Annotated in this window: 52 protein-coding genes, 1 pseudogene and 1 riboswitch (1 of these 54 cut by a window edge); of the genes and pseudogenes, 11 read left to right on the top strand and 42 right to left on the bottom strand. The window is 35.1% G+C overall.

Going from position 1 to position 57,197, the window contains the following annotated elements; all coding sequences use genetic code 11:
• The 15 genes from CKJ95_RS24075 to CKJ95_RS18255 all read right to left on the bottom strand — a co-directional run.
• On the bottom strand, positions 1-173 hold a 173-nt coding region (locus CKJ95_RS24075; RefSeq protein WP_445079850.1), incomplete at its 3' end, for a flagellin N-terminal helical domain-containing protein.
• A gap of 195 nt (positions 174-368) precedes the next feature.
• A complete protein-coding gene (csrA, locus tag CKJ95_RS18320; protein WP_099354877.1) occupies positions 369-602 on the bottom strand; it encodes a carbon storage regulator CsrA in 234 nt (77 codons plus the stop codon).
• 11 nt (positions 603-613) lie between these two features.
• Positions 614-1,057 carry a flagellar assembly protein FliW gene (gene fliW, locus CKJ95_RS18315; RefSeq protein ID WP_099354876.1) on the bottom strand — a complete coding sequence of 148 codons (444 nt, stop codon included), beginning with the start codon at positions 1,055-1,057 and terminating at the stop codon, positions 614-616.
• Positions 1,058-1,073: 16 nt separating this feature from the next.
• Positions 1,074-1,664 (bottom strand): DUF6470 family protein, encoded by a 591-nt coding sequence (locus CKJ95_RS18310; protein ID WP_099354875.1) that lies wholly within the window; start codon positions 1,662-1,664, stop codon positions 1,074-1,076.
• 42 nt (positions 1,665-1,706) lie between these two features.
• The gene (gene flgL / locus CKJ95_RS18305) at positions 1,707-2,588 is read right to left on the bottom strand and encodes a flagellar hook-associated protein FlgL (protein WP_099354874.1); all 882 of its coding nucleotides are present in this window, start codon (positions 2,586-2,588) and stop codon (positions 1,707-1,709) included.
• A gap of 12 nt (positions 2,589-2,600) precedes the next feature.
• Positions 2,601-4,151: a flagellar hook-associated protein FlgK gene (gene flgK, locus CKJ95_RS18300; protein WP_099354873.1), complete on the bottom strand. Its 1,551-nt coding sequence runs from the start codon at positions 4,149-4,151 to the stop codon at positions 2,601-2,603.
• A gap of 15 nt (positions 4,152-4,166) precedes the next feature.
• Entirely contained in the window at positions 4,167-4,649 is a 483-nt protein-coding gene (locus CKJ95_RS18295) for a flagellar protein FlgN (protein ID WP_099354872.1), read from the bottom strand.
• Positions 4,650-4,669: 20 nt separating this feature from the next.
• Positions 4,670-4,930 (bottom strand): flagellar biosynthesis anti-sigma factor FlgM, encoded by a 261-nt coding sequence (gene flgM / locus CKJ95_RS18290; protein ID WP_099354871.1) that lies wholly within the window; start codon positions 4,928-4,930, stop codon positions 4,670-4,672.
• A gap of 72 nt (positions 4,931-5,002) precedes the next feature.
• Complete coding sequence (locus CKJ95_RS18285; RefSeq protein WP_099354870.1) at positions 5,003-5,410, bottom strand: TIGR03826 family flagellar region protein; 408 nt, start codon at positions 5,408-5,410, stop codon at positions 5,003-5,005.
• Between the two features lie 142 nt (positions 5,411-5,552).
• Positions 5,553-5,858 (bottom strand): hypothetical protein, encoded by a 306-nt coding sequence (locus CKJ95_RS18280; RefSeq protein ID WP_099354869.1) that lies wholly within the window; start codon positions 5,856-5,858, stop codon positions 5,553-5,555.
• Positions 5,858-6,091, bottom strand: a complete 234-nt coding sequence (locus CKJ95_RS18275; RefSeq protein WP_099354868.1) for a hypothetical protein — start codon at positions 6,089-6,091, stop codon at positions 5,858-5,860. The genes CKJ95_RS18280 and CKJ95_RS18275 overlap by 1 nt, the downstream gene beginning before the upstream one ends.
• A gap of 35 nt (positions 6,092-6,126) precedes the next feature.
• The gene (locus CKJ95_RS18270) at positions 6,127-6,831 is read right to left on the bottom strand and encodes a ComF family protein (protein ID WP_099354867.1); all 705 of its coding nucleotides are present in this window, start codon (positions 6,829-6,831) and stop codon (positions 6,127-6,129) included.
• 3 nt (positions 6,832-6,834) lie between these two features.
• Complete coding sequence (locus CKJ95_RS18265; RefSeq protein WP_099354866.1) at positions 6,835-7,116, bottom strand: late competence development ComFB family protein; 282 nt, start codon at positions 7,114-7,116, stop codon at positions 6,835-6,837.
• A 185-nt stretch (positions 7,117-7,301) separates the two neighbouring features.
• A complete protein-coding gene (locus tag CKJ95_RS18260; protein ID WP_099354865.1) occupies positions 7,302-7,889 on the bottom strand; it encodes a class D sortase in 588 nt (195 codons plus the stop codon).
• Positions 7,890-7,955: 66 nt separating this feature from the next.
• The gene (locus tag CKJ95_RS18255) at positions 7,956-9,446 is read right to left on the bottom strand and encodes a DEAD/DEAH box helicase (protein ID WP_099354864.1); all 1,491 of its coding nucleotides are present in this window, start codon (positions 9,444-9,446) and stop codon (positions 7,956-7,958) included.
• Positions 9,447-9,648: 202 nt separating this feature from the next.
• Between CKJ95_RS18255 and CKJ95_RS18250 the strand changes: the two genes are divergently transcribed.
• A complete protein-coding gene (locus CKJ95_RS18250) occupies positions 9,649-9,885 on the top strand; it encodes a hypothetical protein (protein WP_099354863.1) in 237 nt (78 codons plus the stop codon).
• Between the two features lie 64 nt (positions 9,886-9,949).
• Here CKJ95_RS18250 and CKJ95_RS18245 read toward each other — a convergent pair whose 3' ends face one another.
• The 3 genes from CKJ95_RS18245 to CKJ95_RS18235 form a co-directional block, all read right to left on the bottom strand.
• On the bottom strand, positions 9,950-10,792 hold the full coding sequence (locus CKJ95_RS18245; protein WP_099354862.1) for a DegV family protein: 843 nt from the start codon (positions 10,790-10,792) through the stop codon (positions 9,950-9,952).
• A gap of 197 nt (positions 10,793-10,989) precedes the next feature.
• Complete coding sequence (locus CKJ95_RS18240) at positions 10,990-11,679, bottom strand: response regulator (RefSeq protein ID WP_099354861.1); 690 nt, start codon at positions 11,677-11,679, stop codon at positions 10,990-10,992.
• A 190-nt stretch (positions 11,680-11,869) separates the two neighbouring features.
• The gene (locus CKJ95_RS18235; protein ID WP_099354860.1) at positions 11,870-13,009 is read right to left on the bottom strand and encodes a sensor histidine kinase; all 1,140 of its coding nucleotides are present in this window, start codon (positions 13,007-13,009) and stop codon (positions 11,870-11,872) included.
• Between the two features lie 239 nt (positions 13,010-13,248).
• Between CKJ95_RS18235 and CKJ95_RS18230 the strand changes: the two genes are divergently transcribed.
• Positions 13,249-13,881: a YigZ family protein gene (locus tag CKJ95_RS18230; RefSeq protein WP_099354859.1), complete on the top strand. Its 633-nt coding sequence runs from the start codon at positions 13,249-13,251 to the stop codon at positions 13,879-13,881.
• Between the two features lie 25 nt (positions 13,882-13,906).
• Complete coding sequence (locus tag CKJ95_RS18225; RefSeq protein WP_099354858.1) at positions 13,907-14,911, top strand: LCP family protein; 1,005 nt, start codon at positions 13,907-13,909, stop codon at positions 14,909-14,911.
• A 101-nt stretch (positions 14,912-15,012) separates the two neighbouring features.
• On the opposite strand, the gene CKJ95_RS18220 is transcribed toward CKJ95_RS18225, so the two are convergent.
• From CKJ95_RS18220 to CKJ95_RS18190, 7 genes and pseudogenes are all read right to left on the bottom strand, one after another.
• Complete coding sequence (locus CKJ95_RS18220; RefSeq protein WP_099354857.1) at positions 15,013-16,071, bottom strand: glycosyltransferase family 4 protein; 1,059 nt, start codon at positions 16,069-16,071, stop codon at positions 15,013-15,015.
• Between the two features lie 378 nt (positions 16,072-16,449).
• The gene (locus CKJ95_RS18215) at positions 16,450-17,550 is read right to left on the bottom strand and encodes a glycosyltransferase family 4 protein (RefSeq protein ID WP_099354856.1); all 1,101 of its coding nucleotides are present in this window, start codon (positions 17,548-17,550) and stop codon (positions 16,450-16,452) included.
• A gap of 16 nt (positions 17,551-17,566) precedes the next feature.
• Entirely contained in the window at positions 17,567-18,304 is a 738-nt protein-coding gene (locus CKJ95_RS18210; protein WP_099354855.1) for a WecB/TagA/CpsF family glycosyltransferase, read from the bottom strand.
• A gap of 155 nt (positions 18,305-18,459) precedes the next feature.
• On the bottom strand, positions 18,460-20,583 hold the full coding sequence (locus tag CKJ95_RS18205) for an LTA synthase family protein (RefSeq protein ID WP_099354854.1): 2,124 nt from the start codon (positions 20,581-20,583) through the stop codon (positions 18,460-18,462).
• Positions 20,584-20,795: 212 nt separating this feature from the next.
• Positions 20,796-24,242 (bottom strand): SH3 domain-containing protein, encoded by a 3,447-nt coding sequence (locus CKJ95_RS18200; protein WP_099354853.1) that lies wholly within the window; start codon positions 24,240-24,242, stop codon positions 20,796-20,798.
• Positions 24,243-25,138: 896 nt separating this feature from the next.
• A pseudogene (locus tag CKJ95_RS23905) lies at positions 25,139-25,657 on the bottom strand (peptidoglycan recognition protein family protein); the annotation flags it as partial.
• 784 nt (positions 25,658-26,441) lie between these two features.
• The gene (locus CKJ95_RS18190) at positions 26,442-27,623 is read right to left on the bottom strand and encodes a glycosyltransferase family 4 protein (protein WP_099354851.1); all 1,182 of its coding nucleotides are present in this window, start codon (positions 27,621-27,623) and stop codon (positions 26,442-26,444) included.
• A gap of 276 nt (positions 27,624-27,899) precedes the next feature.
• Here CKJ95_RS18190 and CKJ95_RS18185 point away from each other — a divergent pair, with 276 nt between their 5' ends.
• The 3 genes from CKJ95_RS18185 to CKJ95_RS18175 all read left to right on the top strand — a co-directional run bounded on the left by CKJ95_RS18185 (position 27,900) and on the right by CKJ95_RS18175 (position 32,107).
• Positions 27,900-29,315: an O-antigen ligase family protein gene (locus CKJ95_RS18185; protein WP_099354850.1), complete on the top strand. Its 1,416-nt coding sequence runs from the start codon at positions 27,900-27,902 to the stop codon at positions 29,313-29,315.
• A gap of 134 nt (positions 29,316-29,449) precedes the next feature.
• The gene (locus tag CKJ95_RS18180; protein ID WP_218962758.1) at positions 29,450-30,631 is read left to right on the top strand and encodes a glycosyltransferase family 2 protein; all 1,182 of its coding nucleotides are present in this window, start codon (positions 29,450-29,452) and stop codon (positions 30,629-30,631) included.
• A 3-nt stretch (positions 30,632-30,634) separates the two neighbouring features.
• Positions 30,635-32,107 (top strand): lipid II flippase MurJ, encoded by a 1,473-nt coding sequence (locus CKJ95_RS18175; RefSeq protein WP_099354848.1) that lies wholly within the window; start codon positions 30,635-30,637, stop codon positions 32,105-32,107.
• A gap of 116 nt (positions 32,108-32,223) precedes the next feature.
• Here the strand turns inward: CKJ95_RS18175 and wecB are convergent, their stop codons facing one another.
• Both wecB and galU read right to left on the bottom strand, forming a co-directional pair.
• Positions 32,224-33,381 carry a non-hydrolyzing UDP-N-acetylglucosamine 2-epimerase gene (gene wecB, locus CKJ95_RS18170; RefSeq protein WP_099354847.1) on the bottom strand — a complete coding sequence of 386 codons (1,158 nt, stop codon included), beginning with the start codon at positions 33,379-33,381 and terminating at the stop codon, positions 32,224-32,226.
• A 24-nt stretch (positions 33,382-33,405) separates the two neighbouring features.
• Entirely contained in the window at positions 33,406-34,284 is an 879-nt protein-coding gene (galU, locus tag CKJ95_RS18165) for a UTP--glucose-1-phosphate uridylyltransferase GalU (protein ID WP_099354846.1), read from the bottom strand.
• Between the two features lie 381 nt (positions 34,285-34,665).
• Here galU and CKJ95_RS18160 point away from each other — a divergent pair, with 381 nt between their 5' ends.
• Positions 34,666-35,694, top strand: coding sequence for an acyltransferase (locus tag CKJ95_RS18160; RefSeq protein ID WP_099354845.1), 1,029 nt, complete (start codon positions 34,666-34,668; stop codon positions 35,692-35,694).
• Between the two features lie 88 nt (positions 35,695-35,782).
• On the opposite strand, the gene CKJ95_RS18155 is transcribed toward CKJ95_RS18160, so the two are convergent.
• Both CKJ95_RS18155 and CKJ95_RS18150 read right to left on the bottom strand, forming a co-directional pair.
• Entirely contained in the window at positions 35,783-36,589 is an 807-nt protein-coding gene (locus tag CKJ95_RS18155) for an SGNH/GDSL hydrolase family protein (protein WP_099354844.1), read from the bottom strand.
• 146 nt (positions 36,590-36,735) lie between these two features.
• Entirely contained in the window at positions 36,736-38,754 is a 2,019-nt protein-coding gene (locus tag CKJ95_RS18150) for a penicillin-binding transpeptidase domain-containing protein (protein ID WP_099354843.1), read from the bottom strand.
• Positions 38,755-39,064: 310 nt separating this feature from the next.
• On the opposite strand from CKJ95_RS18150, the gene CKJ95_RS18145 reads away from it, so the two are divergent.
• On the top strand, positions 39,065-39,475 hold the full coding sequence (locus CKJ95_RS18145) for a hypothetical protein (protein ID WP_099354842.1): 411 nt from the start codon (positions 39,065-39,067) through the stop codon (positions 39,473-39,475).
• A gap of 85 nt (positions 39,476-39,560) precedes the next feature.
• Here CKJ95_RS18145 and CKJ95_RS18140 read toward each other — a convergent pair whose 3' ends face one another.
• The 3 genes from CKJ95_RS18140 to CKJ95_RS18130 form a co-directional block, all read right to left on the bottom strand.
• Entirely contained in the window at positions 39,561-40,181 is a 621-nt protein-coding gene (locus CKJ95_RS18140; RefSeq protein ID WP_099354841.1) for a class D sortase, read from the bottom strand.
• Positions 40,182-40,186: 5 nt separating this feature from the next.
• On the bottom strand, positions 40,187-40,882 hold the full coding sequence (locus tag CKJ95_RS18135; protein WP_099354840.1) for a cell wall anchor protein: 696 nt from the start codon (positions 40,880-40,882) through the stop codon (positions 40,187-40,189).
• 116 nt (positions 40,883-40,998) lie between these two features.
• Complete coding sequence (locus CKJ95_RS18130; RefSeq protein ID WP_099354839.1) at positions 40,999-41,469, bottom strand: VanZ family protein; 471 nt, start codon at positions 41,467-41,469, stop codon at positions 40,999-41,001.
• Positions 41,470-41,776: 307 nt separating this feature from the next.
• A riboswitch (cyclic di-GMP riboswitch) is annotated at positions 41,777-41,862 on the top strand.
• A gap of 17 nt (positions 41,863-41,879) precedes the next feature.
• On the opposite strand from CKJ95_RS18130, the gene CKJ95_RS23900 reads away from it, so the two are divergent.
• Positions 41,880-42,011, top strand: a complete 132-nt coding sequence (locus tag CKJ95_RS23900) for a hypothetical protein (protein ID WP_257215848.1) — start codon at positions 41,880-41,882, stop codon at positions 42,009-42,011.
• 305 nt (positions 42,012-42,316) lie between these two features.
• Here CKJ95_RS23900 and CKJ95_RS18125 read toward each other — a convergent pair whose 3' ends face one another.
• The 5 genes from CKJ95_RS18125 to CKJ95_RS18105 form a co-directional block, all read right to left on the bottom strand.
• Complete coding sequence (locus tag CKJ95_RS18125; protein WP_099354838.1) at positions 42,317-42,481, bottom strand: LytR family transcriptional regulator; 165 nt, start codon at positions 42,479-42,481, stop codon at positions 42,317-42,319.
• 786 nt (positions 42,482-43,267) lie between these two features.
• Positions 43,268-43,489, bottom strand: a complete 222-nt coding sequence (locus CKJ95_RS18120; protein WP_142353960.1) for a hypothetical protein — start codon at positions 43,487-43,489, stop codon at positions 43,268-43,270.
• A gap of 192 nt (positions 43,490-43,681) precedes the next feature.
• Entirely contained in the window at positions 43,682-44,572 is an 891-nt protein-coding gene (locus CKJ95_RS18115) for a hypothetical protein (protein ID WP_099354836.1), read from the bottom strand.
• Positions 44,562-46,424 carry a hypothetical protein gene (locus CKJ95_RS18110; protein WP_099354835.1) on the bottom strand — a complete coding sequence of 621 codons (1,863 nt, stop codon included), beginning with the start codon at positions 46,422-46,424 and terminating at the stop codon, positions 44,562-44,564. The genes CKJ95_RS18115 and CKJ95_RS18110 overlap by 11 nt, the downstream gene beginning before the upstream one ends.
• A complete protein-coding gene (locus CKJ95_RS18105; RefSeq protein WP_099354834.1) occupies positions 46,399-48,588 on the bottom strand; it encodes a hypothetical protein in 2,190 nt (729 codons plus the stop codon). Before CKJ95_RS18105 ends, CKJ95_RS18110 begins: the two co-directional genes overlap by 26 nt.
• A 334-nt stretch (positions 48,589-48,922) precedes the next feature.
• Here CKJ95_RS18105 and CKJ95_RS18100 point away from each other — a divergent pair, with 334 nt between their 5' ends.
• Entirely contained in the window at positions 48,923-49,381 is a 459-nt protein-coding gene (locus tag CKJ95_RS18100; RefSeq protein ID WP_099354833.1) for a VanZ family protein, read from the top strand.
• A 657-nt stretch (positions 49,382-50,038) separates the two neighbouring features.
• Positions 50,039-52,702: a GTP-binding protein gene (locus tag CKJ95_RS18095; RefSeq protein ID WP_099354832.1), complete on the top strand. Its 2,664-nt coding sequence runs from the start codon at positions 50,039-50,041 to the stop codon at positions 52,700-52,702.
• A 106-nt stretch (positions 52,703-52,808) separates the two neighbouring features.
• On the opposite strand, the gene CKJ95_RS18090 is transcribed toward CKJ95_RS18095, so the two are convergent.
• The 5 genes from CKJ95_RS18090 to CKJ95_RS18070 form a co-directional block, all read right to left on the bottom strand.
• Positions 52,809-53,483, bottom strand: coding sequence for a CBS domain-containing protein (locus CKJ95_RS18090; protein WP_099354831.1), 675 nt, complete (start codon positions 53,481-53,483; stop codon positions 52,809-52,811).
• A gap of 372 nt (positions 53,484-53,855) precedes the next feature.
• Entirely contained in the window at positions 53,856-54,710 is an 855-nt protein-coding gene (locus tag CKJ95_RS18085; RefSeq protein WP_099354830.1) for a MurR/RpiR family transcriptional regulator, read from the bottom strand.
• 26 nt (positions 54,711-54,736) lie between these two features.
• Positions 54,737-55,615, bottom strand: a complete 879-nt coding sequence (locus tag CKJ95_RS18080; RefSeq protein WP_099354829.1) for an ROK family protein — start codon at positions 55,613-55,615, stop codon at positions 54,737-54,739.
• 35 nt (positions 55,616-55,650) lie between these two features.
• A complete protein-coding gene (locus CKJ95_RS18075) occupies positions 55,651-56,340 on the bottom strand; it encodes an N-acetylmannosamine-6-phosphate 2-epimerase (RefSeq protein WP_099354828.1) in 690 nt (229 codons plus the stop codon).
• A 194-nt stretch (positions 56,341-56,534) separates the two neighbouring features.
• Positions 56,535-57,197, bottom strand: partial view of a carbohydrate ABC transporter permease gene (locus tag CKJ95_RS18070; RefSeq protein ID WP_099354827.1) — the 3' portion only. The gene runs 180 nt beyond the window's last position; the window shows 663 of its 843 coding nt (coding positions 181-843); its start codon lies beyond the right edge, outside the window; the stop codon is at positions 56,535-56,537.

The raw sequence follows: 57,197 nt of genomic DNA, 5'->3' as shown, positions 1-57,197 counted from the left end.
CCACGAATTTGTCCACGCATTTTTTCAGAGATTGCTAGACCAGCAGCGTCATCCCCTGCTCTATTAATACGTAAACCTGAAGATAATTTCTCCATTGAACTTGATTGAGCATTCGTCGCGCTGTTCAATTGACGATAAGTGTTAAGCGCTGCAATATTATGGTTAATTCTCATTTCTTATTTCCTCCTTGAATGTTGTATCCCACGTCCTTGTGGAATTTGATATATTAACAAACAGTACGAAAGTCGGCCGCCTTTTGTACTTATTTGTTTTACATCCTATATATCGACATGTTTTGTAATTGTTTAATAGATTTTTAGTTTTTTCTACAAAATTCTTAAATAAAAATACCCGCTATCATTTATAGATCAACGGGTATTCTTAAAATTGATATTCAGCTGTTTTAACAAATCTATTGAGGTTTGGGAGGCTTGGTTGTTTTCATTTTGAATATCTAGGTAAACTTCTTTCCGGTGGATTTCAATATGTTTGGGTGCTTCTATTCCGATTTTAATTTGTTCTCCACTCACTGATAATATTGTAATTTCAATATCATCACCAATTTTTATTGATTCATTGATTTTTCTAGTTAATACAAGCATTCTCCCACCTCCTATTTAGCCGATACTTTTCTTTTTTCAAAAATTGAATGCTTTGTTTGATATGAAGTATTTGTTAATATAACTTGCTTAGCTAATTGTTTTTTTGAATTTATAATAACAGGAGCTTGCATGTTCGCTGTTGTTTTTTCGAATGGATCTTGAACGGTTAAAATCACATAAACCGTAACATCTTTTTCTGATTCAAGTTGTAGCTGTTCAACCACTTGATCGTCAATTGTAAAATCATATTCTTTTAAGAAAAGGAATGGGTTAGTAACAACGAAGGCTAGCTTTGCATTGTTAACAGATTGCATAATTGAAATACCTGTATCTTCACCAAAGGGTAAAAAGATAAATTTCTTTTCTACTAAAAATCCGGGTATTCCATTCGCAAACGTAATAATATCCTTTTCTTCTATATGTATCTCACCATGATATTTCGTTTCAATTTTCATTTCTTCACAACCTTTTTTAAATCTGTTGCTCGTAGTTTACACCGATATATTTTAAATTAGCAAAATCAACTTTCAATGATTGTTTTTGGTCCAAAGTTATATCTACTTTTCCAGGAGTGTATTCGTGAATTGGTTTGTTAATCCCAACATTTATATTTGGTTTTTTCACATTCACTTCAATGTCTACCTCGGCCGGAACATAATTAGTCTTAACACTAAAGTGAGAAGGTATCCATCCCACATTAAACTTGAGCTCTGGTCCTTCGCTATTTCTTTTGGCGATTTGTGCGATTGGATTTCCACTATTCTCTATTTTCATAAGTTCCTGGCCTTCTAGCGCTCGTCTTGCAATTCCTTCAAGGGAATCTTGGTAGCCCTTATCGGCGGCTTCAGCAATACGACGAGAAATATGCTTTAAATCCATATCTGCCCACGCTTCAGTTTGATCAATTGTCAGCTTTCCAGGTGTAGTTTGAATCGTCATCTCTGCTTTTGGTTGTTCTATTGATAAATCTGCTTTTGGTTGTTGAATTTCTTGAACTGGTTTTACAGTTCTCATCCCGATTTTTGCATTCTGAGATTCTAAGCGTATTTGAGCTAACTTCATAGTTTCACCTCTAATAAAAAAGCTATCTCATAACAAGATAGCTTAACGTAAAAAGTCCATTAGTGTTGGTTGCATAATTTTTGCGCCTACTCCAAGTGCTGCACGGTGTACTGCTTCCGCAGTGGTTAGATTAATAATAACCTTTTCCATTTCAGCATCTTCGTTTTCCGAGATAATCTTCGTCGCAATAACCTCTTGTGAACCCAGTCTGTTATCAATCAATTCAATGCGGTTATATCTCGCCCCAAGATCAGCACGAGTTGCAACAACATTCGATGTGTGGGAGTCTATAGTATCTAGATATTTTCCGACATCACCATTCGAGTTAAGATCTTGAATTAAATTGTCAAGTTCAGTAAAAATATCATTCGCATTATTCCCTTTAAAAAGTTCGGTCGGTTTCACATTGACATTCATCTGAACATTTTTAGATACTTCTAGAAAAACATCTTTATTATTAGCGGACACTATTGAATTGGTTGTTGGATCAACTGGGCCTTCACTCGTATTTGTTCCATTAAATAAATACTTATTCCCAACCTTTGTATTAGCAATTGTCGCAATATGTTCTTTTAATTGCTCAATCTCAATTGCAATATTCGCTTTTTCATCTGCACCATTCGTTCCAGTGCTCGCCTGCACTGTCAATTCCCTGACACGGTGAAGCGCCTGAGTCATTTTATCCATTGCATCATCCGATGACTCCATCCAAGTGTATGCTTCAGATAGGTTCCGCTGGTATTGCTCGATTTCCTTAAGGTCTGTACGATATCGCATCCCCTTAATCGCAACTACTGGGTCATCAGATGGCTTGGTAATTTTCTTCTGTGTGTTTAATTGTTCCTGATATTTACCCAGTCTCTCGTAGCTGCTACTTAAGTTTCTCAGCATGTTATTCGTTAACATCGATTGTGTTACGCGCATGTTTTTTTACACCTACCTTCCACCAGTGCCAAGGCCATTAATGATTCGATCAAGCATTTCGTCGAGTACTGTAATCATTCTGGCAGACCCGTTGTAGGCATGCTGGAATTTGATCATGTTCGTCATTTCTTCATCTAACGAAACCGCACTTACAGATTGACGGCGGTTTTCTACAGAATCCTTCAGTACTGTTGCATTATCCGCCATACGGATTGCTTCCTGAGAGTCTACTCCCATTGATCCGATAAGAGATTCATAGAAGGATTGAATACTACCTGCCTTTATTTCTGAACCTGGTATATTGCTAAAATCTATGTTCTTTACATTTGCTAGATTTGTAGCATTCAAACCATTCCCTGATTCCCCAGGGGCATTTGAAGCAGCGATATTACTTAAATTGTCTATGTTAGAAGAAACGCTTATTGCTGCTGCTGCGTTTTTATATCCATTGTTAAACGGTTCAAAGAAGTCGCCACCAGGATTACTTCCATCTATTGAAGTCTTCAATGTATACCCTTGACTATGCACAGCATTGAACTGTGTCACAAACGAATACGCCATTTTATCCAAGTCATCTAGCATTTTGTTATAAATGCCTTTTTCCTCGCCATTTTCCACATATCCGTATGCTTCAACTAAAGCCTTCATTTCTCCGCTACGAACAAAAGGTACAGTTTGTCCGTCTAATTGAAATCCAGTTACAGGACCCGTTGGTTGATCATTTACTCCGTCTCCATCTGAGTCCAGTGCAGGTACGACTGAAAGCTTTTTAAAATTACTTCCATCAATTAATTTGGTCTCTGTCCCGTTCTCACCAACAATTGAAATATCTAAAATTCCTTCCGCAACCGGTAAGGAGTCACCACCACTGCTTCTAGGTGGATGAACCTTAATTTCAACAAATTTCGAAAGCTCATCGATTAACCGATCGCGTTCGTCATATAAGTCGTTTGGCAAATAACCGACTGGCTCAATCTCTGAAATTTGCTTGTTTAATTTACTAATTTGGTCAGAAAGCGAGTTTACTGTTTTCACAGTTACACTGATTTGTTTGCCAAAGTCGTCTTTTATCGCAGTTAAAGAGTTTGATAGATAGTTAAACGTATTTGCTACCATTTCACCTCTTTGGCGCACTACCGAACGTGCACCTTGGTCCTCTGGGTTTGCCGCTAAATCCTGCAAGGACTGCCAGAATTGGTTCATCGTATTTGCAAGCCCCGTTTCCGTTGGTTCGTTCATGATCTCTTCCATCTTCTCCAATGCGCTTGCACGTGTTCCCCAGTAGCTCGTTTTTGTTTGCTCACCACGGAATTGTACGTCTAAAAAGCTTTCGCGCACACGTTGAATCGTACCAGCTTCAACACCAGTTCCAATCTGTCCAGGCATTTTTGGTGCATTTAGACCAGGAGATGGATATGGATTTGTCTGCGAAAAGTTGACGCGTTGTCTTGAGTAACCAGGTGTATTTGCATTCGCAATATTATGTCCAGTTGTATATAACGCACTTTGCTGGGTCATCATGCCGCGGCGTGCAGTTTCTAGTCCATGAAAGGTTGATACCATTTTTCCATCCTCCGATTAAGCTTTCGAATCAAACATCGAGCGTGTTTGCTTTTTCTCTCTTGTTCCCGCTGGGTTGACATAGGTAGCGGTTTGTTCCTGTGGCAGAAGCATGTCCAACGACATGTTCACGTACTGCAGTGACTGGTGTGTGAGCTGCTGATTTAACTCATTAACTGCTTTTAATTCTTTAATTACTATAAGCAGGTCCTCATGTAATTCCATTAACTCAGAACGTATTGGCTCAGTAGCTGCTTCAATACATTTCAATAATGTCTTCTCTTGCACACGTGGTCCAAGCAATTTATCGACAATGGCAATCCGTTCATTCTCCATTTGCCTGATTGCTAAAATGTATTTTAGTTCTTCTTTCATTTGTTCGTTGAGGGCATCTATGTCGCCTTTTTTCAGGATTTCTGTTTTTCGCTCAGAAAGCTTAAGTAGGTTTTGATGTAAAATAAGAATTTTTTTGAGTGTTGAGACTAAGGTTTCAGCTGACATAATGACCCTCCTTTTTCACATTACTTTTTAAAATAAAAATCGTATACGCTTTTCGCAATGTCCTCTGCGTTTACTTTATATGTACCGCTTTGAACTTGTTGCTTAAGGGCTTCAACCTTTTGTTGACGTTCAACGGTTATAGGTGATGTTTCCTGCAACTGTTTTGCAGCCGAAGAGATTTCAACTTTATCCGTTTGAGTTGACTTTTCGGTAGCAGCAACCTTGTTCATTTGCTTTTTATATGGATTCATTCCGACTGGTCCGAACTGGTTAATTTTCATGGTAAAACCTCGCTTTCTATCCGAACTTTATTCCTTTTTTATTATATCGGCAGCGACATGAAAAAGTTTAGATTATTTATCAACATAATACGTTCTTTTTTCACGAATTCGCAGTTCTCGTATTCGTTCCTGTTCTTTTTCGAAAGTCGATAATTCACTACGAAGTTCCTTTGTACAGTCGTCGCATAAATTACCTTCCCTAATTATGGTGCGACATTTATGACATGGATATCCAAGGTTTGGGAATTGCGCCAGACGCAAACGGCCGCTTTTAATAAATTTAATGATTAATTCCTCATCAACACCCGTTCCCTCTGAGGTCTCAAAGATGGTTGCTGTCCGATTTTCCTTTTTACGAATAAACGTATAAACCGTTTCGAACGCGATTTGCTCTTCTTTATAGCATTTTTCACATACATCACGTAGATTAGTTTTTACAAAAAGACCGCCACAATTTGGGCAATTCATTAGTTCCGCCATATTGATTCTCTCCTCGACCACCTTTTTTCTATCTATTATATCGGTGATTTTAGAAGAGTTTATAGTGACAGTTTTTTGAAATGTATTAACCTAAACAAGAATAGTATGTTGGGATTTTCTTTAGGTGGGTTTCTTTGTAGATTCATGTTAGGGGTTTTTGACGTGGATGTTTTACAAAGTATATTTCTACATTTCCAGATCTAAGCCGATAAAATACTCTATATGGATCAGATTTTCCTACTGATAATAAGACAATTCTAAGTTCAACAGGAAGTCCATCTATAAACACTATTTTGCCAGGGATACACAAGGAAAAATCCTGTTCATTAAAGTAACTGTTAATAATTTTTTGAAGTAACTTTCCTATCTTAGGTAAATCCATTGTTAATCGCCAATTTTCTAATTCAATCAATGATTGTACTGCTGAATTCCTCCAATGAACTTCCATCAATTTCCCTCCAATAATCTAGTAACGTCCTTATTAGATAATATTGGATTTTCTTCATTTAAAGCTTTTAGTAATTGTTTTTTTTCTTCAGCATCAGTTACATGATAAACGTTAGAATCTGTGACTTCTTCTACTTCAAACAACATAAATTTTCGTTTCCCTACTTCCAAGTAATAATCCCCTGAGGTTATAGCATTTTTTAATTCTTGATCTTCAATTTTAAGTGGCTTCATTAAAATCACTCCTTTAATTTATTATATTACTATTCTTACCCCCTCATCAACGTCAACGACGAAACCGATTTCGCCCCAGCCTTTAGTAACTCCTTCCCCGCATGCCTTAGCGTCGATCCCGTTGTATAAATATCATCCACTAACAAAATTTCCTTATCCTGAACCTCTCCAGTCACTCGGAATACATTTTCACCAGAAATCCGCTCTGAACGGCCCTTTTTCGATTGTTTCTCAAAGTGAGTCCTCGCCAGCACTTCATGTAACTGCACATCCAACAATGCTGCTAGCGCCTTTGCTTGGTTAAATCCACGTTCATACAAACGCTCGTCACTTAATGGAATCGAAACAACAAGATAGGAAGAATTAAAATGAGTTTTGAAAGCTTTTTTGAGAGGGGTTTTAAATATAGAAGAAATCACAAAATCACCGCGGAATTTATAGAGGGAGATAACGTCTTTTGCAAAGTCATTATAGAGGTAAATCGAACGGTTCTTTGAGAGGATACCTTGCCAGTGTAAATCTTTTTCCCACCGAACGCAGTCATAGCAGAGGTTTCCTTCACGATACTCATCAGCCACACCCGAAAAAGGTCGACCACAACTTTCGCAAAGTTCACCTTCTATTTTTTCAAATTTTTCACTGCAAGAAGAACAAAGTGGATCAGGTTCTACTAAAGAAAACAGGGTCGCCCATGAATCCACTTCTTCAAAATATTGATGACAAAGAATACAAGTAGACATCGGTTAGCTCCTTTGAAAATTAGCGCATTGAGGATTTTTTGCTACAATTTTCACGGCTTCTGCAATTTTCACATAGATATTCGCCATCATTTGTTTATTAAAATATTGAGCCCGAACATACGCCATACCACTATCTTTCGAAACATAACGCGGTGGTATATTATTAAGCGTGAGGGCAAACACATCATTTTTACATTGTTCACATTTACAAGGCAGGTTAAATTCAGACCAGTTATCATTGATTGCTTCAGCTACTAATGGCTCCATTGCATTAAAAACCTTCATATGAACCTCTCCATTCTATCTATCATTTTCATTATCACATAATACACATAAATTGGAAATAATTTTGGTCTCCTTACTAATTTGACAGAACCTTATATTATTCCTTTTAAACGAATGAAAAATAATCCTTTGGCACTATCCAAAAACCCCTATGCCAGAATTTGTCCAGCTTAGGGGTCACAAGGTCAATTTACCATTTTTCCATAAAAAATAAAGCGGTGTGGCGCGTCTCCAATGTATCCGAATGGATAACAGGTTGTCACAACAAGCTCCTCGTTTGGCGCCGTTGATTTAATAATGGTCCGGTCATCCGCATCCACGATTTTTGTGTCAACAATTTCATAGGTAAAGTCACCATAGGGCATTTTCACAACAAATGTGTCACCGATTGCAAGTTCATCAAAGCGTCTAAAAGTTGTATCACGGTGTCCTGAGAGAACGATTTGATCGTTTTGCGTCGGTAGCGCAGTGCCAAGATAATGCCCCACACCCTTTGCAAGCTCATCCTCATCCGTTCCTTCGATGATTGGCATTTTCTCGCCAAGCTTTGGAACTTCTAAAACTCCCATTGTATCGCCTTTTTCAAAGGTTGGAATCACAATTTCCTTCTCTGCTTCTTCCTCTACAGGAGGAGCTGAAATGAGTTCCTCTGCCTGAACCAACGCTTCTTTTTGTGCCTGATTTGAATCCCAAATTTGAAAAATCGAGTAGCCTGTCAATGAAACCCCACCGATGATTAACAAAAGCGCAAACGTATAAACAACCTTTTTCACTGGAAATCACCACCATTTTCGTTCTTTGTCCGTTATCTTTAATCATAATCAAAATGGGCTACAAAATCAATCTATGAAGCCGTTTTGGAGGGCCTCTTTGTTCATTTTTTCAATATGTTGTTTCGCCTTTAACATTTCTCTTGTTTTACCGAAATGAAAAAATAAAATCTCACCGGTCGGAAATTGAGCGCTGCGGCCAACCCGTCCTGAAATTTGGACCAAGGCGCTCTCCGTAAAAATTCGATCCTCCGCGCCCAAAACAGCCACATCAATATTCGGAACGGTTACTCCTCTTTCTAAAATGGTCGTTGTGACTAGAATTGGGATTTCTCCAGTGCGGAAGCGTGCTACCTTATCTTTGCGCTCGGGGTCCTCGGCATGGACGCCTTGTATTCGTGGGTCGAGGTTTTGTGAAATTTGAACAATGCTTTCTAGATACGTAATTCGGGGGACAAACAGGAAGGCTTGTTTTCCTATATCAAGATGTACCTTAATCCAATCCATCACATTCCCTGGTAGCCTCTTCTTTTTTAGTCTCTTTTCCCAGTTTCCACACCATACATATTCAGGCACAGGCAATGGATGACGATGATACCTAGCCGGAATCGTAACAGCTTTTCTTTTCCCAGCTGAAATTTCATTTTTCCATGTTTTGTTCGGAGTTGCGGTGAGGTAGATGGTCGAGGCGATATCCTTTTTCGCTTGGTTAACGGCGTATTGAAGCATTGGTTCCACGGAATACGGGAAGGCGTCCACTTCATCGACGATGACCAAGTCGAAGGCTTTGTAAAAGCGAAGCAATTGGTGGGTTGTAGAGAGTGTGATGGGGGCTGTCTTGTCGCGGTCCTCGCTTCCTCCATATAAGGCAATTACATCAACCTGTGGAAATGCGGCTTTTATTCGAGGGGCCAGTTCGATGACGACATCGGTTCGCGGTGTAGCGATACAAACCTTTTTATCCGCTTGAAGTGCTGTTTCAATTCCTTCAAACAGAATTTCCGTTTTTCCCGCTCCACATACAGCCCAAATCAGGAGTTGATCATTGGACTGAACCGCTTGAATAAGTTCATTGGATGCTTTTTGCTGTCCAGCTGAGAGTGTTCCTTTCCATACAAGTGGCTTATCGGGGATTTTTTCTGTCGGACTTGGTCCCGCCCAACTTACCATAACCGTACACTCACTCATTCGCCCCATATTAATGCATTTCCGACAATACGTGCATTCCTGCTGACATCTTGCACAACCAAACGACGCAATAAGCTTTTGATCTGAATTGCCACAGCGGACACATGAATACCCTTCTTTCGTTTTCTTGATACATTTTCGATAGTGAACAAAACCATTCAAATAATGTTGATGTACGTCTTCAAGGGAAAATGGTATTTCTTCGAGTAGGAGTTGCTTGCCGTAGAGTAGTTCTTGGAGTTCTGGAGAGTAGTCATAAGAAGGATTTTGTGGTTGAGGGCATCCAGATTCATGGTCCGAAATTCGTTTCGCTCCTGGCTTGTTCGATAATGGTTCGGGGATTAATATTTTGTTTTCTAGTAAAAATCTCATGGGTAACCTCCATTCACTGCTAATGTCGTTTATATATGCCATTGGTTAGTATCTTTGCGACTTTGTGCGATGTATTCTACAGCATATAGAAAATTCTCCACAAAAATAGATGTCAAAACTAAAAATATAGCTAACGTCACAATTTTATGTTTAATAATCCAATCATTGGGGGAGATTAATATAATGAAAGGTAGGGATTGAAATGATGAAATGGATTATAAAGCATGGGTTGTTGCTTTGCATCGGTTCGATTCTACTCATAGGGGCAATGGCAGTATTATTCCAAGAGAAAATTCAAATTACGTCCTCAACATGGACAGTTCTGTTGTTAGTCTATTTCGTTGTGCTAAGTTTATATAGTAGCTATGAGTATAAAAAGGTTCCCGTCGAGGAAAATAAAGAAAAAGCCCCACAAAATGAACAATTACTTAAAAATTAGGAGCACATCCTAATTTCTTTTTTTGTCGCAAACAGCGCCGCATCCAAGTACGGCGCCAAAATCTTTATTTCTGATACCACCCCAACCCAATCGCTCCTTCACCTAGATGGGTTCCAATCACAGGGCCAAAATAACTTAGCAAAAACTCAACATGCGGGTATTTCTTTTCAAGCTCAGCCTTTAGTTGCTTGGCTTCTTCCTCGATGTTTGCGTGAATCAGTGCAGCTCGCATTGGCACGCCTTTACTTGCATCTTCATCAAACAATTCGAACACGCGATTTAATGCTTTTTTACGTGTGCGAATTTTTTCAAAAGGTACTATTACTTTATCCTCGAAGTTAAGGATTGGTTTCACCTGAAGCAAGCTTCCAACAAAAGCAGCTGCCCCGCTCAAACGACCACCCCGTTGAAGATTCGTAAGATCATCTACCATAAAGTAAGCCCTCATGGTTAGTTTCATTTCTTCGAGTCGAGCTACTATTTCTTCAGCAGACTTACCTTCGTTCGCCATTTCCGCAGCCTCTAGCGCATAAAAGCCCTGTACAATACAGCTGATTTCAGAATCAAATGAGTAAACCTTTACTCCCTCTACCATTTCACCCGCTGTCACGGAACCTTGGTAAGTTCCGCTAATTCCACTTGAGAGATGAATGCTGATGACAGCATCATTTTCTTTTCCAAGCTTTTCAAAAAGCTCTACGAATTCACCAATTGGTGGCTGTGAAGTTGTTGGCAATTCCTTACGAGCCTTCAGTTCTTCATAAAACGCCTCCGCTGTAATGTCGACTTCCTCGCGGTAGCTTTCATCATCAAATACGACACTTAGCGGAATCATATGTATATTAAGTTTCTCACGGAGTTCCAGTGGTATGTAAGCTGTACTATCAGTTACAATCGCCGTTTTCATATATTTTACCTTCCTGTCTGATTTTCATTATAGTTTCCATTTTAAATGATATTGACGGGGATGTCACTTGTTATAATATGTATATGTTAGACAGGCTATGATAAGAAGTTACAATAGATGTTTTTACGTATTTATCCCCTAACAATAAACAAAAAAGCCAAGCCCATCACAAGAGCTTAGCTTTCCAACCTATTCTATTATTTAACCTCAACCCAGCCATTTTTAATCGCAACTACAACAGCCTGGGTACGGTCGTTTACGTTCATTTTTTGCAGGATGTTACTTACGTGGTTTTTAACCGTTTTTTCACTGATATATAAGTCGTCACCAATACCGCGGTTGCTACGTCCATCCGTTAATAGCTGGAGAACCTCGCATTCTCTTCTCGTTAATAGATGCAATGGGCGGCGAACCTCCATTGTTGCATGTGAATGCGATGAAACGGATTGGCCACTTGCAACAGCAAGTCGACGGAATTCTTTTACTAAATTATGTGTTACTCTTGGATGCAAGTAAGATCCACCCTCTGCTACGACTTTAACCGCTTCGACTAGAGAATCCGCATCCATTTCTTTTAATAAATAACCAGTTGCTCCAGTTTTTAGGGCATGCGTCACATAGCTTTCATCATCGTGGATGGATAAAATAATGACCTTCGTATCAGGGTAAGTTTCAATCAATTGTTTCGTTGCTTCAATCCCGTTCAAGTTAGGCATGTTGATATCCATGATGACAACATCAGGCTTATGCTGCTCAATGAGTGCTAACGCCTGTTCCCCATCGTCACCCTCTGCTACGACTTGAAAGGTTGGTTCAAAATCTAGTATTCGTTTTACACCTTCGCGAAATAATTGGTGATCATCAATAATAACTATGCTTGTTTTCATAAATAACGCCTCCCCCTTTCATTTTACAAATGAGGCAATTTCGGTCAATACTCCTAAAGCAGTATTAACAGACCAAATTAGTAAGATTAATCTTATTTTTCCTATATAAATAAGCAGCATATAGTAGTTGGACCATTTCTTGTAACGTATCATGAATTACCGAAATTTTCTCACGGTTGAAAAGGGAAAATCAAACTTCAATCGGTACCTGTATCATTACAATTGTACCAGCACCAACACTTGAATCAATGGTAAGATTTCCATCCAGTAAATCTACTCGTTCTCTCATCCCAATTAAGCCAAACGAGTCCTTCTTCTTTTCTCGGATATCAAAGCCTTTTCCATTGTCTTTTACGATAACCGTTACATGATTTCTACTTATTTCAAGCTTCACGACGATTTCACGTGCCTCCGCATGCTTTAGTGCATTTTGGACAGCTTCTTGAACCATACGGAATAGAGCTACCTCAAATTTTGATGGAATTCTCTGCTCAGATCCAATAAATGTAAATGAAATTGTAGTGTCGCCATTATATTCTTCGATTGTGGACAGGTACTTTTTGAGGGTCGGAACTAATCCAAGATCATCCAATGCCATCGGACGTAAGTCATAAATGATACGACGAACCTCATATAGCGCAGACCGGACCATTTTACGTAAATCATGTATTTCCTTCACACCTTGCTCCGGACTTTCTCGATACACCTTATCAATGATTTGTGAACGCAGCATGACATTTGCAAGCATCTGGGCCGGTCCATCATGAATCTCACGAGAAAGCTTACGACGTTCTTCTTCCTGCGCCTCAATAATCTTAAGTCCGAAAGCCTGCTTTTGCTGAGCATCTTCTAAAATTTCGCCAACCAATTTAAAGTCACTATTTAAATAATTAAGCACAACAGAAATCTGTCCAACAAGATGGTCTGCGCGTTCAATTGTTTCATTTAAACCAACCAATCGTCTTTCAAGCTCATCGCGACGATCACGCAGCTGCTTTTCTTCCTGCCTTACTACAGTCAACTGCATTTGCAGGTCATGCGCCTTCTCATATGCATTACGGATTTCCTCTTCCGAATACTTATTGAAATGACTGCTTACCTCAGAAAGGCGCTTTCTAGCAAAACGTGTATGGACTTCAAGCTTATCTACTTCATCAATAATCGTTCCTACACGTTCCTTTATTTCCTTTAACTCGTCGGTTAAACTGATAAATTCTTGGCGTGATTGCTCGCCAATCCGAAAAATCTCTTCTTTACTATGATCAACGGTATGCACCATTTTTTCCAAAATTGAATCAAGAACTTTAATATCAAGCCCTTTGGTGGCCATCTCCCCACCTCCATCTAAATTATATACCGATTTGTTTTTTACAGCGTTTCATAACAGTTACATTTGTATTACATTCAGCCTATGCCAAAAACAAACCATTGATGTAAAAATTATGTCGTTTTATAATAGAAGAATGGGCAAAAAATTACAGAAAAACTAGATAAGTGCCGAATTCTGTCGCACTACTTTTACCAAGCCTATTTTTCGCAAACATTGCCCAGGATAGGAGGTATTTCATAATGCTTCATTCCTATTATACAGTAAAAGGGTATGGCGAGCATGAAATAAATATTCAAAAATCACGCTTTATTGCTTATATTGACCGTGCTACAACTGAAGAAGAAGCGCAGGAATTTATCCAAAAAATTAAAAAACAGAACTGGAACGCAACCCATAATTGTTCTGCTTATCTCATAGGAGAAAACGATCAAATTCAAAAAGCAAACGATGATGGTGAACCAAGTGGAACTGCGGGCGTGCCAATCTTAGAAGTCCTTAAGAAAAAACACTTAAAAGATACAGTTGTTGTCATAACTAGGTATTTTGGAGGAATAAAATTAGGAGCAGGGGGACTTATTCGCGCATACGGAAAATCAACCTCAGAAGGCCTCCAAGCAACCGGAATCGTCGAGCGTAAGCTAATGAGAGTCATGCATACAAAAATCGACTACACCTGGCTAGGCAAGGTAGAAAATGAATTGCGCTCATCCATTTACCAAATTAAAGAAATCAAGTATATTGATGCAGTCGAAATCGAAACCTATGTAGAAGAGAGCCAGACTCCCCAATTCACTGAATGGATGACAGAGCTTACGAATGGACAAGCGGTTATTTCTGCGGGGATTGTGGAGTATTTAGAGGAAAAAATATAAAAAATATACTTGAGGAGAAGGGCGAATGAGCAAAAAAATGAACCGACATGATACAAAGAGGAAAAGACGCAAAAAAAGAGTCTTAAAGATTATTTTAATCCCCTTATTATTACTAATTGTTGCAGCTGGAATATATGGCGGATACCTTGTAAATAAAGCTAAACATGTAGCAGATGAATCAAAAACGGAGCTTAATAGAGGAGTTAAATCAGAAAAACGTATTGAACCAGTTGATCCAAAACACGATAATATCTCAATATTATTTATAGGTGTTGATGATAGCGAAAAGCGTAGTCAAGGTGAAGCGACTAGAACAGATGCATTGATATTGGCTACATTAAATGAAGAACAAAAATCAATAGAAATGGTAAGTATCCCACGCGATTCATTTGTCTATGATCCATTAAGAAAGAAAAAGGATAAAATCAATCATGCACATGTATACAACGGTATTGATGGCACCATAGCTACAGTAGAAGAATTATTTGATATTCCAGTGGATTATTTTGTAAAAATGAATTTTGAAGCATTTATTGATGTTGTAGAAGCACTTGACGGGATTGAAGTTGATGTGCCGGTTTCATTTACAGAACAAGATAGTAAGGATCGACCAGATGCTATTACACTAAGAAAGGGACTTCAAGAGCTAAATGGAGAAGAGGCACTTGCCTTAGCAAGAACGAGAAAAATCGATAGTGATATTGAACGTGGTAAAAGGCAACAAATAGTTGTTAAGGCTATAATTGATAAAGCTATATCTGTTGGATCAATTACCAAATACGGTAACGTTATTGAAGCACTTGGTGACAATATTTCAACCAACCTTTCTTTTGGAGAGATGCTTTCGCTATATGACTATGCTACATCAGGCCAAACACTTCAAATGCAAACACATGTACTTGAAGGTGCAGATGATTGGACAGATCAAGGATATTATTATCAAGTAGATCAAACTAAGCTCGAAGACCTTTCGCAAACTCTTAAGAACCACTTAGAAATTACTGTTACCGGACAACGGAATGATTTTTAAATTAGATAAGTAAAGGGGCAGTCGTTTAGAGTGCCCCTTTTCATGCAATTTTATATAAAAAACTAATGAAGCTGCACCTCTATGGTGCAGCTTCATTAGTTTCATTTCATTCGTTGTTGTACTTTTGTACCTCTAAACATGTTGAGTAGTGGACGATATTCCTTACCAATTAAACCAATTTTTTCAACAAAGAGTTCAATTGCAAGTAGTAGTACGATGACGACTACAAGAGAACCCCATACAGTTGCTTGTGAAAAGATAACAGCGGAAAATCCAAAAATAGCGCTGATTCCGTAAATTATTAGGACCGTCTTTCTATGACTATATCCAAGTCGTAATAAACAATGATGTAAATGTGATTTATCTGGAGCTGAGATTGGTTGTTTGTTCACCAATCGTCGGATAATCGCAAAAAACGTATCAGAAATTGGGACTCCTAAAATAATAATTGGTACGATGAAAGAAATCAAAGTGACATTTTTAAATCCCAACAACGATAATACCGCAATCATATAACCTAAGAAAAGAGCACCTGTATCTCCCATGAAAATTTTTGCAGGGTGAAAATTATAAATTAAAAATCCAAGGGTACTAAAGAGCAAAAGTAATCCAATACTTAATACAAATCCATCCCCCATAATAATTGCCATTCCAGAAATGGTAATAAGTGCTATTGAGGAAACTCCAGCAGCTAGCCCATCTAAACCATCAATTAAATTAATTGCATTTGTTATCCCCACTATCCAAATAATTGTTAATGGAATTGTAAGGAATCCTAGCTGGACTTCTCCAAGGCCAAAAGGAAGGTTGACCATCTCTACATCTACCCCATTAAATATTACAACAAATGCAGCAATCAGTTGACCAGCCAATTTCAATTTAGGTGATAGTTCAAACAAATCATCTAAAAGTCCAGTAATAATAATTATTGTCGCACCAATTAGTATTGGCCATTTATATGGACTTTCGGGTTGCAAAATTAAGTATCCCAAAAGGAAACTTAAGAATATCGCCAAACCACCAAGTCGTGGCATTACTTTTTGATGAACTTTTCTTTGATTAGGTTGATCTGTTGCACCAATTTTAATAGCAAACCTTATTACGATAGGGGTTATGAGGATAGAAACCATAAGACATATCAACAACGTAATGTATAACATATAAAGATCCTCCTCATCCTTACTTTATCCATTTAAGGATGTTTTTAATGTTTTTTTTATATAAAAGTTCACGCATTTTTTGTCGTTTTTCGTTTTTGCAAACCTAAATAGGATTATAGCACACTACAATATGAGAAGGGAACATGAATTTTTGATTGAATAATAGATTCCAAGGTTTAGACGTAATATTCACTCCGTTTGTTACATTTATTTCAAAAAAAATAGCCCTTACCAAAATTAGGCCTGTTAGCTAGACTTTATTGGTAAAAGGCTTTGTAAAGAATCCTTCGAAACAAAAAAATTTGAGAATATTTCAGCTTTATTTACTTTGTGTCTTTTTGTGAACACTTTATACATTTATGATAGAAACAATTTCAATTAAAGTATTTGTCTATATTCTTCATAGATACTATCACTAAAGTTCTCAAGTGAATATAAATTTGAGGCTTTTTTATTGAGATTTTCCCCTAATACCTTTAGCTCACCTTTATTTTTTAATTTAATGTATTCCTTTAGAGCGTTAATTAATGATTCTGCATCATCAACTGGAATAACTTTTCCAAGAGAAGAATCCGATATTAGATCCTTTACCCCACCTACATCGGTAGAAATAACCGGGATTTTTGCACGTGCAGCTTCTAAAATAACAAGAGGAAAGCTTTCGCTAAAAGAGGTTAGAATTTTCACATCTGATACCGCTAAAAGGCCATGTATATTCTCTTGATGTCCTAAAAATAGCACATTTTTTTTTATTTCAAAGTAATTGGCCAGATTTTCTAATTCTTTTTTCATAGGTCCATCACCTACTAATAAAAGTTTAATAAACGGATATTCCTTCTTAATATTTTCTATGGCCTTGAAGGCAATTGCGTGACCTTTAACGGGATGTAAACGAGCAATCATAATAACAACAAAGTCGTTATCATCTAACCTTAGCTCTCTCCTCGAAATAGCGGATACAGTTGGCACTGTAAAATCAATTCCATTATATATAGTTGTTATTTTTTCAGCCTCCACTCCAAAGGATATCAGCATTTGTTTAAAACGATTTGAAATGGCGAAAAAGTGATCAAATCTTTTAAAAGAAAGAAAATGTAATCTAGTAAAAAGAGAACCTTTTACACCACTATTTAAAAAATCATCTCTAGGGTCACTGTGTATGGTAGTTACCCATTTGCACTTGGTAAAATCTTTTAAAATAAACGCATATAAATTAGCTCTTGGTCCATGTGTATGAACGATATCAATATCATTACGTTTAATATAATCAATAAGATTTTTAAAGAACGAAAGATCGAATCTAGATTTCTGCAGAAAGAATTCTACATCTATCCCTAACTCTTGGGCTCTTCTTGACATTTCTCCTTTTTCAAAAACACCCAAGGTAAACTCATCACGGTTAAACTGATTTAGTAATGATAATATGTGCACCATACCACCTCCAGTTTCCGCTCCTGCATTTAAATGAAGCACCTTCATTTAACGTGCCTCCTTCTCAATATTTTCTTAAGTTTAACTTTTGTTGAAAGACCTTAATAACAAATAGAGGTAATACAAGCATTCGTTTCCATCTCCAAGGTTGTTGTATTAATCTATATAGCCACTCTATATTTAACCTCTGCCAAAGCTCAGGCGCTCTTTTTACAGTTCCAGCTAAGACATCAAAGCTTCCCCCAACTCCAATAAATATTCCCTTTCTGAAGGCACCGATATTTTCGGATATCCAACGTTCTTGTCTTGGCACCCCAAGCGCTACTAAAATAATATCAGGTGAAGATTCCATTATTTGCTCTTTAATATCATTATTTTCCCAATCAAAGAAACCATTATGATAACCCGCAATTTTTATATTAGGGAATTTTTCCTGAATATTGATGACCGTCTTTTCTAACACACCTTCTTGAGATCCTAACAAAAAAACTTTTAATTTCTTTTCATTCCCAATCTTAAGTAACTCAATCATTAATTCATAACCCGGAATACGTTCAGGTAGTGGCCTTTTTAGCATGGCTGCCGCTTTAACTACACCAATTCCATCAGCTATTACATAATTAGCCTGTTTAAGAATGAATTTATAATGTTTATCACTTAAAGTGTGCATTACAATCTCTGGATTTGCAGTAACAATAAATGTTTTCTTATTATGTATAATTCTTTCTTGTAAAGAATTCACTAGCTCTCTCGCAGATATATTAGTAAAGTCAACCCCAAGTATATTAATATGCTTGTCCATTATTACACCTCATCTTACATTTATCCTCCTATATTACACTTCGGTAATATAACATTAATCTATCTAAGCTTCAATCATGCAGGAACTGTCCAAGTTAGAAAAATAAGGCCTTTTCTCAAATCTTATGAAAAGGCCGTTTTTTTTTACTGCTTATATCATTTGATTAATATTTCCTTAGTGTTTGATTGAGCTATTAGTTTCTCATTATCATCAAAAAGTTTTAGGACTAATTGATGTTTAACAGATTTATGATATACATCTTTTGAAACAGTAATTTTAATATTTTTATTATTTTTAAACGTTATTTGCTGCTCTTGATCACTTAAAAAGGCTTTAGCGTTGGACACAAAATTAGAACCCTTAACATCTAATAATACCTCATTTTGATTATTCTCAGTAACAGATATGGAATTAATTTGCATTTTCCCTGTACCTAAGATAAAGTCATCAACGGGATTAATATCTTTATCTTTATATAAGTATTGCTTCCCCTTTAAAATGTCGTATTGTAGCAACTGATATTCAAAAAAGTCTTCTTCATTTATCCCAACTTCTTCGAAATACTCTTTTTTCGGAATAATAGTATGACCTTCGTTATACAATACACGATTCATTTGAAAGATTGGAGACATATCCTGTTTTGCTTTTGAAAGTATAAATGACCCTATAAAGTTTGGAGTCATCATCAAATTTTCCTTTGGTAAAGGATCCTCAAAATTATTCCATACCAACAATGGGGTCTCGTACATTTTTCGGTATTCATTATAAGTATCTATTTCACCTTCAATGTAACCAGTCTCTTTATACAAGGACATATTTTCTCCAAGAAACGGTAAATGATCTCCATAGATAACAACTATAGTAGGCTCATTTAGCCTTTCTACACCCTTAATAAGTAATCTAATGTTCTCATCCAGTTCTCTCATGACCTTTGAATAGTTATTTATTATAAATTTAGACTCATCTGTCATATTGCTTGATGTGAGATCTGGAGAATCTTGGAATTCACTTATCATATGTGTATATGGGCCATGTGATGCTACAGTGACTATATTAAGAAAATCAGGTCCCTTAGACTCTTTTAATTCTTGAAGTGCTTTTTCCATTAATAATTGATCGTTAATATACCAACCAATATAATCTGGATTATCAAAAAACTCTTCACTCACAAATTTTTCAAACCCTAGCAATTTGTATACTTCACTTCGACCATAATACCAATGCTTATAATTATGCAATGCTGTAGTATGATAGCCTTGATTTTTTAATACATGTGCTATTGAATCAATTGGTTTTGTTATTTGATTATAATAAACCTCTTCAGCAACAAATCGTGTAGATATTCCAGTAAGTACTTCTAATTCGATATTAAATGTCCCCCCGCCATAGGTATGAGATAACATACTACCAGACGAGTAATTTTCCGTTAATGAATGAAAAAAAGGTAATGGATCCTCATGAAATGTAATATTTTCCAAGATGGTTGGATCCCACATAGATTCTGCCAATACTACGATTATGTTTGGTTTGAACTCTTGGTCCACTTTTTCTTTTGATGTTTTTTCATCTAAGTAATTCTCAACTCTTTGAATTTTTTCTTCATTATAATTATTTGGTATATCAGTTTTTGCTTTCTCAATTAGAGTAAAATAACCTCCAATAAATCCGAATAACTTATACCCATCAACCATTTCGAACTCAGTATTAAAGCTTTTAGCGGTAAATAAATTTGGATTAAAAATTATTCCTATAAAACATAAAAGTGAGATTATTGATAAGGTTAGTTTGATTTTAAATGTATAAAATGCTTTAGACCGTATTAATATATAACTAAAAATCCCCATAAAAGCTATGATAGTTACTAAAATAACCATATCCTTATTGGTAAAGATTCCCTCTATATATTTTGAAATATCTGCACTTTCGTCTAATAGAGCTAAATCAAAAGGTGTAAAGTATTCCCCTCTTAACAGGTATTTGGTGTGGCTTCCCAAGGCAACGATAAACCAAAATAATAATAAAACAAATGAAAGAATGATAAAAATAATATTCGGAAATATCACCATAATTCCTGCCAAAGAAAATAAAAACAGGAAAGTAATAAAAAAGGATGTTGTACTTTCATTAATCCATGTAAAGAATTCAAGAAAAGAACCTCTATGGATTGTTTCTATTATTAAGATGCTAAATAAAGCATATGATGAAAGTAGTGCTACAAGTATAAAAAATCCTCGATTTGAGGGTTTGCTAATCAGCTTAAGTTGCTTATTCTTCCTCATTAAACGCCTTCACCCTTCCTATAAACTTATTACAGACTTTCATTTCGTTTTCATTAAAATAATTACGGATTAGCTATAGTCTTAAATATTTACAAGCCAATTATTCCATAATTGGCTTGTAAATACAAAAGAATAATGATTAAACAATCCTTATAAAAAATAAGGGTGCCTCATAAACTTAATCTTAAAGGCACCCTTTTAGTTCAATTAAATTAACGATATTTCGGTATATCAAATATTAAAGTATAAGTATCAATATATTCGTAAAGATTACTTATACTAGAAACTTGTTTATATGCCCAACCTATATCTGTAGCATATTGATAAGTTCCAGGAGCTGCTGGATTCCATTTCATTTTATATAATGTGTCTTTTCCATTATTGATATATTTATTTGCAATGAATTCAGCACCACCAATTATAGCTGCTTCAGGAGTAAACCAACCTTGTTGATACGCATATTCGGAGCCTAATCTGTCTGCATCAACATCTTTAGCACCTACACCATACATATTGTAGACCGTTCGTGGTGTAACAGGTTTACCATCAACAGAGCTAACTACTATTCCATTGGCAAGTTTGGATGACCCATGCCCTGACTCTAGAATAGCATGTGAAATAAGATATAATTCGTTAATACCATATTTTGCTCCAGCTTCTACAAAGGCTTTTCCGTGACCGGATAAAATACCCTTGTTTGCTAAAATCTTTTGATTAACTTCGTTTATACTAATACCAGCACTTTCAGATAGAACTAAAAATTGATAATAATATTTTGAATCTCTGTTAAAACTTTCTGGATTTAGGTAATATAAAACATCTTCACGAATTGCATTAACCCACTGTCGATTATATTTTATTTCATACCACCAATATCCGTCTTGAGTATTGTAGGCTTTAGAAAGTATTGTTACACTTTCTCCATTATTTAATTGGCCTATATCATCATACGAAATACTAGGGCCAACTCTAACCCTCCATCCTGGGTTCTGGACAATTCCAACAGTAGGATTATTTACGTCATTAACTATAAATGCATCGGAACGCACATATGCTTTATATTTTTTATCAGTTTGCGGTGGCGGATTAGCGGCCATTTGTTTTTCAAAAGCTTCCGCTAAAGATAAAGCATAATTTGTATATCTATAAATTGGTCCTTCATGGACAGCAGGCTTATAGACATAGCCAATTCTACCGCTCACATCAATCTTAATCCAATCAGGTCCCAAATATCCTACAACTGGGTAAGTAGTTCCGGCATTAATTGTAGCAAAAGGTATAAGTGCTCCAGATGTATTGTCGTTTACAACTAGATTCTCAAGTGCTTTGAAATTACGCTCGGTGTTTTGGAAAGTTGTATTTTCATTCTTTATTTCCCAACTAAATGCAGGTTCTGTCGCATCTTCCCATACATAGCCGTAACCTCTGCCAAACTTAATCTGATGCCAATCACCATAATCACTTACACGTGGGTAAACCTGTCCTTTCATTAAATTTCCTACATGAACAAGCTTACCTGTACTATTATCATAGATTGGAAGATTTTCAATTGACGCTTTAAAATAACGATCTGTTGATTCAAAAGTCATTTTAGTTGCTGACTTATACACATAACCGATTCTGCCACCAACATCAACTTTAATCCATTCGGACCCTAAATAACCTAAAATCGGGTATGAGGAACCTGAATTAATTACAGCAAACGGAACAAGCGCTCCAGATGTATTATCATTCACAACAAGGTTTTCAATTGCTGTAAATGATCTACCATTACTTTGTAGATTACTTGTATTTTCATTTCTTATTTCCGTCCCTACAGCTGGAGATGTCGCGTCCTTCCAGATAAAACCATACCCATTACCATATTTGACCTTATGCCAATCCCCATAATCACTTACACGCGGAAATACCTGTCCTTTTATTAAGTACCCCTTATGAACAAGTCTTCCTGTGCTATTATCGTAAACTGAGAGATTATCTACATCTACTTTAAAATAACGGTCAGTGTTCTCAAAAGAAAACTTAGTTGCAGGCTTATAAACGTATCCGATCCTGCCACCAACATCTACCTTAATCCAATCGGGACCTAAATAACCTAGTACAGGATATGTGGTTCCCTTATTGATTACCGCAAACGGAACAAGTGCGCCTGATGTATTATCATTTACTACTAAATTCTCAAGTGCTGTAAATGTACGACCATTATTTTGTAGATTGCTACTGTTTTCATTTTTAATTTCAGTACCTATTGCTGGAGAAGTTGCGTCTTTCCAAACAAAGCCATAAGTATTACCGTATTTAATCCTATGCCAATCTCCATAATCACTCACACGTGGAAATACTTGTCCTTTTATTAAGTACCCTATATGAACAAGTTTTCCTGTGCTATTATCATAGACTGAGAGATTATCTACATCCGCTTTAAAATATCGGTCCGAGCTCTCAAAAGACATCTTAGTTGCCGACTTATACACATAACCAATCCGACCAGAAACATCAACCTTTATCCAGTCTGGACCTAGATAGCCTATTATAGGATAAGTAGTTCCTTTATTGATTACCGCAAATGGAATTAGAGCACCCGATGTATTATCATTTACTACTAAGTTCTCAAGTGCTGTAAATGTACGACCATTACCTTGTAGATTGCTACTGTTTTCGTTTCGGATTTCAGGTCCATCAACTGGGATAGTTGCACTTTTCAAAACATACCCGTAACCATTACCATATTTGATCTTGTGCCAATCCCCATAATCACTTACACGTGGATATACTTGACCTTTAATCAAATATCCTGCATGTACGAGTTTTCCAGTACTATTATCGTAGACCGAAAGGTTATCAGCATTAGCTTTAAAATAACGATCGTTAAGCGTAAATGCTCTTGGTTTTGGTTCATTTTCACTAACACCTACAACTTCAACCACTTCAGTTTCTTCTGATTGTAGTTCATTCGAGTTTTGTTTTTCTTCTTCAGCTTGTAATTGTTCAGAAGTAGGTGTTTGTTCTGTCTTTATGACTTCTGCATTTTTGTCGGCTAAATTTCCCGTATCTAAATTAGGATTAGTTATTTCTTCAGAACTATTATCTGTAGAATTTTGATCTGGTGTTTGGTTAGATGGTTCAATTACCGACTCACTAACTGTTTCTTCGGTGAAAGTCACATCATCCTTAGGTTCAATTATTCCTAATCGGCTCCCAATCAACACCTTATATTTCCCATCATTTTGCCCTATTACAGGATACTTTACTTTTGGTTCTAACTGAAAGATTGGTAACTTCGTCTTAGGGTTTAAAACTTCTAATCCATTTTCAGCAACGATAGTGCCTATAGAGTTACTTTCCCCTTCCAAAACCATCTCTGAATCAGATACTTCTACCGAATCAAGAATCCGAGTATTTTCCTTGTTAATGTAAGCAATATCACTCTTCCACTGAATTGTTACTTTGTCACTGTCAATAGCGGAATAACTTACAATAACACCCTTTACTATGGTCCCAACTTTTTGGCCATCCTCAGTAAATATTGGAGTATCAACAATAGCCTCTATCAAACTATTATTTTCGGAGGTTATTACTTTATCCTCGGCAAAAACTGGAGAGGCGACAAGCATTAAGATAATTGATAAAACGGATATTATTCTATTTTTTCCTTTCAATTAGACAATTTCCCCCTTTTTTCAACACTAAATTTATTATACAGGGTTAATTCTAGTTATTTCAATGGTTAAATTCAAGGTTGTTTTTGGTTATAAACCCAATTTAAATACATAGACGTCAAGAGATTCTCTGCAACGATAATTTTTAAACGCATTAGAAGTTGCCATTCAATAATGTAATTTTGATATTAATTATATTTCCATACACATAATTAATAGATATTAGGGATATTGAGGGAACTAAATCTACCAATCTGTTTCCAGCGATTTATATTTATCTAAGATTTTTAATATTTTTTTAAACTTCTAAAACATATATATAACCCCACGAAAAATCGAGACTTTGATTATAAGTTAAAAAAGGTACCATTCTCTAATTATAGAAAATAGCACCTTTTAATTTCCTTGGTTTGACTTGTTAATAACCTCCACATAATTGAGGACTTATTACTTGTTTATTCTAAGGTTTGATTAATAAAGTATCAATTTTACTGCTATTCAATTATTAAATGTTCTTCTGGAATCCATGAGCTCTGGCCAATATCTACCCAACCATTTTTCCGAGCATAAACAAGATAAGGAATAGGTTCAGTGATACGTCCTTTATAGGTGCCATTTGGTGCATCATAATAGTTTACACCGTATCCTTTTGGGTATTTCGAGGTTGCAGTATACCTTTTAAAGTCCATACTTTCTAGGGGTATCCAGGAACTTTGCCCAATATCGATCCATCCATTATTTTCCGCATATACTATATAAGGGATCTTATTTGTTATTCTTCCTTTGAAAGTCCCATTTGGGGAATCGTAGTAATTTACTCCATAACCATCTGGGTACTTGGAGATAGCAATGCCAATATCGATTCGATTAACTCCTACCTTGCCTTCCCAATTATTATAGTATTTACGGACATCTTTGATAAAATGCGCCCATGTTATCCCATTAGGGTTTAGCCAACTTTCGGGGTCAACCCTTCTTTCTGGATCAAGTACACTATGCTGAACTAAATGTTTTTCAGGAATCAAACCAAACTTATGGCAAAGATAAGCATTGTACCACACATATCTATCATAAGCCTGTTTAAAATCACCTGTCCTACACAACTCAACACCAATTGCTACATCATTTGCATCAGCCCCGAACATCCTGTTATCAACAGGTTTATTATAATTTACATGCCAAGCTTTTTCATCGAGTGGAATAATCTCCAATATTTTTTTATCATCTATGAAAGTGTGGGCTGAAGCACTAATACCATTCCTGTTAAAATATCGATAATGATCATCTGCATCGGCGTTATTGTTTGCTGTTTCATGGTTAACAACAAATAACACCTTATTTATTTTCTGACCAGAGCGTGATTTACCAAAAGAGATGTAATTTCTTTCAATTTGATATTTATTTTTTACTGCCATCATCTTCATCTCCTTTATAATATATTATGGATTTTTATATTTTTTGTACGGGTAGAAACCTCTCTTTAACATAAATTTAATAAAATTATCGCGGTTGAAATAGCATGTTACCTAAACTACATTTTTTAATCTTTACACCTATAAGTTCACAAGCAAAGAACTGGTTAATAAAGAGTGTATAGCAGAGGATGGTAAATCCATTCGTTTATCTCGATTGTGCCAAGATATGCCTCCACTGTTCAATAGTAACTTTACAATTAATTTAAGGAAAATTTACACTATATAAAAATAAGATTAATTAGTTGATATTAAAATGAGGTTTAGAAGAGAATAATTATTTGGAGGTACCTCATGGTTTTAATTAGAAAATTTTTTCTACATTTATTAATTCTGCTTTTAATTATCTTTGCTTGCTACAAGTTTTTAGAAGTAATCACAACATATTTTTATAACTTATGGCTGTGGTCATGATCTTTCTCTACAATTATAAAGCCTCTTTGTTTAAGCTTTTCAAACATCTTTTTAACCAATCGGTAACAAATATTTCTCCTACTCCATGCATGCAAAGGAACCGAACATACTCTTTACCATGGTGACTCAAATTTTCTTTGAACACCATTTTACAACTTCATTCGACCTATTTCCTTTTCTTTCTCCTCAGGAACCTTTTCCGTAAAGTGCAGTTACTTTAAATGGCACCTATTTTGTTCAAGATTAATAACGCTGCAACAATAAAAAAAAACGAAAAGAAGTGTTTAAACTACTTTTCGTTTTATAGAAGTAATTATTTAATTTTTTTACGCTCAATAGCCTTTTGATATATGGATTCATATTTAGCAGCTGCTGCTAAATGCGAATATTCTTCTTCAACCTTTTTTTGAGCATTTTCTGATAGTTTATTACAAAGTTCTTTATCATTTAATAATCTTATAATACTGTTAGCAAACTCAGTAACATTATCAGCATTTATCAACAACCCATCCTTTTCGTGCTCAAATATTTCTTTTAACCCACCAACTGCACCAGCAACTACCGGAGAGCCTGAACCCATTGCCTCTAAAGCGGATATTGATGTTGCTTCTTCAACCCCGTAGGAATGTACACTAGGTACGAGTACAATATCAGCAATTGAATATAAATTTTTCATTTTTTCGTGTTCAACTGAACCAAGCAACCTTACAGAATCCATCAACCCATTTTTTGTAATTTCATTTTGGATATTTTGTGATTGCTCTCCTGTACCAGCATAAAGTAAAAGGGTGTTTGGAAACTTTTCTAAAACATATTTCATCGCTAAAGTTGGATATATTACCCCATTTTTTTCTGTTAATCTCCTTGGCACTAACAAAATTTTCTTGTTTTCGGGAATATTAAACTCGTTACGGATCACCAATGGACTTTCACTAATATTTCTAAATGAATCTAAATTAATAAAGTTTTTTATGACATGTGTATCTACGCCTGCTAGTTTTTTAACATACTCATTAATTCTTCGATCAACTGCAATTAATTCATCTGAGTTCTGATAAGCTTCCTTTTCTATTTCCTTAATTTTAAGGTCTTCTGCACTATTTTCGACTATAGCCCCTCTACTGATTGCTTCATTAGCGTAATAACCGTGAACAGTACTAACTGTCGGTATACCAGTTTTAATAGAAGCATTCGCAGAGAATACATCCTGGGCATTAATAACATCATAATCTTGTTTTTGTTTTTTTATGTATGTATTAAGCAGTGTTCCACGCATTGTGTCATTTAATAGTTGGCCTTTCCCTTTTTGAAGCTTGTTTAAAACAAATCCAGGTCCTTGGGCTACCAATTTTTTTACGATTGGATTAATATTAGAAAAAGATAATACATCTACACTATGGCCTTTTTCTTCAAGACCAAGCTTCAACGTCTTTACATGGGTTGAAAGACCGCCTTCGTGTGGATAGTCAAATATAGTAGTAATCAAAATCTTCATTAAAATAATTCCTCTCTTTCGAAAATGGAAGTGAATAAAATTTTTATCACTTTTAGTCAATTACAAGGTGAATTTTTTAGCAACGAGTAATTGTTTTATATTTCTAAGGTTTGCATTCTATATTGGATTATATATTATATCTTTCCAATATCCAACTTTCTAAATTCCTAATTAAATGATTTACCTTTCCCAAAAAATAATGTAATCTTTATATGTTGTTAAAAATAATGACATTTTTCTTGGTTTTTTAGCAAAATTCACCATGGAGGTCAAGTAATGTTTCAAAAACTTAAACCTTATGTTTCAAAGTTCGAGCTTTTCTTAATTATTTTCATTACCCTACAACCTATAATTGATGTATTTACAACATATAGTTTAATGGTACTAAATATCAATATTACATTCGGAGTTATATTTAGATTTTTTGTACTTTTTCTCTGTATTATTTATCTTATCTATAGCACTATTCAAACAAAAAAAGTCTACTATTTGACATACCTATTTATTTTAAGTGCTGTTATTGGAATTGGGTTGGGGATAAACTTCTTTACAAAGCCTATTTTTTCTTTAGGTTTAGAGATCAAATTTATTGCTAAAGTAGTTTATTTCATTATTACATTGTTTACTTATATAATTGCTTTTACTTCATTAAGTAAAAGATTGGATCTCGAGAAAAAACTTATTAATTTCGTTTTATATTCATCTTTAATCATAAACCTTGTAATGATTATTTCTATCTTTACATCAACTAGCCTTACAAGTTACGATAGTTCAAAAGTTGGATACACTGGATGGTTTTTCGCTGGAAACGAAATTGGAGCAATCCTAGCAATTATATTTCCAATCGTGCTTCTTTATTCGATTAATAATACTTATGGTATGAAAAGTATAATAAACTGGATACCAACATTCTTTATGATTTTCTCTATGTTTGCAGTGGGTACTAAGGTAGGTTTTGCAGCTTGTCTACTAGTCTTATTACTTGCCTTTTTCATGGTAATAATAGATCTGTTTAAATCACGAAAAACAACTATGGCTAAGACATTGAGACTTAGAAGTACATTGTTACTATTAATTATTATACTGTTTATTGGGATAACACCATTTACTCCAATTTACAAAAATACAATTGTTCATTTAAACATTTTAGGAATTTCTTTAAATGTCGATACTGAACAGAATAATTCAAATAGTGAGCACCCTCCAGCAACAATAAATAACACCACTCCTAACCCACAGGAGCAGGAAATTACGAAAGAAAAAGTTGAGAATTTACTTTTAAGTAGTAGGGAAATCTACTTAGATAAATTACAAACTGATTTTGAAAATGCACCTTTACTTCAAAAATTATTTGGTATGGGATATGCCGGAAACTTTACTGAAGAGGCCAAAATGGTTGAAATGGATTTTTATGATATCTTCTTTTCATTTGGTATAATTGGTTTTACCGTTTTCTTTTTACCGCTATTAGTTCTTTTTATAAAAATATTGGTTGCAACATTTGCTAATTTCAACAAGATTTTCACTACAAAATACTTAATGTATTTTTCCAGTCTTTTATTAGCGTTAGGGATAGCATTTTCTGCCGGACACGTTTTAACAGCACCTGCAGTAAGTATTTATATTTCAGCTATATTGGGATATCTTGTAGTAGATCTTAAGTTATATGGAAAACTAACAAAACATAACTAAAGAACGGGAGAGAAATTATTCTCTCCCGTTTGTGTTAACCTTAGGCAAATTGATTCAAAAATTTTAATTGTTTATACTAAGAAAAGATTATTTCTTTATAATAATTTTTTTAAGAACAATAAAGGAAAGTGATGATGGTTTTTATGTATAAAATTTCTATACTTATGCCCACTTATAATGATGCTAAATACTTACCTATTAGTATAAAGACTATATTAAGTCAAACTTATGATAATTGGGAACTCATTGTTATAAACGATGGTTCTACGGATGAAACCGAAGAAATAGTTAGCTCCTATTCAGATTCCAGGATAAAATCCTCATTTCAAAAAAATAGCGGTCAATTAAATGCAGTTCTAACAGCATCTAAAGAAATAACAGGGGATATTGTACTGTTATTCCATTCAGATGATGAACTTGCACATGATAGAGTTTTTGAAGAAATAATTGACCAATTTACGAAAAATCCTAAAATAGAGGGACTATACGCCGATTATTTAACAATCGATCAAAACGGAAATAACTCAGGTACCATGAATAGACCTGATGAAATCATCAGTAATTACCTTATCAAGAAGATATTTTTCCATAAAGGTGATAATGTAATCGGGGATACATTTATTGTAAAAAAAGCTGTCTTTGATGAATACGTGCTTCCTAACTATATTTATGATAATACGATTTATTATATTAATTACAAAAACTTCACAATTCTTAATTTAAAGAAAATGGAACCATGGTACAAATACAGAGTGTTTGGGGAAAATTATATCCATAGTGAGGTAGGTAAATTTGAAGTAGCAAACGGGTGTTTCAGGACTATTTTCAAATACTTCTCGAACCATTTTACGATAAGTCCGCTTTTTGTTTATAATAACCTTTTTATGTATAAGGTTTTGAGAAAATTAAAATTCTATAAAAGTCTGTCTTTCCATCAAAATACTTCAATAGATAAAAACTTAGCAGTAAAGGTATATAAACTTTGGAAAAAAGAATTAATCGCGAATGATTATCCTGAGATTTCGATTAAACAGATTAATAAAATTATCCAATCTTTAAACAGTATAGATAAAGAGGACAAGCCATTATTTATTTCTGATGAAGAAATATCAAAAGTTGAATATAAATTCTACGGAAAAGATGCAAGGCGGTTTTATAATGAATATACGTCTAAAGAGCTTAATCATGTGTACATTCATTTACTTGAAAATGATTATGACCATATTGTAGTTGAAAACCATAAAAGTAAGAAATTTATTGAGGATGTCTTACGTTTCTATTCATTCTTTTACGATGTTAAAGTGCGAGGTAATTAATTAATGTTTGCTTCACTAATGAAAAAAAGCAATTTCAAACAGGCAGTAAAAGTAATATTTCTCTTTGATATATTTGTAAGAGGCATTCAGTTTATTAGAGAAGTTATTTTCTCAACATTTTACGGTTTTTCAAAAATTACTGATGCTTTTAATTTCACCGTTAACATTCTTGGAACACCAATAAATTTAATTGCAGATGCACTTTTAGTCGGAATTATACCGGCACTTAATAAGAAAGAGGACCTTCAGAATAGAGCAAATTATGTATATTCCTTAATAATTACTTTCTTTTTAATTATTACCACTTTATTCATTTTATTTTTTGTATTCTTTAATCCGTTAATGACATTACTTGCACCAGGTTTTGATAATGATACAATTTCGATAACGCTCAAATTTTCTCTTTTTTATTGTGCTATTGGTCTTTTTCTAGTACTTAACAGAATTATTGATAATTTTTTCAAGGCAGAAAAAGTCTTTGGTATAGCAAGCTATGCTAACTTAATTTCTTCTATAATAAGCATTATTATTTTGGTTATCCTTTATAAGACGACAATCTATGCAATTACCATAGGAATGTTAGTAGGGACTTTAATTTCATTTATTATTTTACTTAGAAAATTACCATTCAAGACTTTTACAAAGTATGACAAAGATGTATTAAAGCTCATTAAAAATTCCATACCTCTTCTAATTAGTGGAGGCTTAGGGGTAATAAATACATTTGTTGACAAATCATTTGCAACAATATTTGAGCCAGGGACTTTAACAATTCTTTCTTATTCCACGATGATAGTAATATTATCTAGTTCAATAATTACAAACGCAGTATCAGGTGCCTCATACTCATTTATAGCATCTGAAATATCAAAAAATGAACTTAAAAAAGCACAGACCAGAATATCTCAAATTAATTTATTCTTTGTAGCTATTTTCTCGGTAATTTCGATTTTGTTTATCTTATTTGGAAAGTTTTTCTTATCCTTACTATTTCTCAGGGGAAACATCACACCCAATGATATTGATTTAATGTACAAGATTACTCTAGTGTTTATCCCAATGTCTATTTTCACTTCAACTGGAACAGTAGTATTACAAACATTTTACTCATATAATAATACAAAAGTAACAACAGTTGTAAATTCATTATGTGTCCTTTTACACATTGCGTTAAACTTTATATTTATCGACCATTTTGGGGTATATGCTCTTGCGGGATCTACATTAGTTTCATCAATATTAGCTACACTTATAAATTCTTTATTGTTGGCAAAGAAATATAAAATAACAGCAATAAATATCAAGATGGCAGTAATTTCGTTACTTGTTGCCCTATTTACAGTTACGACTTTATTAAATTATATAATTTATATTAAATACGCCTTAATCATTTTAATAATCGTCTTATTTTTCATTATGTTTAAGAATGAGATTAAAAGCCTTAATATTAAAAGGTTTTTAAAGATGAAGGGTTAACACGTCTTTAGGGAACTGGCTTCTGGCCAGTTTTTAATTTTTTTACTTAAAAAAAGCTGATGTAAAAGAAACTAAAATCTCTTTTACATCAGCAAATTATATTCTTATTAAATTGATTATTTATCATCAAGGGGAACAAATGTCTCTGGTTTATCAGATCTTTTATTAAAGTGGTAAAGAATTGCTTGTACAATTCTATTTGAGGCACTTCCATCCCCATATGGATTTGAAGCATGTGCCATCCTTTTGTATTCCTCATTATTGATTAATAATTCATTTGCTAACGTGAATATTGTCTCTTCCTCAGTCCCAGCCAATTTTAATGTCCCTGCCTCAATTCCCTCTGGCCTTTCGGTAGTATCCCTTAATACGAGTACAGGTACTCCCAATGATGGTGCTTCTTCCTGAACCCCTCCTGAATCTGTCAAAATTAAATGAGCTCTTGAAGCAAAGTTATGAAAATCTAGGACACCAAGAGGCTCTATCAGATGAATTTTATGATCTTCTCCTAAAATTTCGTCAGCTACTTCTCTTACTGCAGGGTTTAAATGTACAGGGTAAACTACTTGAACATCATTATGTTTAGCAACTAATCGTTTTATCGCTTTAAACATATTTCTCATTGGTTGCCCCAAGTTTTCTCGACGATGAGCGGTTACTAAAATGAGCTTATCATTTCCTACTCTATCTAACACCTCATGTGAGTAAGTCTTCGAAACAGTAGTTTTTAAAGCATCAATTGCGGTATTACCTGTTATAAATATTGTTTCCTTATCCTTGTTCTCATTTAACAAGTTTTGCGCAGACTTCTTAGTAGGAGAAAAATGAAGATCAGCAATCACTCCAGTAAGTTGACGGTTTATTTCTTCAGGGAATGGTGAATATTTATTCCATGTTCTTAATCCAGCTTCAACGTGACCTACAGCAATTTGGTTATAAAAGGCTGCCAAACTTGCAACAAATGTTGTTGTTGTGTCCCCATGTACTAGAACTAAATCAGGTTTTACGTCTTTCATTACTTTATCTAAACCCTCTAGCGCTCTAGTAGTAACACCTATTAGAGTTTGTCGGTCTTTCATTACATTTAAGTCAAAATCTGGCTTAATCTTAAAAACCTCAAGTACTTGATCTAACATTTGTCTATGTTGGGCTGTTACAGTAACAATTGATTCAATTTCTTCTGAGTATCTTTCTAATTCAATAACAAGAGGAGCCATTTTAATAGCTTCTGGTCTAGTTCCAAAAATTGTCATAACTTTTATTCGCTTAGTCAATTAAAGCACCTTCTTTTAAATGTTTTATTTATCACTTACTATTTGTTTTAAGTGAGATAATAATTCTTGCTTGATATCGTTTCTTTGTAATGCAAAGTCCACTGTAGCTTTAACGAACCCTAGCTTATCTCCAATGTCATAACGTTTGCCTTCAAAGTAATGAGCTACTACATTTTGGGTTTCACTTAATATTTTAATAGCCTCGGTTAGTTGAATTTCTCCATTTTTATCTGGCTTCATTTCATAAAGAATGTCCATAATCTCCGGCTGAAGTATATATCTTCCCATAATTGCTAAATTAGAGGGGGAGTCATCTACAGATGGTTTCTCAACAAGTGTATTTACAAAAAATAATTTTTCTTCTGGCATTTGTGTACCATATCCAACTATTCCGTATCTAGATACTTGATTTTTTTCTACTTCTTGTACTCCCAAAACTGTACAACGATACTTATTAAATATCTTGATTAGTTGACCAATACATGGCTTTGATTGATTTTGAACAATGTCATCTCCCAATAAAACAGCAAAAGGTTCATTTCCAATAAAACTTCTTGCACAATATATAGCATGACCGAGTCCAAGTGGCTCCTTTTGTCTTATGTAGTGGATATTAGCTAAATTCGATATTTTTTGCACCTCCTCTAGTATATCCCATTTTTCTCTTTCTGAAAGTGTTTTTTCCAATTCATAAGATTTATCAAAATGATCTTCTATTGCTCTTTTACCTCGACCACTTACAATCATAATATCCTCAATACCTGATTTCACCGCCTCTTCAATTATATATTGAATAGTAGGTTTATCAACAATTGGTAGCATTTCTTTTGGTTGAGCTTTTGTTGCAGGAAGAAAACGAGTACCTAACCCAGCAGCTGGGATTATTGCCTTTTTTATTCTCAAAAGAATCACTCCAGTCTGATTTTTATAAATACCTAGGTCAACTTACTTACTTTGCCCTTTATAGTTTTAAGTTTCAAGTAATCAATTTTGGGTTTCTTTTTATATCATTACAATAATAGTAACATATAAGCGATCCCAATAACTTTACAGTTATAGTTCTTTTTATGACTATGTTAACTTTAATTCTATAAGATTATATTCATTTTATTTAGTAAGTATATTTATTTTTCAGTTTGTGATATCCTTTTCCAAGGAATCTCATCATTCGAGGATATTTAGATAAGGATACCCAACCCAAACATAACTATAACAATTTGGTAAAACAATCTATATAATTTATACTAATACTTGTATAGAACAAGGAAAACATGGAGGATAATAATGAATCGATTATTATATTTTGATTGGTTGCGTGCCTTTGCAACATTTGCAGTTGTAGCAATTCATGCAACAGCTGGTTATGTATCACAATTACACCCTGACCATGAAACGACTTGGTTTATCGGAAACTTCTTTGAAACAATATCACGTTGGGCAGTTCCAGCCTTTGTAATGATTAGTGGTGCTTTATTGTTAAAGGATCAAAGAGAAATGACAAGCTGGGATTTTTTCAAAAAGCGCGTAGGTAAGGTATTAATTCCATTTGTATCTTGGAGTATATTTTTCTATTTATATGGTTATTTTATGGGCTATTACCCTTTTTCTCTTAAAGAAGGAGTCAAACTATTTATTACAAATGGCATAATTGGCCACTTTTGGTTTTTTTACATGATTATTGGGCTATATCTAATTACTCCTCTACTAAAGATATTTGTCAAACATGCTCAAAAACAGCATATTGAATACTTTTTAATTCTTTGGCTGTACGCTTCAGTAGTAACAAAAATGACTAATTTCTTTTTCAGCATGAAATTTTCAATAGAATTATACTATGTAACAGATTATGTAGGATACTTCCTTTTAGGTTATTACCTTAACCAATTTGAAATTAAAAAAGTATGGAGAAAAGTTGCTTATACCGGATCAATTATTGGTTTTATCTCTACATTTTGGTTCACCTATTTATACACAGTAAACAACGAGGATGGAATTCTAAGTCAGTTTTGGTATGAATATTTTTCACCTACAGTTTTACTGAATATTGTCGGTCTATTTATATTCTTTCGCTATAATTTTAAAGAGAGGAGATTACCTCTTGTGATTTTAGCTATTAGTAAAGCAAGTTTAGGCATATATATTATTCACTATTGGCTGTTAAACAACTTTTTATGGAGGGTATTTCCCATCGTAGAGTCAACTTTTCATCCGATTTTTGTTATTCCGATAAATATTTTGATAACTTTCATTTTAAGTTTGATTATTATTTTAATTTTAATTCGTATTCCATTAATAAAAAAACTGGTACCTTAATTTTAAATAACCACTCTTTATAAAAAGGGTGGGTTAAATAAATGAATAGCTATAACTATAGCCAGCACCTTAAGGTGTTGGCTGTATTTTAATTATTATTCGCCGTGAAATACTTCAATAAATATTGTGCCCAAACTTCATGTCCTTTTTCACTTGGTTCACCATCATTTAAATACTCGATAATTTCTTTCGATTTATAGGCTGGCCACGCTTTCCAATGGTTGAGATATGTATAGTTGTTATCTTCTGCAAAGCCCTCTAACCTATCAATTTCATTTGGGTAATTTCTTGCATTATATAAAGGATTTGCTGGCTGAAGTAAAATAGATACATCAGGTAATTCCTCTGTAATCGTTCCCAAAATTTCAGTAATATTATTAAGCCTTCTTTCTATTGGAACTACATGACCATTATCGTAAAGAATAAATGGCTCAAATAATAAAATATCAGGAGAAAGCTCTATGATTTCACGATATAATTCCTCTTGTACTACCTGTGTCGATGTTTTATCTGCAATTTCTTTTATTTTAACGTTTAATACATCTTCACCATACGTTTTTTCTAATTCTTGCTTTAATAATGTTGGCCATCCGATAGGATCTTTTGGAGTCGAGTTTGAACCCGCAATGATAAGATTAACTGATGTACCATTTTGAGCGGCAGAAATCAACTTTGTTTGTATATCCTGTGGTAAATTCTTTGAATAATTCTTAACTTCTATTACTTTTTTCACATCATCTTGGTTTCCCTCTGTTACTGTTTTTACTAGAACATCAGGCTTTTCGGATTGAGCTATCTTCGCATTAGCTTCTATTTTGTTATTCCAATGCATCTTCCCTACAACAATGGCGGAAAAGGAAAGAATAACTACAACAATTACTATTAATTTTTTCAAAATTTAACCCCCTAAAAAACACGACTAATTTACTATATTATACATTAAAATTTTATATTTTTTAGCTTATATGGGTAATATATGAAGTATTTCCTCGGAAATTGTAATTAAAAAAAGAAAGCTGACGAAATTCGTCAGCTTTTTGTTTATTGTTTTAATATCGATTCAAATACCGCTTTTACCTTTGGGGTCACGTCATGACTACCGTTTTTGACATCCTCAACAAGCATTGCAACTAAAAGGCTTGGGTTTTCTGTATTTACCGCAACAAACAATCCGTTTTCTTTTCCGTCTTCATCTTTACTTGTTTTAAGCTCAGCTGTTCCTGTTTTTCCTGCTAATGTAATGCCCTCTATTTTTGCATCTCTTGCAGTACCATTAGAATTTTCGACAACTTGAACAAGGTCACCAAGAATGGTTTGCGCAGTTTCTGGAGTAATTACATTTTCCTTCCAAACTTCTTTTTCAGAGCCATCTAGGATAAGTTTTGGTTTTAATAAGTTTCCGGAATTTAATAAGGGTGTATAAGATATCGCTAAATGCACTGGACTCATTTCGAGCTGTCCTTGGCCATATCCTGTATCTGCAGTCAGTATCTCTGTGTTTAAACCTTCATTTGAGATTTTGGATTCATATAAAGGGTACTCAAATGGGAATGGCTCCCCAAACCCGTATTTATTGAGCTCCACTTCAAATTGCTCTCCACCAATTCCAAGTGCAGCTTGGGCAAAATAAATATTGTCTGAGTAAACAAATGCGTCCCTTAAGTTCACTGGTTTACCTGGATCACTAACTCTAGTTATTGAATAACCACCCCATGAACTATCTTTCTGCCACTGTTTTCCGTTAATATCAATCTTTGTTTCAGGTGTAATTACTTGATTCTCAAGTGCAATTCCTGCTGTGACTGGCTTAAAGGTCGAGCCAGGAGCATATGTTGCACCAAAACGATTAATTAACGGCTTTAATGGGTCTTCATTTAGGCGATTCCATTCTTCTGCCGATATCCCAAGAACAAAGGCATTTGGATCAAAGGAAGGACTACTTACGAGTGCTAATGTCTCCCCTGTTAACGGGTGGATTGCAGCTGCAGCGCCAGCGTTCCCCCCCAGTTGATCAAACGTTGTAAGTTGAACGTCAATGTCAATCGCTAAAGTAATCGTTTCTCCACTTTTTGCTTTCTTTTCAGCCAGAACAACTTCTCCTTCGCCATTTGCTTTTTTAATGAATACTTTTGCTCCTTTTTCTCCTCTTAGTCGATCTTCCAATACCATTTCAAGACCTTTTTTACCGACAACATCATTTGCTGAGTACCCTTTTTCTTCTAGTTTTTTCAAGTCTTCAGCCGTCACATTTCCGATATAGCCAATTAAATGAGCTGTTGCTTCTTTAAATGGATATACACGGGAATCAACTTTTTTGGACAGGACACCGTTCAGTTGAGTAACCTTTGTTGCAAGTTCTTGGTCCTGTAAAGACAACCTAATGATTGGTACGAAGTAGTCAGGTTGAACCCAGGATGCATTTAGTTTCTTTTCGATTGACTCAGGTGTTAGCTTTAGTAGTTCTGCCACGGTCGCAATAGTTGCATCCTTGTTTTCACCAAGATCCTTTGGAACAAGCCCGATTTCATATACTAGTCCATTTTCTGCTAGCGCTACACCATTTCGGTCAAGGATTTCCCCACGTGTAGGAGATGATAGCGTAATTCCTATCTCATCCCCTTCTTCCATATTCGGGAAAAACATCGAAGGTTCCCACCTGATTGCCCACTTTTTAACATCGTCGTTTTCTTCCATGACAAGAGTTGTTTTCTCACTAAAATCAATAGGTCCCGCAACTGTTTCCATTGAAAGATCATATGAAAAGGTAACTTGCCCTTGATCGTCCGGTTTTACTTCCTCTTCTGGTTTGTTGAAGGTAACGTTTAATTCATTTACTCCAACATCACTATAAATCTTGCCAAAACGCTCTACAAACTCATCCTTTTTTACAGTTTCTTTTACATCCTTTGAAAATTGGTTGTACACTTTTTCAAAGTCCTGTGATTCCCAATCCTTAATAAATGCTTCAAAGCGTTCTTCCGGTAGCGGATCCTTATTGCAGCCTGACAGCAGTACTATACTTAAAGTAAAGCTTATTAGTAACCACGTGTACCGTTTCAATTTCAGTTCCCACCTTTCTTTCTATTTCCAATTTTAGGTGATGTACTTATATTATAAATAATATTGTACATCTTTTGTCCTTGTTTTTTCACTTTTTTAACAAATAGGTCTAATTGTTCTTATTTCTTTTATTAACCTCTTTTTACTATTGATGAGACTTTAAGTTAATGACATTCAATTATTAGACACATTAATTAGTAGAATGTAAGAACTAAGGTAGATTTTTTACGAAATATGTTATATAAGAGAATAGAAAATTAAATTTGATTTAGTATCGAAAGGTTAAATACAGATAATAAAGGAGGTTGCCATGAAAGAAACGATTTTAATTATCGCTGAAATAGTAAATCTCTTGCATGATATTATTATAGATATAACAAATCAATTTGGTCTAAATATTTCTGATAAAGACTTACATTTGTGGGTAATAGGGATACTTGGAATCATAACATTTTTTATAGTACAAGTTATTTTCAAACTTTTAGCTAAATGGAGTATCACTGCAATTTCATTTGTATATACTTTTACGGTTTTAATCGTAGTCGTATTTGCAATTGAGATTCAACAAAAAATTACAGGTCGAGGAAATATGGAGTTTCTTGATGCTGTTATAGGCCTATGGGGTTTCCTTATATTTTTCATGATTTATCTTTTTTTGAGGTTAATCGTTTTTGCAATTAAAAAACTTGGTTTATTTTTAAAGAATAAAAGAAAACATTAACAATACATCCCTCTCTGAACTTTAGGGGGGATTAATGGAATAATAATAAACCCTCCAGACATCTGGAGGGTTTATTATAAATAAATCATTTCATAGTTACCATAGGATTTTCAATCAGTTTAGTATAGACAACAAAACGATCAGGTGCATCACCGATAAAATTAAATGGATAGCATGTTGTTAAGGTTAAAGTTTCAAAATCGGTTGGCACCGCTACTGTTTCATCATCAGCATGCACGATTTTGAACTCTGTTGTTTCATACACAAAGTCTCCATATGGAGTTGTAAACGTAATTTGGTCACCGATTTCTAAGTGCTCAAGTTCAGTAAAATGCGTTTCACGGTGTCCACTTAGAATGACGTGTCCACCTTGTCCCGGTAACGTACTCCCTGCAAAATGACCAATACCTTTTTTAAGTTCATTCGTATGTGTTCCTTGGACAACCGGATAAGATAATTCAACTGCAGGTATAGAAAGATCTCCAATTTTTTGTCCAGGTGATGGTAATGTGGACCAAGCCACTTCTTTTTCAAGCTCTCTGTCTGGATTTTCCGGGACATAAGGATCTACAACAGTCTTGGTTAGTAGTACAGTCTGTTTCGTCATATCCCATCCAAAATAACCAATAATACCAATCCCTAATAGAATAATGGAGATGGGGAATCCAAGGATGACCCATCTCCATTTACTTTTACGCTTCTTCATAAAAATTAAGCCTCAAGTTTACGTACTTTACGTACTGCTGGAATTAAGGAAATTCCACCCATTGCTACAATAAGAGCACCTAATAGCATGAATTCATCACTATTTGTTGCAGTATTGGGTAGCTTTGAGCCTGGCATTGGAACGAACTTACCTGTTTTGTCTAACTCAACTTTTGCATCAACAGCTGTTTTAAGTGCTGTTAGTTTAGCAGTCAAATTTGCAGGTTCTAAATCCGCTTTTGTTGGATTAATTGTTCCTAATACTTTTCCTTTATTGTCTTTCACTTGTACAAGTAAACCAGTTGAAAAGTCAAAGTGTGTTAGATCAACAGCTTTTCCATTGTTATCTACAAATGCTACTTGTAGATGAGCTAATTGTGAACTCTCAACGAAAAGACGTACAGCCTCTGCTTTTTGTGCATTGGTGAGGTCTGATGGATTAGATACACCTTCTAATAAACCCGTTACTTTTTCTGCATTTGCAACAATTTTATTGTACTCTGCATCTGTTAAGTTAACTGATTGTAGATATGTATACAAATAATCTACTTGGTTAAGGTTTAGTGCTTTTAATGAATCGACTAATTTTTGAGCGGATTCATTAGGTGTCGCTGCAGAAGCTGCAGCAGGATTAAATGCTGTAAGTGAAAGTCCAAGTGCCGCTACTAAAGCACTAGTCTTCATCACTTTTTTAAAGTTCATGAATGTTACCCCTTTCGGAAATCTTTTTGTTACTATTATTTATACCATGTTTTAGGTAAATCTAGCAATTTATTATTTCTAATATTTGTCGGAATTTGATAGTAATAGGAAAATAACTACAGCTTTTGTACTATATGATACAATCCTGTTATTCTTAGTATCTTACTTCCAATCAAATATACTCCAATTCCAACAAACGCTCCTGAGCTATCAATTACCACATCTGTCAATTCTGCTCCTCTACCCTCAATAAATATTTGGTGGAATTCATCTGATATTGCATAAAGAACACACAGTAAAAATGCGTATAATACCGCCTTTATTTCTTTCAAGCTATGTCTTCTAATTGCGTGTACTATTAAGATACCCAATACAAAATAAACAAAAAAGTGAGCATTGTTTCTGACAAATATATTGAGATAAGTAATATCAATGTCTTTGGTTTGAATAGTACCTTCTATATTTAAGGCAATTACTTCAGTTACTTTTGTGCTTAGTTGATTGGATTCTACCGCTGGTTGGTGTGAAAGAATAAAAATCAAACCCATCCATAGAACTACCGCTATCCACGAAATATTTTTATACATTTGAAACTCCCTACTACATCAAAATATTATTAGATGGTTAGATTTATCATTCCGCCTTTTCTTAAGTGTATGATTTTATACTTCGTCTATTGCTTGACTCAAGGCAATAGTCATTTACGAAGCAGAATACCGAGACTATTGTACTATAAAAATATGGGAGATAATAGGAAAACATTTTCAGGGGATTATTAGTTCGAATCGACAGCTAACTTTTCTTCAAATACCATAATATGCTAGATGCATAGTTAATTAGAACTATTTACAATTCGACAAAATACGACGATAATAAAACAGGATTTGAAAAATCGTTGGATCATAGCAAAGTCACGGAAACGTGAGGACGCAAAGCTACAGGGACTAAAGTCCTATCGACTAAGTCAGCCAGCTACCGAAACGAGGAGGAAAAACGAATGAGTTCATGGGTAACTCCAGAAGAAATGGAAAGAAAAAGAAAGAGAAATAAAACACTTCTTTATATCCTACTTCCAATAGCAGCCATCATAGTAAGTGCAGCAACGACAATATTCGCGAATAGCTTATGAGATAAATTACCTTTCTTTCCAAACATAAGGTCCATTAAGTTATTTTAGTTATTGGACCTTACTTAAATGAATCTTAACTCTGTGTCTACACCTAAAATTTAGATGATAATTTATAGTAATTAATGTGAAGTTGATTTTCTTAAGATCTTCCTTTACTTTTTATCTTGTACAAAATTATTTCAATGATAAATAGGAATCCTAGCTTAACAATACTAAAAATCTTGAAAATTTTGTCCTTCACAATCATTCATAATTACCTCCATCAGAACGAATTTACAATAAACACCAAAAAGCCTTAAACAAATTTATTTTTGTAAATCACTATGTTTCAGTAATTGTTCCCTTCTTTTTTTAATAAAAACATTCATCACTTTTTGTATTTCTTCCAATTTTTCAACACTTTGTACATCTTGTTGTATATATCTTAATGTTTTCTTAACGGATTTAGGTTGTTTACTAAAAATACTCATTTCTCAATACCTCCTATTTGACCAACACTAATATTAAATTAAATTATGTATATTTAATAGGAATTATTTTTTTATTATGTGTAAAGTAATAGCCAATTTATTTTATCTTTTTATTATTATTTTGGCTTCAATTTTAATTCGAAATTAAGGAAGTGTTCTCAAAAATTATAATTTAAGCAGTAGAAACAATAAAGGTTAAAGAAATTTTTCTCATTCATAATTGATTTTACTTAATTTCATATAGGTTTATATCTACTTACTTTGAAAATAATTTAGAGTTTTTTTAAAAAAATCTCGCTTATTTATGTTTTAATTTTTTATGTCAATAACTTTTACCAAAGTAATTATTTTTATAAATGAAAACTCTCTCCTCTTTAAATATTTATTATTTATTATTAACCACCAAAGAATTCTATAAAGACATACATATATAACTATAAAAGTAAACAATAATAAGTCTTGACTTGAATCCGCCTACGTATTTGAACTAATCCACTAAACAAACTATTGTTTGAAAGTGTAATCCCTGCTTTGTACATAAATTATAAAGCCAAATATCATTATAATAAAAACTAGAAATAAACTTCCTAAGACATTTATGATGGTTACAGAGGAAAACGTCGAGGTGGCCTCATTCCCTAAGACCTATATATCAAATCATGTTTATTAATCACCCTATCAGTCCATGAACCTGATAGGGTGATTTAACTTGAATATAGCTTACCAGTCTTTTTAATTCATATTTTTCTAAAGTGGATTTAATCAGTCCAAATTTTTGAGAAGGAGTTAGTAATGTTTTTTCTTCATCGCCTGCCTTTCGAGTTCCTCCAGCTTTTTTAAGCAGTCATTTTGAGCTTCCAAAAGCTTAATACGAGCTTCCACTCTCTTTAATTTCTCTTCAACAGACAACTCTTTAGGATTATTATACTTTTTTCTTCCTGAACCTCGTTTATTAAAAAGTAACCCCAGTTCACCTTGTTCATCATATATTTCCTTCCATTGAAACAATCTCTTTCTAAGTATATCTATATCTAGTAGATCAAGGGATATACCATTCTCCCTAAAAAATCTCCTAAGGAGAAGTGCCCCCAATGTATGAAAGAACAGCTTTTACCTTAAACTCTGGTAAATAAGTGAGAGCATTAGGTGGATTCATATCAGGGACCTGTCCCCTTGACCCACCCCACCTTGTCTCATTCATTAAAGGAATACGGCGAGGGCGCCAAGGGTTATGATGGTTCCGACGGACATTCCGATTGTAACTTTTTTAAGCATGCCGATGTTTTTATTTTGTTCGTTTAGGATGGTTTCAAATTTTAATCGGTCGCTTTGTTGGGTTTCTTGGTATTTGGTTAGTTGTGCTGTAAGTGAGTTTATATGTTCGTTCAAATGACTTTTACTTTCATTAAATGTGTTTTGCAAGTCGTTTGTATGTTGGTTCGACATCAGGCTTAGTTGTTCTTTAAGTTCTTTTATAAGTGTCGTTTGTTGTTCAAGTACACGTAAATGAACCGCCATCTGTTTAAAAACTTCATTAAAACTCTTATTAAAAAGATCGATTGTTTCCTTATAATGTTCTTCGTTTGTTTTTACTACATCCGTTTTGAATACTTCGTGCGAATCTTTATTATCTTGCAGGAATTGATTGTAATGACCTTCTTGGTTAGAAATAAATGAATCAAAGCGTTCATTCTGCTTTGTGTAAATACTTTTATAGTGTTTAAAAATGGTTTGCAAGTTCTGTTGAAATGCGCCCATTCCTGTTAATATTTCATCAAACTGGGCCTTTTTCTCATCGAATAGCTTGATTACATCTTTGTTAAGGACATCTAAATTATCTTCCTGCAAACCCACTAGTTTATTATTATTTTCTTCCACCATTGTTCCAAGCTGAAAGGGAACATGGTCAATCGTATTTCTCAAACTTTCCAACAAGTTTTTCACATTTTCATATTCTCTTTGCATCTTACCTTCGTGACGTTCCATGTTGGTTTTTAACTCATCATAAAATAATTCATTGTTTAACTTCTTTAAAGATTCTACCGCTTGTTGATACGTTTCACCGATTTTTTCCGATGCATTAGAAATCATCCTCTAAAACCCTTTCTGCTTGCTTAATTAATATATTGAAATACTGGTGATATAACCACTTTTCTTCTACTGATGCTATCTGGAATGCTTCTTGATATTTCGCAAATTGTTCTAGAAAAGACGCTTGGATATAGCTGGTAAGCTGCTTAGATCGTTCCAGATCTCTGTTCCACTCAGCTTCTGCTAGATGCTTGTCGTTCTTCTTATCACTCAGTTTTATGCGTAAGCCCTCAAGACTTGTCTGACTATCTCTTATCTCATCAGCTAGTTCTCCTAATTTATATTCTAAAATAGTAAGATACCGATTTAAGTCGACTGCTACTTTCTGTCCAGCTGCTACAAAAGCTTGAAGCATTTTTTGATAATTCTCAAGAATGATTTCATGTAATAATGACTCCACTCGATAGCAATCATAGTTAAAATTTGTTCGCTTATAATAAGTCTCTAATACATATTGATTTGTGAAAGATATACTTTTTTCAGTAAATTCGAATTGGATTGGATCTAGTTTTAAATGATGAGTCCTTTCAATAATCAAAAAGGTTCGCATGATTTTTTGATACTGCTTTTCAAATTCTTCCTTTAAATTATCTAGATGAAAAAGAAATTCGTTATCTAAAGCACGCGTTGTTCGTAAACTTCGATGTCTATCATCCCATCTATTTATTGTTATTTTTTCCGGTTTCGTGATTGCAAGCTTGGTTAATCCCTTTAACTCTTTTTTGATGTCTTTTATACGATCTTCTAAAAGAGTACTTTTAGACCCCTTACTATCAATCACATTTCTCGTTTCTTTGATTTCAGATTTAATTTGCTCTATTTCTTTTTCTAAATGTGATTTTTCCTGCTCACTTTTCTTGAGAATATACGCGTCTAAATTTTTCAACTGCATAATTTCATTTTCTGGAGATGAAACCGAAGATAAATCAGCCTCTAATTCTTGAAAAATATCTTCGATCCACACATTTGCTTTGCTAAAAATTGTTGGTACTTGTCTTTTTAAATCAAACCAAGAATCGCCAAACTCAAGTGGATAAATGCGGATGTTTTTTGAACCCGTTTCTAAATACCTTGAAAGTTCTTCTTGATAATAGGACACAAACCCATCTGCCGAAGCTATCTCACCTACTTCGATACCAGTTTGTACAGATGAACTAGTCACACTTCTAGTTAATACGACCCGAAAATGATAAGGGAGGTAATTCCAATCACGAACAAATTCACGTTTGAGTTGAGTTAAATTGGTCATCTGACTCGCAATCTCCATTAAAATACACACCTTACATCGCGGGAGATATTCCTTTAAAATCCGATTAACATGGTGAATCTCGTTTTTTTCCTTGCTATCGTCTCCGGGCAAGTCAATTATGGAAAAATCCCTTTTTCGATCGCTATTCCCTTTTTCATAAAACAGCTCTCGTGACAGATGTATTTGTAGTGGTTCTAATGAGAAGGTTTCATCATTTTCAATTTCTTGGCGTACATGTTGCATCTCTTCTTCAAGGTCTGCTAAAGTATCAAGCGATATTTCTTTTCCATTTGGATAAATAATTTTGTACAGGGAATCCTCTGATTCATTATACATGGTGCACGTAATGGTAGCAGAATTCCCCATTTTCCGCTTTCCGCGTAAAGCAGTAGATAAGGAAGAGAAATACTCTTCCTTAATCCCTAATAATTTTAAAATGAAGGTTGTTTTTCCAACCTGCGTAGGGCCATAGACACCAATTAGCACACGATCCTTCGTATGTTCTGAAGGGTTAAATCGGATAAAACCTTCTTTAAATTTCTTTACCGCTTCTACCGTCCAATCCCATTTATGATTCTCAAGATTGCACAATAAATTCTGCATTTTTGAACTCCACTTCTCTTAATTTTCGATTCATTAATCCAATTTTAGTAATAGAGTACCGGATTTTTTCCAACTCTCCATCCTGTTCATATACCCCAAGGTACTTCTCGTGCTGTTCAAGAATACGATCGCCCATTGTTTCAAAAATTTTCCGAAGTGAATTGATAAAGGCCTCTGATTGTATTTTGGGGAGTTGATGGATAACCTGACTGCCAGCCTGTGATAACTGAAGCTGGCGTTCATTGGTTGTCCGGACACCCTTTTTTACAGCATTTGCTGTATAAGCAAGAGCCAGTCCTCCACCAATCACCCCTATTAGTTGCAGTGGCGTAATGGTTAATCCGATACTTGCCAGCGCTGTGGTAGTTCGTGTTATCGTATCTAGTTCACCGTCTAAAGCTACGTCTACCCCTAGAATAATCGGGATGCTTTTTAAAATCGTTGGTGTAAATGACTTAAGTGCCTCCACCTTGGTTGAAATGTCCTCCATTACAGATATACTTGCATCTAACTTCTCTTGAGTTACTGTTGCATTCAACTGATTCGCTTCAATTGCTGTTTTAATAACACTTTGTCCAATATAGGCTTGACGACACAGCATTGTCCCCATTACAGTCAATGTTTCTAGATCCTCTTTTACTAAAACAGGCACCTGATTCTTCTCTTCAGTTGAGAAAAAATTTTGTATGCGGTCGATTGATGTCTCTTTTTGTTCTACTTTCGTAGTCTGAGCCTGGTTATTTGTTAGAGGTGTAAGCTCAAATTCTTCGTCTTCGTCCTCTACGAGGAAATCATCAACTGCGTCATCGAATGATAATTCACCTATTGCAAGAGAAGGCGAAAGTGACTTTTCACTTTTACTATTTTCCTCCAGTAATGTTGAACCTTTTTCATTGATATAGTTTGTAACGATATTAAGAATTTGTTCTTCTGGTTGTGTTGGTGCTGCTTCTTTCCAAATGCGGTTCAGCTCGTCTCTCAACTTTTGTTGGTCTTTTAACTCAGTTGCTATAAATTTTGAGTAAATTCCCTTCCAAAATGATTCATGCTGCTGTACAAAAATATCAAAATCCTTTTGTGCCTTTTCAACTCGGCTGTTTAATGTATCTTCAATCGTTTCCTCTAATTTGTCTAATGCTTTTCCGTACTCTCTTTCAAATCTTGCTAGCAATTGGTATGAACCAGATCCTCTGTGTAAACTCTTTGCTTCCTGACTAATCAATAATTTTTCTAATTGAACAATTAATGCTTGTACATCCTTGAACAGCTGCATCTTTTGTTCATACCGTTTTCTTTCGGCAGCATCTGTTAAATAGGCGTATTTATTAATGGCAAGTATAAGTTGTTCTTTCCATGGCTCTTTGTAAATCTTTGTGTTCCCTGAAATGACAACACGGTCTTCCTCTGTCTCTGGTAATCCGAAATCCTTTATGAGGTTCTTCTTCATTGCATCATTTTGCTCTGGATTGATATCACCATGTGACAGAACAAAAATGGGTTTGACTGATTTATAGATTTCCTGCACCTGGTTCATCATATCTGTGTTCGATTGTCGGGCGTATGTATCCTTGCGAAACACAGTAATGCTTGAGGTTGATAAATGTAGGATATGTTGTAATAACTCCTGGGAACGTACACTTGGGTCTTTTTCGAAACCAGGTAACAGTGCAATCGATTTTGACTCGTCTCTTAAATATCGAAAAGGCACCTTTAGCTCAAGCCAAATATCGTTTCGCTTCGGACTCATAGATGTATCCTTAAATTCAGAGGGTGATAACTCAACCTCTTCCACTTTCATCTCATTATTAGCGTCCTGAATACCTCGATGGACAAAACCTTTAGTATTATCGCTGTCCCATTCAGTAATTAAAACGGGCAGTTGTTCCCCTCGGCTAATGTTTTCAGGCAAGAATTGATCGTCAATGTCATATAAACCCTTAATGATGGTTGTTTTTCCAGCACCTTGCAAACCCGTTACAGCTAATATTTGCCGCTCCGCTGTTAACAAGGATAATGCTAATTTATTCAGCAATTTAATAAAGGAATCTTTCAACTCATCTTGTTTCGTATCTTTTAAAACATCCAGGTTAGATGAAAGTAAGTTACCAGTCAGAGTACGAACATGATTATAAAGGTCCTCTAACATCGGGGTATTTGTATTCATTCCTTATCCTCCTAAAGTCTCAATTCATCTTATTATACTACACTAGTATTGTCAGATGATGTAAATTTATGAGACATTAGGGTGATATTTGTCGAGTGGGACACAGGGACAGGTCCCTTGTCCCAGCTTGTACTTTTGGTCATTGATATCAGCACAGATCCTACGTTCCAGCTTGGTTCATTCTTGGAGTAACGAAGATAAACAATCGTTGTAATTTTTCACCAATCCATTGTCACTCCATCCTAGACGACTAGCCCCCATACCTAAGTCCTTTATTACCAATCATGTTTATACCTCTCCCTAACAGTCCATAATCATGCTAGGGTGATCTAAATTGAACATAAATTATGATCTTGTTTTCGGTGCCGATAAAGTTGGACATTTCTTGCTGTTCTTTTTCATTTCTTTTTTCATCGGAGTTCTTATCCTTTTGATTATCGACCGTTCCTATTTGGTGAAAAGTTTACGGATTGTTTGGATTTATTTAGTATTGCTGGGTATTTTCGAGGAGTATCGGCAGTTATACATTGTCAACAGGAGTGCTGAGTTTTTAGATGCAGTTGCCAATTTAATTGGAGTAACTGGTGGATTGATGGTGCCCATGATAATTGCATTGATTTTAGTTAGAAAACAACAACAGCAAAATAGTGGCACAGTGTACTTAATTTACCTTATTATATTACTCCCCCTTCTCATTGGACTTTGGCAACTCAATGAACTACCATTTTGGGACGCAGGGACAGGTCCCTCGTCCCACCATTTATTTACAGGGACAAGGGACCTGTCCCCTTGACCCATTTTTTTGCAACTATTTAGGAATACTTAAATTACGCAAGTATGGTAAAATACAGAAGGAGCCGTCCAATTCTCAGGAGTAGGAAATCGGAGGATATCATGAGGAAAATTCTGTTTATTATTAAACTGATAACATTAACAGCAATTTTTTTAAGAGAACTTTTTAAATATAAGGTGAAAAAGAATGAAACTGATAAAACATTAAATAGAAAAAAAAATAAAAAATTATCAAATATGAAAAGGGACCAAGTCAAATGATTTGGTCCTTCTTATTGTTTTGGTGAGGGACCGGTCCGTCATCCCACTATCCTTTACATCGCTTTTTATTCCTTCAGCACACACCACTAAAAAGACGTTTAATTGAACAAAACACCCCTATTTAGTACAATCCTTTTAAGGCAAACTTCATTTTAATAGTTTAGTATTTTAAATTCACCAATAATCGACATAAAATCAGCTTTTAAAACGTACTAATATATGATTGGGTATACGACTACCCTAAATAAACAATGAACCAAATTAAACATCACAAGACAGTGGAACACAGGGTCAGGTCCCTTGTCCCAGAGCGTGGCGAGACCTTGACATGGGGCTTCGCCCAATGGGCAAGGCCCCGCCGGCTCGACCCCACTGTCCTAGCATTGGAGGTTTACAAATGACATCTGAGCATGAGTTTATTACGAAGACGTATTATCAAACGTTTATTTCTGAAAATGACACGAGGCATCCGGTTGAGATTCTTGGTGAGGCATATATGGCTGAGCAGGAAAAGGAGCTGTATGACCTGTCCTATATACGCTTTGCGCAAGGGGAAATTTACTTTCATTACAAGGATTATGAGGCGGCAATTTATAAGTGGGAGAATATCTCGAACGACCTAGAGCCGTGGGCGAAGAAAAATATTGCAGATGCGTATTATGAGCTTGGCTTGCTCTCGAATGCGGAAGAAGTGTATGGCTCGATTATTTCGACAAATAAAATCCTGACAAGTGAAGTTTCATTAAGCTTATTTTCACTTTATCTTGAGGATAACAAGATTGATGCAGCCTACCGTGTTATTCAGGAAGCAGTTGAAGGAAATCCCGATTATCCAAACATTACAACGGTTGCCAAGCATTTTTATGAGGAACAAGAAGATTGGAAAAATGCGATTGAACTTGCGATCAATGAAACGAAGCGAACAGAGGGTCTTGAATGGTTTGACGCTTTAATTGATTACTGCGAATTAGGGCATAGCAGTTCATTTGCACCTGATACATTCGTTTCGGTGTTGCGCAAGCTATATGAACTGGACCAGGCAAGATTTAAACAGCTAATGGCTGCTGTTTGGAAAAACTACCAGAATACGAGCGAATATCTAAACTGGCTTCAAGCTATCGTAAAAATCATGAAGGATTTAGAGATCAATCCGTACGAGCAGTGGCATTCCATTACTCATTTATTCGAGGAAGCGTATCTTGGATTAACGACTGGTGATTATTTACTACGTGATATCGGACAGCTAATGCCAAAATTACTGGTCAATTGGTTAAACACAACAACTGCAACAAATGGGTTAGCTGCAGCTGCAGCCATCCTTGCGTGGGATGATATTTTCCCTTCTGCCATCAAAATGGTCATCGTAAAAGAGGCAGAAATTGTCCTAGAAAACGCACATAGCCGTTCATTATCCCTGGATGAATGCCAACACTTTATGAAAACAATCATTGATTGGGCTCAAAAAAATAATATCGAAACGAGCGACCGTTTAGTATGGGGCTTCGATCAACTTTTTGATACGAAAACAACGAATTTACTTGTTTTAGGAAAAGGTAAGTTTTCATTTGTAAATTCCATTTTAGATGAGGAATTATTGACTCCAACTCTTACTAATTATACAAGCATTCAATACGGAGCAGAAAAAGGAATAGCCGACGTGTCGGACGCTGGTCGTCATCCCCTACCAAGTCCGGAGGAAGCAATTTCTCCAGACTCTATTATAGAGGTGACAGTGCCATCTGCCCAGTTACGAACGTCTGAACTACGATTGAATACCACTGGATATAAAGAGTATTTTATGGAGAAGCGAAAAACGTTCGGCTTCTTACCAGTTGTCGATGGCGTATTATTCGTGAGCGATGCAGAAAGCCTGTCAGAGACTGATTTTGACTATCTTGCGCAAATCAAGCATAGCGCAAAGGATACTCCGGTACATTTTGTATTGCGTAATACATTGGACACAGTGAAGATAAATGAATATTTCCCTGAAGCGATGATTCATTCAGTAAGAAACATGAACTTCTTACGTGATATTAAAGTAGGCTTCGGAACGAATTATCGTGTTGGAAAAACCTTATTTTTACTGAGAAAAGTGATTTCCAGCCTGTTAAAAAAACGTGCAGATGCAGAGAACAAATTACTCGATGTAATCGCGCATAATGAAGAATACAATACAAGGTTAGCTGGATTTTTAAATAGCCTTCATGATAAGGAAACCGAGAAGAGTAAAGAGATTACGGATTCATTCTCCAAAGTAATCGCGGACGTTAAACGAGATCTTTCTGAAAAAATACCAAAGATCCTTACAGGCTGCTCGGAGATTATTAGAGAAGACAGCAACCTCAACCAATTGCATATTGAGTTAAATGAAAAAATGAACGAAGAAATTCAGCGTTTATTCCATCAAGAGGTTATACCAGGTCTCTCAACTAAGCTTCAAGAGTGGCTCGAAAAATCCAATTCGAAGTTGGTTGCGACTCAAGAATATTTAGATGACATGACTCAGTCACTGTCTGAGGTCTATCCTGAAAAAGAGCTCAAGTTGGAATGTGACTTTAAAGTCGTTGAGGACTGGCGCCGAGACATTGGTCGCATGACTTATCAAATCCAAATTGATAAGGAAAACATCATGCTTCGCCACAATCCAGCGCAAGTATTGCTGAAAGGTGCAGGTAAAGTGTTGGGCTTGCTACCACAAAAGCAGCAATCTTATATGCTCAACCAGTATAAAAAATATGTAGAAAATGCGTCTTACGCGGAAGTAGTTGAATCCATTCAAAGTAAGTTCTGGCAGCAATTCGACTTCTTCAAGAGGTCACTGCCACAGGATGTCAGCTTATTCTACAAAGAACCTTTAGATGGACTATCACGAGCAATCGACCAAACAAAAGACCGTATAGAACAAGACAAAGAAACATTGGCAAAAATGAAATCAAACCCAGAGGTCTACTACGACCCATTGAAACTATTCGAAACAAGACTCGTACACTACGAAAAAATAGTGGGACTTAGTGACAGGTCCCTTGTCCCAGTTGGGGATACGGGGTCCCAAACCAACTAAAAACACAAACAGGCCCAACGAGCACTAAAAAACAGCTCGTTGGACCTTTTTTTATAAGATTAATTAGTATAATCAATCTCAATCAAATCCCATGCAGTAACCAAACCTAATGGAATCTCATCATTTTTTCCATTTTCCGTGATAATAAAGCTTCTAAATCTATTTTTTTCTTATGTTTTTCCTCAAAAATATCTTCTATTGAAAAGATATCGATAGATTTTGCAACAAAATCTATTGGATGCTGACGGACGCTAGATAGGACATCCTTTACTTTTATACCTGACAAATCAACAATTGTAGTTGTTACGTTTTCGGTCACCCATCTCACAATGTCCCCAGTATTAAGAAGCCCCACACATTCTTTCCCTTTATAAACAGGATATTGCGAAAATCCATACCTTTTAATAGTTTGAAACGTATCGATGAGATCGTCTTCGTAGCCAACAGTTATTACCTCTTTTGTTGCAATCGCAAGTGCAACATTAGGCCGACTAAAGATTGCCGCGATTTTTTCAATTTGTTTGACAACATCGATATGAGGTTCAGCAATATAAAACCCTAGCTGCTTTTTATCATGCACAAGGGAGTTTCGAAGTTTTGCATATTGCTTTAAGTCGTCGTAAAATTCCCTAATGATTTGATGCTTCCTCGAACCAACATCTAAGAGTACTTTGAATCTATCATCCTGAATCTTAACAATAGATTTTAACGAGTCATGTATTTGGTTAAAAGCCACTTCAAACCTTTCCGAAAGTTGATAGGTTGTATAAATCGTGCTCATTTTAAATTCTCCTTAAAGACTAATTCTATGTATTTCATTTACTAACCTATATCTTAAAGTACCGGAGTTTCTATCTCAACTAAAAATAATTTATGACAGAGGGTCGGGTTCCCTTCCCCAGTTTAGCTTAATACAAAAAGACACAAAGAGGGGATTTTATTCACTCATTGTGCCTTTGTTTTTCCCAGATACGATTATGCCGAATTCCCCACTTTAACAGCGCTTATTCAATGTGTCTACTAAGGTGTTTTTTCAAGATGTTGAAGATGATGGTGAGATAAATTCATGAAAATGTGCCCCCACTTATGCAAAAAGGTTGTTAACACCAAATCTACATTTGAGTTAACAACCCTTTTTTGTGAACATTTAACCCTACAGCATCTTTTCGATTACTGCTTTTGCAGTGGCCTCTTTATTCTTAATTGACAAATCATTTGTTCGTTTGAAATATTCAGCGTAAAGTACATCTAATAAAAAAAGCTGTGAAATCTTAGCTGTTAGACTTCCCCCTTGTAGTGGGCCCTCATTGGCTCCACATAAGAGAGTTATGTCAGAGTAACCGGCCAAAGGAGATTTGGCAAACCTCGTGATAACGATAATCTTTGCTTTTCTTTCCCTTACAACCTTCGCTAATTCAATCATATCTTTTGTTGAACCGGAATAAGAAATTATGACGGCAACATCATCTTTTGACATTAACGCAGCCGACATGATTTGTAGATGACTATCGAAAGAACAATCCGTTTTGTTCGTAATTCTCATAAATTTATTTTTAGCTTCCATAGCGGTCATTGATGATGATCCGACTCCAAAGAAGTGAATTCGTTTGGCATCAATTAGTAAATCGATCGCTTTACAAATATCAGAAAAGTTAATTAAATTTTGCGTTTTTGTAAGAGTATTAACGGTTGCTGTTAATATCTTTGATGAAAGTTCTTCAATTGTGTCTTGCAAGGTAATTTCACTAGCTAGTTGTGGGGTTTCATTCTCCAGTGCGGTACTATGGGCTAGTGCAATTTTAAATTCCTGATATCCTTTAAGATCCATCGATTTACAGAATCGGAAAATGCTTGATTCCCCCACATTACAAGCATCTGCTAGATCGGTGATTGACATATATACCACTTTATCTTTATTTTCTAGTATATAGTCAGCAACCTTTTTCTCTGTATTTGTAAATTCTTCATACTTAGATTGGATAGTTGAAAATATATCTATTTTAGCCATGGGTCACCCCTAACATTTATACGAATTTAGTTTTGTAGGTGCAAGGATACCGCTCCTAATAACCCCGCTTTATTTCCTAGAGTTGCTTTCACGATCTGAACATCTGAGAAACTTTCCATTACAAGGCTTTTAACCTTCTTAGAGACATTTTCAATGAGCATTTCTTGTTCCATTACACCACCACCGAGTATGATAGCTGATGGATTAAAAATATGAATTAATGAGACTAGTCCTATAGCAACCTCATTTTCCCAATCGTTCACGATAGTTTTAAGTTTCGAACATTCATTGTACGTATCAAAAATGACTCTGCCATTCGTAAACTCTTTATTTATCTTTTGTGCGTTACGGATTAATGCGGTAGTCGAGGCATACATTTCATAGCAACCTTTACGACCACAACCACACAACAAACCAGAAGGATGTGAGATCATATGACCGAATTCTGCGGCAATCCCTTTTTTACCTTTGTAAATCTTAGAATCTACAATAATCGCTCCACCTATTCCCGTTCCATAGGTTAAACAAAGGAAATCCTCAAAGTCCTTGCCAATACCAAAATAATTTTCTCCCAATGCTGCTGCATTTACATCATTTTCAATTTTGACAGGAACATGAAACTTATCTTCCAAAATACCCTTAACATTCATACCTGTGTAATTCGGGATATTTTCATTGGCATATATAATTGTACCTGTTGTAGCATCTACTTGTCCTGCAGTACTAATACCGATTGCATCAAAATCGGTAAACTCCTCGATAAAATGAATCAATTTCTCGATCACATACGGTCCGCCTTTTTTAGCTTCCGTATCGAATTCTTTAAATACCTCAATCGTTCCACTTTCATCAAACAGACCAAGCTTAATCGATGTTCCACCAATATCTGCAGCTAAAATTCTCACTTCATTCACCTGCCAATTTTCGAAGTCCAGACGGTTTATTTTATGACAGCAACAAATCTTTTCGTAATTTCCATTGGTCTTGTGATTGCAGTTCCAACAACTGCGGTATGCACACCTAGATCAAAGACCGTTTTTAACTCTTCCGGACTCCAAATGCCACCCTCAGCAATAATAGGAATTGAAAAGTCATTTGTCAATCTGCCAACCAAATCAATATCAGGTAGTGAAACTCCCTTTGTATATTCGGTATACCCGCTTAGTGTTGTGCCAATACAATCAAAACCTAATTCAGATGCATTCACTGCTTCCTCATATGTTGAACAGTCTGCCATAAATAATTGATTAGGATATTTTCGTCTAATGAGCGGAAATACTTCATTAATCGTCATTCCATCAGGTCTCACCCGTTTCGTTGCATCCAGTGCAATAATGTCCACACCTTCTTCAGCTAACGCGTCAATTTCTTTCATGGTTGGAGTAATGAAAACATCTGAACCCTCGTACACACTCTTGATAATACCAATGATAGGTAAGTTCACTGTTTTCTTAATTTCTTTTATGTCCTCCACACTGTTAGCTCGAATACCTTTAGCTCCTCCTAGCATAGCTGCATATGCCATTCTTCCCATAATAAACGGACTGTGTAGAGGCTCCTCAGGAAGAGCCTGGCATGAGACAATAAGTTCCCCTTTTAATGATTCAAGTATGCTTGCATTCGTTGTCATAAAAAAACATCCCCATTATATAAGATCATTTCGCCACGATTTTTTTACCCTACACGAGGTAGGTCACTCAGACGTAACCACTAAATGTGGAATTCTTAGTCTGAGTTCCTTTATTTTCAGATGGATTTTTGAACCCAACTGAATGGTATACTCTATTTGCATTTATCCCCCATTCATGTGGGAGCGTTCTGCAATTATCCTTTTTCTGCACCCGCTGTTAAACCACCAGTGAAATAACGTTGGAAGAAAATAAAGATGATTAACAATGGTATCGCAGCCACTGTTGCACCGGCCATTTTATAGGCGAAGTTTGGATTCAAGTCCTGCATAAGTGTTGCTGTACCAACCATTAACGTCTTAACACTTTCATCTTGTCCAATAACTAATTGCCAGACATAGTCATTCCATACCTGTACAAAATAAAGAATAAACAGTGCACCAATACCTGGTTTCACCATTGGGAGCATAATTTTGAAAAATGTTCTTAACTCACTTGCCCCATCCATCCTAGCAGACTCTCTCAATGAATCTGGTATATTATCAAAGAATCCTTTTAATAAAAATACCCCGAAAGCAGTTGCTACGTTTGGCCAAATCATTCCATGAAGTGAGTTAACCATTCCCATGCTATCAACAATACGGTATAACGGAACAATCAATACTTCTTTAGGTACCATTAGACTTGAAATGAAAATAATAAAAATGATATTTTTCCCTTTAAACTGTAGTTTTGAAAAAGCATATGCAGCCAAGGAACTTACAATAATCAAAGCAATTGTCGATACTAATGAAACGATGATACTATTGAAAGTCCATTGTAATGCGGGCTGATTACTGAATACGTCGACATAGTTATC

Source organism: Fredinandcohnia onubensis (assembly GCF_002734285.1).
Lineage (GTDB): Bacteria > Bacillota > Bacilli > Bacillales > Bacillaceae_L > Ferdinandcohnia > Ferdinandcohnia onubensis_A.
The sequence above is the reverse complement of the archived record's forward strand: the minus strand, read 5'-3'. Positions and strand labels throughout refer to the sequence as shown.

Coding starts and splice junctions, on each gene's coding strand:
- csrA (WP_099354877.1), bottom strand. CDS start 602: ATGCTTGTATTAACTAGAAAAATCAATGAATCAATAAAAATTGGTGAT.
- fliW (WP_099354876.1), bottom strand. CDS start 1,057: ATGAAAATTGAAACGAAATATCATGGTGAGATACATATAGAAGAAAAG.
- CKJ95_RS18310 (WP_099354875.1), bottom strand. CDS start 1,664: ATGAAGTTAGCTCAAATACGCTTAGAATCTCAGAATGCAAAAATCGGG.
- flgL (WP_099354874.1), bottom strand. CDS start 2,588: ATGCGCGTAACACAATCGATGTTAACGAATAACATGCTGAGAAACTTA.
- flgK (WP_099354873.1), bottom strand. CDS start 4,151: ATGGTATCAACCTTTCATGGACTAGAAACTGCACGCCGCGGCATGATG.
- CKJ95_RS18295 (WP_099354872.1), bottom strand. CDS start 4,649: ATGTCAGCTGAAACCTTAGTCTCAACACTCAAAAAAATTCTTATTTTA.
- flgM (WP_099354871.1), bottom strand. CDS start 4,930: ATGAAAATTAACCAGTTCGGACCAGTCGGAATGAATCCATATAAAAAG.
- CKJ95_RS18285 (WP_099354870.1), bottom strand. CDS start 5,410: ATGGCGGAACTAATGAATTGCCCAAATTGTGGCGGTCTTTTTGTAAAA.
- CKJ95_RS18280 (WP_099354869.1), bottom strand. CDS start 5,858: ATGGAAGTTCATTGGAGGAATTCAGCAGTACAATCATTGATTGAATTA.
- CKJ95_RS18275 (WP_099354868.1), bottom strand. CDS start 6,091: ATGAAGCCACTTAAAATTGAAGATCAAGAATTAAAAAATGCTATAACC.
- CKJ95_RS18270 (WP_099354867.1), bottom strand. CDS start 6,831: ATGTCTACTTGTATTCTTTGTCATCAATATTTTGAAGAAGTGGATTCA.
- CKJ95_RS18265 (WP_099354866.1), bottom strand. CDS start 7,116: ATGAAGGTTTTTAATGCAATGGAGCCATTAGTAGCTGAAGCAATCAAT.
- CKJ95_RS18255 (WP_099354864.1), bottom strand. CDS start 9,446: ATGAGATTTTTACTAGAAAACAAAATATTAATCCCCGAACCATTATCG.
- CKJ95_RS18250 (WP_099354863.1), top strand. CDS start 9,649: ATGATGAAATGGATTATAAAGCATGGGTTGTTGCTTTGCATCGGTTCG.
- CKJ95_RS18245 (WP_099354862.1), bottom strand. CDS start 10,792: ATGAAAACGGCGATTGTAACTGATAGTACAGCTTACATACCACTGGAA.
- CKJ95_RS18240 (WP_099354861.1), bottom strand. CDS start 11,679: ATGAAAACAAGCATAGTTATTATTGATGATCACCAATTATTTCGCGAA.
- CKJ95_RS18235 (WP_099354860.1), bottom strand. CDS start 13,009: ATGGCCACCAAAGGGCTTGATATTAAAGTTCTTGATTCAATTTTGGAA.
- CKJ95_RS18230 (WP_099354859.1), top strand. CDS start 13,249: ATGCTTCATTCCTATTATACAGTAAAAGGGTATGGCGAGCATGAAATA.
- CKJ95_RS18225 (WP_099354858.1), top strand. CDS start 13,907: ATGAGCAAAAAAATGAACCGACATGATACAAAGAGGAAAAGACGCAAA.
- CKJ95_RS18220 (WP_099354857.1), bottom strand. CDS start 16,071: ATGTTATACATTACGTTGTTGATATGTCTTATGGTTTCTATCCTCATA.
- CKJ95_RS18215 (WP_099354856.1), bottom strand. CDS start 17,550: ATGAAGGTGCTTCATTTAAATGCAGGAGCGGAAACTGGAGGTGGTATG.
- CKJ95_RS18210 (WP_099354855.1), bottom strand. CDS start 18,304: ATGGACAAGCATATTAATATACTTGGGGTTGACTTTACTAATATATCT.
- CKJ95_RS18205 (WP_099354854.1), bottom strand. CDS start 20,583: ATGAGGAAGAATAAGCAACTTAAGCTGATTAGCAAACCCTCAAATCGA.
- CKJ95_RS18190 (WP_099354851.1), bottom strand. CDS start 27,623: ATGAAGATTTTGATTACTACTATATTTGACTATCCACACGAAGGCGGT.
- CKJ95_RS18185 (WP_099354850.1), top strand. CDS start 27,900: ATGTTTCAAAAACTTAAACCTTATGTTTCAAAGTTCGAGCTTTTCTTA.
- CKJ95_RS18180 (WP_218962758.1), top strand. CDS start 29,450: ATGGTTTTTATGTATAAAATTTCTATACTTATGCCCACTTATAATGAT.
- CKJ95_RS18175 (WP_099354848.1), top strand. CDS start 30,635: ATGTTTGCTTCACTAATGAAAAAAAGCAATTTCAAACAGGCAGTAAAA.
- CKJ95_RS18160 (WP_099354845.1), top strand. CDS start 34,666: ATGAATCGATTATTATATTTTGATTGGTTGCGTGCCTTTGCAACATTT.
- CKJ95_RS18145 (WP_099354842.1), top strand. CDS start 39,065: ATGAAAGAAACGATTTTAATTATCGCTGAAATAGTAAATCTCTTGCAT.
- CKJ95_RS18140 (WP_099354841.1), bottom strand. CDS start 40,181: ATGAAGAAGCGTAAAAGTAAATGGAGATGGGTCATCCTTGGATTCCCC.
- CKJ95_RS18135 (WP_099354840.1), bottom strand. CDS start 40,882: ATGAACTTTAAAAAAGTGATGAAGACTAGTGCTTTAGTAGCGGCACTT.
- CKJ95_RS18130 (WP_099354839.1), bottom strand. CDS start 41,469: ATGTATAAAAATATTTCGTGGATAGCGGTAGTTCTATGGATGGGTTTG.
- CKJ95_RS23900 (WP_257215848.1), top strand. CDS start 41,880: ATGAGTTCATGGGTAACTCCAGAAGAAATGGAAAGAAAAAGAAAGAGA.
- CKJ95_RS18125 (WP_099354838.1), bottom strand. CDS start 42,481: ATGAGTATTTTTAGTAAACAACCTAAATCCGTTAAGAAAACATTAAGA.
- CKJ95_RS18115 (WP_099354836.1), bottom strand. CDS start 44,572: ATGATTTCTAATGCATCGGAAAAAATCGGTGAAACGTATCAACAAGCG.
- CKJ95_RS18110 (WP_099354835.1), bottom strand. CDS start 46,424: ATGCAGAATTTATTGTGCAATCTTGAGAATCATAAATGGGATTGGACG.
- CKJ95_RS18105 (WP_099354834.1), bottom strand. CDS start 48,588: ATGAATACAAATACCCCGATGTTAGAGGACCTTTATAATCATGTTCGT.
- CKJ95_RS18095 (WP_099354832.1), top strand. CDS start 50,039: ATGACATCTGAGCATGAGTTTATTACGAAGACGTATTATCAAACGTTT.
- CKJ95_RS18090 (WP_099354831.1), bottom strand. CDS start 53,483: ATGAGCACGATTTATACAACCTATCAACTTTCGGAAAGGTTTGAAGTG.
- CKJ95_RS18085 (WP_099354830.1), bottom strand. CDS start 54,710: ATGGCTAAAATAGATATATTTTCAACTATCCAATCTAAGTATGAAGAA.
- CKJ95_RS18075 (WP_099354828.1), bottom strand. CDS start 56,340: ATGACAACGAATGCAAGCATACTTGAATCATTAAAAGGGGAACTTATT.